Below are 57,671 nucleotides of genomic sequence, written 5' to 3'. Positions count from 1 at the left end.
CGCCCGACCGAGGAAGAACTGGCCAGCTTCACTCCTGATTTTGTGGTGATGAACGCGGCGCAGTGCACCAATCCGGACTGGCAGGCGCAGGGGCTGAACTCAGAAAATTTTGTTGCATTTAACCTGACAGAACGCATGCAGCTGATTGGCGGTACCTGGTACGGCGGCGAAATGAAGAAAGGCCTGTTCGCCATCATGAACTATCTGCTGCCGCTGAAAGGCATCGCCTCAATGCACTGCTCCGCGAACGTGGGTAAAGCGGGCGACGTGGCCGTGTTCTTTGGCCTCTCCGGCACCGGCAAGACCACGCTCTCCACCGATCCTGAGCGGCAGCTGATTGGCGATGATGAGCACGGCTGGGATGACGACGGCGTCTTCAATTTCGAAGGCGGCTGCTATGCAAAAACCATCAACCTGTCTGAACAGGCAGAGCCGGAAATCTATCGCGCCATTCGTCGCGATGCGCTGCTGGAAAACGTGGTGGTGCGTGCCGACGGCAGCGTGGATTACGCCGATGGCAGCAAAACAGAAAACACCCGCGTCTCCTATCCGATCAATCACATTGAAAACATTGTGCAGCCGGTTTCCAAAGCGGGTCACGCGAAAAAGGTCATTTTCCTTACGGCGGATGCGTTTGGCGTGCTGCCGCCGGTTTCACGGCTGACGCCAGAGCAGACGCAGTATCATTTCCTTTCCGGCTTTACTGCCAAGCTGGCCGGTACTGAACGCGGCGTCACGCAGCCAACGCCAACCTTCTCTGCCTGCTTTGGCGCCGCATTTCTGACCCTGCATCCAACGCAATATGCTGAAGTGCTGGTTAAGCGCATGGAAGCGGCGGGCGCGCAGGCTTATCTGGTTAACACCGGCTGGAACGGCAGCGGCAAACGCAACTCACTGAAAGATACGCGGGCGATTATCAACGCGATTCTGGCAGGCGAGCTGGATAACGCCGCCACCGAGACACTGCCGGTGTTCAATCTGCAGATTCCGACGCAGCTGGCCGGAGTGGACGCCGCCACGCTGGATCCGCGCCGCAGCTGGCAGAGCGAGGCGGAGTGGCAGCAGGCCGCGCAGGATCTGGCACAGCGTTTTATCACGAACTTTGAGAAGTATACCGACAACGATGCGGGTAAAGCGCTGGTAGAGGCGGGTCCGCAGCTGTAAGCACGGCTGAACAGCTGTAGCGGGCGGCATCACTGCCGCCCTTTTTCCGTCTGCTCAGGAGCTGTGCGCGACGCTGGTCAGCGCGGTGCTGTTTTCCGGCATCGGCAGCCACGCGCGAATACGTAATCCGCCGCGCTCGCTGGCACCAATTTCCAGCGATCCTTCATGCGCATCAATGATGCGCTGCACAATCGCCAGCCCCAGCCCGGTGCCGCTGGTACTGCGTGCGCTGTCGCCGCGCACAAACGGCTGAAACAGATGCTGCAGCTGATCGGGCTTGATACCGGGACCATCATCATCAACCTGGAACCAGGCGCGGTTAAGCTCCTGTCCGCTGCTGACCTTGATCCAGCCGTTACCATATCGCGCAGCGTTGACCACCAGATTTGCCACCGCGCGTTTAATGGAGAGCGGATTGATATTCAGCATCAGCTCATCGGTCATTACCGCATTCTCAATCTCGCGTTCATAGCCGCTCTCAGCCGCAACCACTTCTCCCAGCACGCTGTTGAGATCGGCCCGCTCAGTCTGCATCTCCTGACCCGTACGCAGATAATCGATGAACTGCTCGATGATGGCGTTGCACTCTTCGATATCTTTGTTAATCGACTCCGCCAGGTAGCCATCCTGCTCACCCATCATCTCAGTCGCCAGACGGATGCGCGTCAGCGGCGTGCGCAGATCGTGACTGACGCCCGCCATCAGCAGGGTGCGATCGTCAGCCAGCTGCTTGACGCCGGCTGCCATCTGATTAAAGGCGCGCGTCACTGAACGCACTTCAGAGGCCCCATACTCACGCAGCGGCGGCGGAATAATGCCTTTGCCCACCTGCAGTGCCGCGTGCTCCAGATCCACCAGCGGCCGGTTTTGCATCCGGATAAACAGCCAGGCTCCGCCAATCGCCAGCAGCATAATCGCCAGCGTATAGCGGAACAGCGGCGAGAAGTCACCCTGATGAATTTCCGTCAGCGGTACCCGCACCCAGATATCGGGCGAAAGCCAGGTTTTCAGCCAGACAACCGGCGAGTTTTTGTTGACCTCGACGCGCACATCGGTCGGGCCGCCCAGCTGCTGCGCCATCTGCTCACTCAGAAACTCATAGTGCTGCGCCCAGCGCAGCCCGCTCTCTTCTGCCGCCGCGTTGGTATAAAGCGAAATCCCCAGTTCGCGGTAAATTTCGCGCCGGAAAGCGGGTGGCACTTCCAGCTGCGTCCCATCTTCCAGCTGCAGCCGATCGGTCATCAGCATACGCACTTCGTAGGCCAGCACCTTATTAAACTGCTGCAGGCTGGGAAGAATAGCGAAGTTCAGCACCACCAGATACGTCGTTACCAGGCTGACGAACAGCAGGGTAACGATCAGCAGCAGGGTGCGGGCAAAGGAGCTGCGGGGCGAGAAGCGCAGTCGCCTCATGCTTTACTGCCGTCCGGCACAAAGACGTAGCCCAGACCCCAGACGGTCTGGATATAGCGCGGATGCGCGGGATCTTCTTCCACCATGCGGCGCAGGCGTGAAATCTGCACGTCGATTGAGCGTTCCATGGCGCTGTATTCACGCCCGCGCGCCAGGTTCATCAGCTTGTCACGCGAAAGCGGCTCACGCGGATGACTCACCAGCGCTTTCAGCACGGCAAATTCACCGCTGGTGAGCGGCATAGGCTCATCTTCACGGAACATTTCACGCGTGCCGAGGTTCAGTTTGAATTTGCCGAAGGCGATAACCGCCTCTTCCTGTGAAGGCGCACCCGGCAGCTCGTTGGCCTGACGACGCAGCACCGCGCGAATCCGCGCCAGCAGTTCACGCGGGTTAAACGGCTTGGGAATATAGTCATCCGCCCCGATTTCCAGTCCGACAATGCGGTCAACCTCTTCACCCTTAGCCGTTACCATGATAATCGGCATCGGGTTGCTCTGGCTGCGCAGACGGCGACAGATAGAGAGGCCATCTTCGCCCGGCAGCATTAAATCCAGCACCATCAGATGAAACGATTCACGCGTCAGCAGGCGATCCATCTGTTCAGCATTAGCGACACTGCGCACCTGAAAGCCCTGTTCGGTGAGATAGCGTTCCAGCAGCGCGCGCAGACGCATATCGTCATCAACGACCAGAATTTTGTAGTTCTCTTGCATGTTCAACTCCCAAAGGCGCCATTGCCTGAAGCAATATTGTGAGGATAAGGGACCTGTCTGTGACAGATATTTATGGTTTATATTCTAAGCGAAATTGTTACAAAGCATATTAAACAGGAGCTTATATTTAATTTCTTGCCTGGAATGCGGCTCCGCTCCCGCTTTTGCCACCCGATTTTACCCTGATTAGCGCTTGTCTGAAAAAACGGCACTTTTTCTCACTGCGCGTGGCTCGACCGTATTTTTCCCGCTCTGCCAGAGCCTGTCCTGCGCTTTCACATCAATTCAGCGGGATAGCAGACCGCCGGCAGCACAAAACTGCGCAGATTCTGGTTAGCGCCTGATAACGCTCTCGGAAGAGTGCCAGCGGCGGCACAATCCAAGACCATTTATAAATAAAGACAGTTAAATCAGCGAGTAAACACCACTTTCGCCCGGCCCGATGATCTCCGACACTTCTGCTGTATCGACCCGATCGGTGTCATGTGGAGAAGAAAAATGAAAAAAGTTGTTCTGCTGAGCGCGCTGGTTCTCTCCAGCCTTACCCAGGTTCAGGCGGCAACGTCAGTCGGTGAAGCCGCTGGTGCGCAGGCGTCAACGACGGCAAAAGGCAACTCGGATGCAATTGGCGTGGGCGCAGTAGCAGCACTGCTGGGCGTGGCGCTGGCTACCATGGGCGGTGGCGATGGTAATGGCAGCAGCACCTCAACCACTACCGCAACGGTGCCGGGCAAGTAAGCGCTATACCGGGACTGCGCTGCCTGTGGCTCACCACGCGCAGTGCAGTTCACTTACGCCTTGTCGTGATAGGTAATCTGATTCACAAACCAGATCTTTTGCCCTTCAGGCGTGTTAACGGTGACCTCATCATCAACCTCTTTTTTGATCAGCGCCCGCGCCATAGGTGAATCGATCGAGATGTACTCTTTCACATTATCGCCATAAATTTCGTCCGGTCCGACGATGCGAAAACGCTTTTGTTCCCCCTGCTCATTCTCCACCTCTACCCACGCGCCAAAAAAGACTTTGCCCTCCTGCTGCGGGGCGTAATCAACAATTTTCAGCTCAGCGAGACATTTGCGCAGGTAGCGTACCCGCCGGTCAATCTGCCGCAGCAGCCGTTTGTTGTAGGTATAGTCCGCGTTTTCTGACCGATCGCCGAGGCTGGCGGCCCAGGAAACGATACGGGTGATCTCCGGACGCTTCTCATTCCACAGATGATCGTGCTCGGCGCGCAGCTTGTTGTAGCCTTCGCGGGTAATCAGTTGAGTTTTCATTACATCGGCTCATTTATGTCAGTTTTGCAGGTCGCCAGCTGCGTACAATAAGCGACGCTGCCGCAGGCAGCAAGATGCGGGCGCGATTCAGAAAAAGATGGATTGCCGCCCGGCTGGCTGGCAATTTACGCCCTCAGTCCGTATAACTGTCCCCTGTTTTTAACCCCGGATAAGCAAGATCGTTACTGATGATGAAAGATTCGCTGAGCCAGATTATCGCAGGTGAGCTGCAGGCACGCGCCGAACAGGTTGATGCCGCCGTACGCCTGCTGGATGAAGGGAATACCGTCCCCTTTATTGCACGTTACCGTAAGGAAGTCACCGGCGGGCTGGATGATACCCAGCTGCGCGCGCTGGAGAGCCGCCTGAGCTATCTGCGCGAGCTGGACGATCGCCGCCAGTCGATTCTGAAATCGATTGACGATCAGGGCAAACTCTCGCCGGAACTGGCGCAGGCTATCAACAGCACGCTGAGTAAAACCGAGCTGGAAGATCTCTATCTGCCTTACAAGCAGAAGCGCCGTACGCGTGGCCAGATCGCCATTGAAGCGGGTCTCGAACCGCTGGCTGACACATTGTGGAACGATCCCTCGCAGCAGCCGGAAGCGGTAGCCGCAGGCTTTGTGGATGCGGATAAAGGCGTGGCGGATACGCGCGCCGCGCTCGATGGCGCACGCTATATCCTGATGGAGCGGTTTGCCGAAGACGCCGCGCTGCTGGCAAAAGTGCGCGACTATCTGTGGAAAAACGCCCATCTGGTAGCACGTGTCGTTGAGGGCAAAGAAGAGGCGGGCGCTAAATTCCGCGACTATTTTGATCATCACGAAGCGCTGAGCAGCGTGCCTTCGCACCGCGCCCTGGCGATGTTTCGCGGCCGCAACGAAGGCGTACTGCAGCTGTCGCTGAACGCCGATCCGCAGTCTGAAGAGGCGCCGCGTGAAAGCTATGGCGAAACGCTGATTGCCGATCACCTGGGTCTGCGTCTGAATAATGCGCCGGCTGACAGCTGGCGCAAAGCAGTGGTGAGCTGGACATGGCGCATCAAGGTGCTGCTGCATCTCGAAACCGAACTGATGGGCACTATCCGTGAACGGGCTGAAGATGAAGCGATCAACGTCTTTGCCCGCAATCTGCACGATCTGCTGATGGCCGCTCCGGCCGGTATGCGCGCCACAATGGGGCTTGACCCCGGCCTGCGCACCGGTGTGAAGGTTGCCGTAGTCGATGCGACCGGTAAACTGGTGGCCACCGATACGGTCTACCCGCACACCGGTCAGGCGGCGAAAGCGGCGGCGGCCGTCGCGGCACTCTGCATAAAGCATCAGGTTGAGCTGGTGGCGATTGGTAACGGCACCGCCTCGCGCGAAACCGAGCGCTTTTTCCTCGATGTGCAGAAACAGTTTCCGCAGGTCAGCGCGCAAAAAGTGATCGTCAGTGAAGCGGGTGCCTCTGTCTACTCCGCCTCGGAACTGGCGGCTCTGGAGTTTCCTGACCTCGACGTATCGCTGCGCGGTGCGGTCTCTATTGCCCGTCGCCTGCAGGATCCGCTGGCCGAGCTGGTCAAAATTGACCCTAAATCGATTGGAGTGGGTCAGTATCAGCATGATGTCAGTCAGAGCCAGCTGGCGAAAAAGCTGGATGCCGTGGTTGAAGATTGCGTTAACGCCGTTGGCGTCGATCTCAACACCGCCTCGGTCGCCCTGCTTACGCGTGTAGCGGGTCTGACGCGCATGATGGCGCAGAATATTGTGGGCTGGCGTGATGAAAACGGGCGTTTTCAGAACCGTCAGCAGCTGCTGAAAGTGAGCCGCCTCGGACCAAAAGCATTTGAACAGTGCGCCGGCTTTCTGCGCATCAATCACGGCGACAATCCGCTGGATGCCTCTACGGTGCATCCGGAAGCGTATCCGCTGGTGGAGCGTATTCTCTCTGCCACTGAGCAGGCGCTGGATGCGCTGATGGGCAATCCCGGCAGCCTGCGCAATCTGAACGCGCGCGACTTTACCGATGAACGCTTTGGTCTGCCTACCGTGACCGATATCATCAAAGAGCTGGAAAAGCCGGGCCGCGATCCGCGTCCTGAGTTCAAAACCGCGCAGTTTGCCGAAGGCGTGGAAACCATGAACGATCTGCTGCCCGGCATGATTCTGGAAGGCGCCGTAACCAACGTGACGAACTTTGGTGCCTTTGTGGATATCGGCGTGCATCAGGATGGACTGGTGCATATCTCCTCTCTCTCCGATCGGTTTGTGGAAGATCCGCATCAGGTGGTGAAAGCAGGCGATATCGTGAAGGTCAAAGTCATGGAAGTGGATCTGCAGCGTAAACGTATTGCGCTCACTATGCGTCTGGATGAACAGCCGGGTGAGAGCAATGCGCGCAGCGGTAGCCGGCCTGCTGCCAGAGAACCGGCGCGCGCGGCAAATCCGGCCAAAGGGCGCGGCAAGCCTGCGCCTGCAGGCAACAGCGCCATGGGCGATGCGCTGGCTGCGGCTTTTGGTAAAAAGCGCTGATTTCAGCCTGCTAATCTGCCTGCAGCCGGCAAATGGCTGCAGGTAACAGGTTGCGAAATTGTCCCGTCAGGCTACGCTGAAAAAATCTGTGTGATCCACTGACCTTCCGCGTGGCCTGACAATCTGATGGATAAAATCAACGCCCTGCTCGATGAGATCTATGAAGGAGACCTGCCCGCCATCGCGCGCGAGCGTCTGCTGTCACATATCCGCGCCGCGCGCGACAGCGTCAAGCTGCCACGTAAAGCGCACTGGGATGAGAAAGATGTGGTGCTCATCACCTACGCCGATCAGTTTCGTGAGCCGGAGCAGCCCACCCTCGCCAGCTTTACGCGCTTTTATCAGCAGCACCTGCAGTCTGCCTTTAACCTGGTACACCTGCTGCCATTCTTTCCCTACTCGTCCGATGATGGCTTTTCGGTTATCGACTACCACAAAGTCAATCCGATCTGCGGTGACTGGCAGCAGATTGCGGCACTGCACAGTCAGACGCGACTGATGTTCGACTTTGTCTGCAACCATATTTCGGCACACAGCGCCTGGTTTCGTCACTATCTGGCGCAGGACCCGGGCTGGGATGATTTTTTTATCAGTATGCCACCGGCCACCGATCTCAGCGCCGTAACCCGCCCGCGCACTTCGCCGCTGCTCACGCCTTTTACCCTGGCCGACGGCAGCACGCGCTATATCTGGACCACCTTCAGCGCCGATCAGATCGATCTTAACTTCGCCAGCCCGGAAGTGCTGATCCGTATGATCGGCGTGCTGCTCGACTACCTGAAAAAAGGTGCGGATTATGTGCGGCTGGATGCGGTGGGCTATATGTGGAAAACGCCGGGCACGCGCTGCATTCACCTGCATAAAACCCATTTGCTGGTGAAGCTGTTCCGCGCCGTCGCCGATGTTGTTGCGCCGGGCACGGTGATCATCACGGAAACCAACGTGCCGCACCAGGATAACATCAGCTACTTTGGCCGCGGGGATGATGAAGCGCAGATGGTGTATCAGTTTTCTCTGCCGCCGCTGGTGCTGCAGGCGATCCACGCCGGTTCAGCGCGCGCGCTGCGTCAGTGGGCCGCCTCGCTGACGCCTGGCAGCGGCAGCACCACCTTTTTTAACTTTCTCGCCTCGCACGACGGTATCGGCCTGAATCCGGCGCGTGGCATTCTGTCAGAGCCTGAAATTGTTGCCCTGGTGCGTGAGCTGGCGCTGGAAGGCGCGCTGGTGTCATATAAAAATAACCCCGACGGCACCACCAGCCCCTATGAAATCAACGTGACCTATCTCGATGCGCTCAACCATCAGACCGATGATGATGAGACGCGCCTGCGCCGTTTCCTGCTGGCGCACGCCATTCTGCTGGCATTTCCGGGCGTGCCCGCGATTTATATTCAGAGCATCCTCGGCTCGCGTAACGATAACGAAGGGGTGCGCGCTGCCGGCCACAACCGCGCCATCAATCGCGAAAAATATAGCCTGCGCGAAATGGAGCAGTGGATCAGCGGCGGCGACTGGCTGCGTCAGCAGGTGTTTGAACGGCTGAGTGCGCTGATCCAGCTGCGCACCCGTCAGCCCGCTTTTCATCCCGATAACGCCATGACTCTGCTGGAGAGCGACAATGCCATCCTGCTGTTTCGCCGCCACGCGCCAGATGAAGAGGGGCTGCTGTGCCTGTTTAACCTGAGCAGCCGTGAAATTACCGTCACGCTGCCGCAGGCGCGCCATTATCAGGATATCGTCAGCGGGCAAAAGGTGGAGGGCAGCGTGCCGGTGACGCTCGCTGCCTGGCAGTTTATGTGGCTGCGTGGATAAACTGCGTCACGTGCCCGCAGAACGCCTCAGGGTGTGAGATAAACGGCGCATGCGCTGCCTTTTCCATGATCACTGACGGGGAGCCGGGCCAGCGCGCATCCAGCTCGCCGGCAATACGTCGCGGTACCAGCCCATCCAGCGCCCCATAGAGGCGCAGAAACGGCACGCTGAGAGCGTCCAGCGCCGGGCGCAAATCGCTCTGCCGCAGGATCTCCAGCCCGCTCTGCAGCGCCGCTACTGACGGCATCGGCTGCGACAGCACCACCTCTTTCAGCTGACGCGCATCCTGACGCGCATTTTCTGTCCCCATGGTCTGTAGTGCCAGAAAGCGCTCAACGGTGCGCCGGAAATCGTCACTGAGCTGCTGCTGAAAACCGGTCAGGGTGTCGGGCTTAATCCCCGGCCACTCCGCCTGCGCGGTAAAACAGGGCGAGGAGGCTACGCTGATCAATGCAGAAACGCGCGCCGGCCGCAGCAGCGCCAGCTGGCTGGCAACCAGCCCGCCCAGTGACCAGCCCAGCAGCGTGGCGCGCTCAGGCAGCTGCGGCAGCAGCTGTTGCGCCATCTCCATCAGCGTCAGCGGACCGGCCGCTGCGCTGCGGCCAAACCCGGGCAGATCCACCAGATGCAGGCGAAAATGGGGGCTGAGTCGCGGAACTATGTGTTGCCACACTTCGGCATTCAGCCCCCAGCCGTGCAGCAGCACAAGATCGCGATCGCCCGCGCCCGTGGTGTGCCAGTAAAGCGAACTCATCGGTTACACTCCCGAAAAGTGAAAAAGAGGTCGCTATGCTATCAACCCCGGCCCGCTGCTGGCTATGCCATCTTCCGCTGCAGATTGCACACCACGGGCTGTGCAGCCTCTGCCTGCATCAGCTGCCGCTCCTGCCGGCACTCTGCCCCTGCTGCGGCCTGCCAGCTACTACAGCGCAGCGCTGCGGCCGCTGCCTGAAAAAGCCGCCGCCGTGGCACCGCTTAACCTGCGTCAGCGATTACACCCCGCCGCTGAGTGACTGGGTACAGCAGCTGAAATTTTCCGGCGCGATCGCACTCAGGGTGATGCTGGCGCGGCTGCTTTTGTTAAAATTGTTAACAACGCGCCGGAATGAACCCGCTACGGCGTTCGATCTGGTGCTGAGCGTGCCGCTGCATCATCAGCGCGCCTGGCAGCGCGGCTTTAATCAGTCAGCGCTGCTTGCGCAGCCGCTGGCACGCTGGCTGCGGTGTGAGTATCGTGAAGGTGTCAGCCGGATACGTCGCGGCAGCACCCAGCATCAGCTTAACGCCCGCGCGCGTCGTCATAATCTGCGCAGCGCGTTCCGCCTTGAAATGCCGGTGCAGGATCGCCATATCCTGCTGATTGATGATGTGGTCACCACCGGCAGCACCGTAGCGGAAATCAGCCGCCTGCTGCAGGCGGAGGGCGCCGCCAGCATCCATATTGGCTGCCTGTGCCGTACCTTGTAGAGCGTCGGTGTTGGGCGTATTATAACCAGGTAATTTAGTCAACTATTGAGCAATCGCCATGATCCGTATTACTGATACTGCGCAAGAGCATTTCGCAAAACTGCTGTCAAAACAGGAAGATGGCACCCAGATCCGCGTATTCGTTATTAACCCGGGTACGCCAACCGCCGAGTGCGGCGTCTCCTACTGCCCGCCTGATGCGGTAGAAGCAACGGATACCGAACTGAAGTTCGATAAACTCTCTGCCTATGTGGATGAGCTGAGCGCACCCTATCTTGAAGATGCAGAGATTGACTTCGTTACGGATAATCTCGGCTCTCAGCTGACCCTGAAAGCGCCAAACGCGAAAATGCGTAAAGTTTCTGACGATGCGCCGATGGCAGAGCGGGTTGAATATCTGCTGCAGGCGCAGATCAATCCGCAGCTGGCCAGCCACGGCGGCCGCGTGTCGCTGATGGAGATCACCGATGATGGCATCGCCGTGCTGCAGTTTGGCGGCGGCTGTAACGGCTGCTCGATGATTGATGTCACGCTGAAAGATGGCATTGAGAAAGAGCTGCTGGCTGCTTTCCCGGAGCTGAAAGGGGTTCGCGATCTCACTGAACACCAGCGCGGCGAACACTCCTACTACTGATAGTTTATGCGGCAGCGCCCTGCGCTGCCGCGCTTTAACTACGCTTTACGCGCCTCGCTTACCGTTTTCAGAAGTTTCTTCACGCTCTTATCCGCAAACGCCTCTTCCAGCGTAAAGCTCCACTTACGTCGCCAGTTAGGATACTCGTCTGTTGTGCCCGGCACATTAACCGGCGTTGTCATGCCCATCCAGTCCTCCGGCTGCAGGCCGAGCAGCGCGCTGCGGGTAAGCGCCAGAAAGCGATGGATGGCCTGATTAAACGCCGGCGTCAGCGCCTGTTTTTCCGCCTGCTTTGCACTGCGCGCCGGCATGGCCCCGGCCTGATGCAGCGCATCCAGCAGCGCCTGTTTCTGTTCCACGCGCTGCGCCTGCAGCGACTGCAGCGTCCTGCCTTTATACATACCCAGCTTCTCGCCCAGCGCCAGATCGTCCGCCTGCCAGAAACCGCTCAGCGTCGGCAGATCGTGCGTGCTGGCACTGGCGATGGACTGCGGCGGATAGCTGTCGGGCAGGCGATAGCGCCCCCCTTTTTCCTGCTCGAAGAACAGCACCTTCCAGGAGAAAACCCCGCTGTCGCGCAGCAGTTTGACAATTTCCTGCGGCACGGTGCCGAGATCTTCGCCAATCACCATGCAGCGCATCCGCTGGCTCTCCAGCGCCAGCACCGCCAGCAGATCCTCTACCGGATAGGAGACGTAGGCGCCTTTATCCGCGCCTTCCCCGTGCGGGATCCACCACAGTCGCAGCAGCGACATCACATGGTCGATGCGCAGCGCGCCGCAGTCGCGCATATTCGCGCGCAGCAGGTCGATAAACGGCTGATAGCCACGCGCGCGCAGCACGTGCGGATCGAGCGGCGGCAGCCCCCAGTTTTGTCCCAGCGGTCCCAGCGGATCGGGCGGCGCGCCGACCGAGGCGCCAAGTTTATACAGCTGCGGATCCTGCCAGGTTTCGGCACTATGTTCAGCCACACCCACCGCCAGGTCGCGGTAAAGCCCCACCGCCATACCCAGCTCCTGACTGCGCTGCCAGCAGTCACTGAACTGCTGATGCGCCAGCCACTGCAGCCAGCTCCAGAAGCCAATCTCCTCTTCATGCTGCGTACACCAGGCCTGGACTTCCGGCTGCGCGGCACTGCGCAAGCCCTCCGGCCAGGTTTCCCAGCCCCACCCCTGCTCATCCTGCCCGCTGCGCTCAGTCAGGATGCCATCAAACGCAGCCTGGTAACGCAGCGCGTCACCGCCCGCCGTCAGAAACGCCTGGTAATCCGCTTCCTCTGCCGCCTGCGGCTGATACTGCTGCCAGGCCAGACGCAGCGCCTCCAGCTTGAGTGCCGCCACCGCCGCATAGTCAACCGCCTCCACCGCGCGCGCCTTCTCCAGCGCCTTGCGGGTTTTCGCACTCTTCCACCAGCGCTGTGCCGCGGCGCTCTGCTGAAACGCTGCCACCTGGCTGACATCAATATAGAGAATATTCAGCCAGCGGCGCGACGCCGGGCTATAGGGGCTGGCGAGGTCGGGCTGAGCCGGATAGAGCGCATGCAGCGGGTTAAGACCAATAAAGTCGCCGCCGTGCGCCGCCACCTGCTCCAGCATCCGTTTTAAATCGCCAAAGTCACCGATACCCCAGTTCTGCTCTGAGCGCAGCGTATAGAGCTGCACCAGCGCACCCCAGCGTTTTTCTCCCTGTGCCAGCGGTTCAGGCAGGTAGCAGCGACGCGGCGCAATAATCAGGCGCGACTGCCACTCCTGACGCCCTTTACGCAGGCTGAGCTGATGATAGCCCTGCGTCAGACGCGGCGGCAGCGTCAGCACCTCACCGCCCTGTACCGTACCGCTGTGGCTTTTACCCTGCTCAGTGGTCAGCTGCCAGGCAAATTCACCTTTGCCACCCACCGCAAGCTCGCGCCGGGCGCGTGCCACAAAGACCTGCACCGGCGGCACCGGCGGCGCTTTACCTGCCGGCGCCTCCATCACCGCCAGCAGCGCCTCTTTGGTCTCATCGCTGATGGTTTCCTTTTCCCCTCTGGCATTCACAAAACGCAAGGCAATTCCCGCCGCTTCTGCGGCCTGATCCAGTTTATTGAGAGACATCAACGCTCCTTTCGCGTCCGGGCTGGCGGATAGAGATCAAAAGGATAAGTAAAGTCGCGCCTGGTGAAAAAAGCGACCGAATCGGAAGGGAGAGGCAAAAAATAGCTGCCGGGCGCGTGGCCCGGCGCAGGATCAGCAGAGTTCGAGATGGACCTCATGCTGCTCAATCACTTTAAGCACGCTGGCGGGAGGCTTCTGATCGGTAAATATGTAATCAATCAGTCCCATATTGCCCAGATTGACCATAGCGTTACGCCCAAACTTTGAGTGATCCACGACCAGCATTACGCAGCGCGAATTGTCGATGATGGCCCGTTTGGTCCGGACTTCATGGTAGTCAAACTCCAGCAGCGAGCCATCCATATCGATGCCGCTGATACCGAGAATGCCGTAGTCGAGGCGGAACTGCGAGATAAAGTCGAGCGTGGCTTCGCCCATGATCCCGCCGTCACGCGTGCGCACTTCTCCGCCAGCGATGATCACCCGGAAATCGGGCTTGCCCATCAGCAGAATGGCAACGTTCAGGTTGTTCGTGACAATCCGCAGATCGTTATGGTTCAGCAGCGCATGGGCAACCGCTTCGGGTGTAGTACCGATATCAATAAACAGCGTTGCGCCATCCGGGATCTGACTGGCCACGCGCGCGGCGATGCGTGCCTTTTCTGCCGACCACATCATTTTACGATCCTGCCAGGCGGTATTTTCCGAACTGGAGGGGAGCGCCGCGCCGCCATGATGGCGCTGAATTTTATTCTGATCGGCCAGATCGTTTAAATCCCGGCGGATGGTCTGCGGACTGACCGCAAAATGCTCAACCAGCTCTTCCGTACTGACATACCCCTGACGCCGGACCAGATCGATAATGGCGTCATGACGTTGCGTCTGCTTCACATCTCTCTCCTCGGCTTGCAGCCGTGTTCTTTTTATCTCTGATGACGGGCAGCGTGGCGCGTATCCACAAACGCCATAGCCAGCCCGACCAGCAGGCCGGTCACGTGCGCGGCATTAGCAATTGCCAGACCAAATGCGCCGTACCAGCCAATCACCAGCCATACAATAGCGAAACCAATCAGTCCGCGCTCCAGATAAATACCGCTTTCGGGATCGCGCTCGCCGCGCAGCCAGCAATAACCCATCAGCGCATAGACCACACCCGAGAGACCGCCAAACAGCACGCCGCTGAATTTGGCCTGCATCCAGCCGCTGAGCAGCGCAGAGATCAGCATAATCACAAACAGCTTGCCGCTGCCGAGTCGCTTCTCGACCGCTCCGCCGAGATACCACCACCACATCAGGTTGAACAGGATATGCAGCAGCGAAAAGTGCAGCAGCGCATGGCTGAACCAGCGCCAGACCTGAAAATATTGTGAGGCGTCAGCCGGCCAGCCCAGCCAGGCCAGCGCGACATCATCACCCGCAATCTGCATCAGAATAAACACCGCGACGCAGAGCGCCATCACCGAAAGCGTCAGCGGTCCGGCGCGTTCGCGAATCGTGGCCCAGACGTTGCTGCGCTCATAGTGCAGCCCGCTGCGGGTACTGCCGCTGCGCCAGCTGGCCGCCTGATAGCGCGGGTGATTAGGGTCGCGAACGAATTGCGCAAGTTCGTTTTCGACCATCTGCAGCTGGCTCTCATCATCCAGCACGATCACGAAGTGACTTTCCTGCTCTATGCGCAGCGTCACACCGCATGTCGCCATATAATCTACAAACGCCTGCGCGGTGCGGGCGTGGCTGAACCGGGTAATACGCATCATGCTGCGCTCTCCTTAAGATAGCGGGTCAGAGGCTACCGCGGTCTGCGCAGGAAACGCTGCACGCCAGGCGTCAAACCCGCCATCAATGCTGTACACCTCACTGAAACCCTGCCCCAGCAGAAACTGTGCGGCGCCTTTGCTGCTGTTGCCGTGATAACACATCACCAGCACCGGCAGATCGCGGCGCGCCTGCGCGATAAAGTCCGCCAGGTTGTCACTGGAGAGATGCTGCGCGCCAGCGGCATGCCCCAGGGCGAAGCTCTGTGGATCGCGAATATCGACTAACTGCGCGCCCTGCGCCAGCTGCGCGTTTGCCTGCTGAACGTTAATACACTCGAAGGTTTCCATCGTTATCTCTCATTTCGCTGTTCTGTTTGCGCCTAGTTTACCCTGAGAAACAGGTGCCATAACCTGATAAAGAAAAGGGTTATCTGTTTTTTTTCCTGCCGGAATGTTAGCTGCATCACGCAGGAATGTTTTTATTGCGTTAAAGACTGGCGAAAATGTTGGTTTCCGATTATTATTACGCTCGAAAACGAACATTTTAGAACTATTCCGAACATCGGAGGAGATGACGTGGAAACCAAAGACCTGATCGTGATCGGCGGCGGCATCAACGGAGCCGGCATTGCAGTGGACGCTGCAGGACGCGGACTGTCTGTGCTGATGCTGGAGGCGCGGGATCTGGCGTGTGCCACCTCCTCCGCCAGTTCCAAACTGATTCACGGCGGCCTGCGCTACCTTGAGCACTACGAGTTTCGTCTGGTTGGCGAAGCGCTGGCCGAGCGTGAAGTGCTGTTAAAAATGGCGCCGCATATCGCTTTCCCGATGCGCTTCCGCCTGCCGCACCGCCCGCACCTGCGTCCGGCGTGGATGATCCGTATGGGCCTGTTTATGTATGACCGCCTCGGCAAACGCACTACGCTGCCGGGCAGTAAAGGTCTCCGCTTTGGCGCGGAGTCGGCGCTGAAGCCGGAAATTACGCGCGGTTTTGAATATTCCGACTGCTGGGTAGATGATGCCCGCATGGTGGTGCTGAACGCGCAGGAAGTTGAGCGTAAAGGTGGCGAAGTGCGCACCCGCACCCGCGTTAACCGCGCATGGCGTGAAGGCGGCATGTGGATGGTTGAGGCAGAAGAGGTCGATACCGGCAAAATTCTGACCTGGCGCGCTAAAGGCCTGGTTAATGCAGCCGGTCCGTGGGTTAAACAGCTGTTTGACGACGGTCTGAAGCTGAAATCTCCGTATGGCATTCGCCTTATTAAAGGCAGCCATATCGTGGTGCCGCGCGTGCACACTGAAAAGCAGGCTTATATTCTGCAGAACGAAGATAACCGTATCGTGTTTGTTATTCCGTGGATGGATGAGTTCTCTATCATCGGTACCACCGACGTTGAGTACAAAGGCGATCCGAAAAACGTCAAGATTGATGAGGAAGAGACGCGCTATCTGCTGAAAGTGTTTAACGCGCACTTCAAAAAGCAGCTGACCTCAGATGATATCGTCTGGAGCTACTCCGGCGTGCGTCCGCTGTGTGATGATGAGTCAGATTCACCGCAGGCGATCACCCGTGACTATACGCTGGACGTGCGTGATGATAACGGCGAGGCGCCGCTGCTGTCGGTGTTTGGCGGCAAGCTGACTACCTATCGCAAGCTGGCAGAGCATGCGATGGAGAAACTGGCGAAATACTATCCGAACGCCGGCCCGGCCTGGACAAAAAACGCCGTGCTGCCGGGTGGTGATTTCTCCGGTACGCGTGAGGACTACGCTGCCGGCCTGCGTCGCCGCTATCCGTTTATCAGCGAAAACATGGCGCGGCACTATGCCCGCACCTACGGCAGCCGTACCGAAATGCTGCTTGAGGGTGCCACCAGCCTGACCGATCTGGGCGAGAATTTTGGCCATGAGTTCTATGAAGCTGAACTGCGTTATCTGGTCAAAAACGAGTGGGTACGTGAACTGGATGATGCTATCTGGCGCCGTACCAAGCAGGGTATGTGGCTGAATACGGCCCAGCAGGCGCGCATCAGCGAGTGGCTGGCGCGCAACAGCCAGAAGCCGGCGCTTTCGCTCGCATCGTAAGGTCTGTATCCCGCTTTACCGGCCCCGCACTTGCTGCGGGGTTTTTTATGTCGCCGGATAACAGAATCAGGAAGAGAGTACGGGAATAACAGGACAGCGCCGCTGCCCTACAGAAGCGGCAGCGGCGCTGGCACAGAGCAGCGGTCAGAGTCCGGCGTGTTCGCGGATATATTTGCGCGCTTTTACCGCATATTCAAACGGGTTGGCGATAGCCGGATCCTGCTCCGCCTCTACCACCATCCAGCCTTTATAGCCCGCCTCGTCGAGAATTTTAAACACCGGCGCGAAATCGATCGCACCATCTCCCGGCACGGTGAAGGTGCCTTTCTTCACGCCATCAAGAAACGACAGGGATTTCCCGCGCACTTCAGCCACCACTTCGTCGCGGACATCTTTCAGATGCACGTGGAAAATACGCGGCAGATGCGTGGTCAGTACGTCCAGCATCGCCTGCTGCGATCCTTCAGAGTAGTAAATATGGCCGGTATCATAGAGCAGGCCTACGCTGTCATGAGTCAGCGCCATAAAACGGTCAATCTCTTCCGGCGTCTGGATCCCGGTTCCCATATGGTGGTGCAGCGTCACGCGCATGCCCTTTTCTGCGGCAAGCTGCGCCAGTTCGTTATAGCCTTCCGCCGTCAGACGCCACTCTTCATCGCTGAACACCGGTTTCTGCTCAAACACGGCCAGGGTGGTGCCCTGAATACTTTTGCTCTGCTCTGAACAGCCGATAACGCGCGCGCCCATCGCATGCAGGAAGTTCATATGGTTGATGAACTCATCGATGGTCTTCGCCTTATCGCCGTTAGCAAAAAAGGTGCTGAACCAGGCGTTGCAGATCTCAATACCGCGGATATCGAGCATCGGCTTCAGAATCGCCGGATCGCGCGGGTATTTACTGCCGACTTCGCTGCCGGTAAAACCGGCCAGCGCCATTTCACTCACCGTCTGCTGGAACGTATTCTCTTTGCCCAGATCGGGCATGTCGTCATTGGTCCAGCCGATCGGCGCTATCGCCAGCTTTACATTCTCTTTGTTCATCTTCAGATCCCGGAATCAGGGCAGCGGAGCAGTCGCGCCGCCGCAAAAAAGTAGCAGGTTATTTGCTGTAAAATGCCGGACGCGGTGGCATTTCAACCGGCTCAATCGCACCGCTGTTCTGCGCTTTCAGGCAGGCGTCAGCTGCTACGGAAGCGGCAAAGCCATCCCATGCGGAAGGTCCGGTAAGCTCACCGGCTTTAACATCGTTGATAAACGCCTGCAGCTCGACGTCATAGGCGTCGATAAAGCGATCTTTCCAGTCGGTCAGCAGCGGCGTACCGAGGCGTGCGTTCTTACGCGTCTGGATCGCCGACGGCTCCGGCAGACGGGCTATGCCCTCTTCTCCCACCACTTCACACTGGATATCGTAGCCATAGGCGCAGTTCACGAAGATCTCCACATCGATGCGGATCCCTTTCTGCGTTTCAAACAGCACAATCTGCGGATCCTTCAGTTGCGCATGCGATTTTGACGTGACGCGCGGAAAGACCACCTGCACCGATTTATAGTCATCTTCCGTCAGCCAGCGCAGCACATCCAGCTCGTGGATCAGCGTGTTGGTAATAGCCATGTCGGTGGTGTAGTTCTCACCCACACTCTGATTACGGTGCGCGCAGTGCAGCATCAGCGGTTCGCCAATCTCACCTTCAGTAATCACTTTTTTCAGGGCGCGGTAGCCCGCGTCATACGGGCGCATAAAGCCCACCTGCACCAGCCTTTTGCCGTGCTGAATTTCCGCATCCACAATACGACGGCAGCCTTCCGCACTCATTGCCAGCGGCTTTTCACAGAATACCGGCTTGCCTGCGGCGATAGCCGCCAGCGTAAACTCTTCATGCGTCGGGTCCCAGGAGGTCACCAGAATGGCGTCAACCTCTGGCGAGGCGATCACCTGATGACCATCCTGATAAACCTCCGCGCTGATATTCAGCCGCTGCAGCGCCGCACGGGCTCCCTCAACGTTGATGTCGGAAACCGCCACCACTTTTGCGCCCTGCAGTACGTTGTTACAGCGACGGATATGCTCCTGACCAATTGCACCGGTCCCGATTACCCCGAGTTTGAGCGTCATGATTACACCTGTAGAGTCAGATAAGAGATAAGACGGCCGATCTGCGCCGGCCAGAAGCGTTAATATTTACGTGCCTGCTGAATGTGCTGATTCAGCTTGTCAGCGACCTGCTGCGTACGCTCAGATTCAGAGGTTTGCGCTACGCCGACGTTCCACCAGCTGAAATATTTGTGCACCATGGTTTTTGGCAGCACTTTGATATCAATCAGGGTGGAGACGCTTTGCTGCTGTGCGTCGGCCAGCGCCGCCTTCAGCTGCTCAAGCGTGGTGACGCGGTAGGTTTTGCAGCCGTATCCGGCAGCAATGGCTGCAAAATCCACCGGCACAAAGCCGCCATCGAGCCGCCCCCCTTCCGGATTACGGAAGCGGAATTCGGTCGTAAAGCTGTCCATACCGTGTTCCATCTGCAGGTTGTTAATGCAGCCGTTGGTCATGTTATCCAGCAGGATGACGTTGATCTTCGCGCCCTCCTGAATCGACGTCACCAGCTCTGAGTGCAGCATCATGAAAGAGCCATCACCCACCATGGCATAGACCTCACGCTGCGGCTGGGCCAGCTTTGCCCCCAGCGCGGCGTTGACTTCATAGCCCATGCAGGAGTAGCCATACTCCACGTGATAGTCGTTGTAACTGCGGGTGCGCCAGACGCGCTGCAGATCGCCCGGCAGGCTGCCCGCTGCGGCCACAATAACCGCGTCGTCCGGCAGCTGCTCGTTCAGCGTACCGAGCACGCTACTCTGCGTCAGCACGGATTGAGTCAGACGCTGAAATTCGGCAAACAGCGCGTCGCGATCGATATGGTCGGCAATTTCCGGAACGAAATCATCGCTGTTCCAGGTGGCAGCATAGACGCGCTGCGTCTCCTGCCGCAGCTGACGCTGCGCCTCTGCTATCTGATCGCCCCAGTGGCTTTCAAAGCCCTGCAGCTGCTGCGTCAGCGCGGTCAGCCCTTCGCGCGCATCGGCGAGCAGCTGCACGCCATCGAGCTTGTAGCTGTCGAAGTTGCTGACGTTAAGATTAAGGAAGCTGACCTCCGGATGCCGGAAAATCCACTTTGACGCGGTGGTGAAGTCGGTGTAGCGGGTGCCGATACCGATAACCAGATCGGCCTCTTTCGCCAGCAGGTTAGCGGCCAGAGAGCCGGTTTCCCCCACGCCTCCCAGGTTCAGCGGATGTTCGGAACTCAGCGTACCCTTGCCCGCCTGCGTTTCCGCAAACGGAATCGAGAAGCGCTCAGCAAACTTCAGCAGCGCCTCACCCGCTCCCGAGTATTTGACGCCACCGCCCACCACAATCAGCGGTTTGCGCTTGCGCGCAATCAGCGCCAGCGCTGCCTCAAGCTGCGCTGGAGAAGGAAGACGGCGATCGAGCCGATGCACGCGCTTCTGAAAGAAGTAGTCCGGGAAATCCCACGCTTCGCCCTGTACATCCTGCGGCAACGCGAGCGTCACTGCACCGGTTTCGGCGGGATCGGTCAGCACGCGCATGGCGTTAATACAGGCGGACATCAGCTGCTCCGGGCGGCTGATGCGGTCCCAGTATTTGCTGACGGCGCGGAAAGCATCATTGGTACTGATACTTAAATCGTGGCTCTGCTCAATCTGCTGCAGCACCGGATCGGGCTGGCGGGTCGCAAACACATCTCCGGGGAGCAGCAGCAGCGGAATACGGTTGGCCGTGGCGGTTGCCGCAGCGGTAATCATGTTGGCCGCGCCCGGGCCTACCGACGAGGTACAGGCGATAATTTGACGGCGCAGCGACTGTTTGGCAAAGCCGGTCGCGGCATGCGCCATACCCTGCTCGTTGCGTCCCTGATACACAATCAGATCGCCGCTATCCTGCTCCAGCGCCTGACCCATGCCGAGTACGTTACCGTGGCCGAAAATGGCGAACACGCCTTTCACAAACTTGCTCTCTGCGCCATCGACATTCAGATACTGATTATCGAGAAACTTCACCAGCGCCTGTGCCGTTGTCAGTCTGATCGTGCCCATATCTTTTTTCCTTTACTTGCCGGCATCCGCAGAGGAGCCTCGCGACCCGGAGCAAACTCTCTGGCTGCCCCGCGCATAAGTGAAACATGCGGCGATTATAAACAAATATTTTTTCCATAAAATACAATTACAGAAGAAACATTTCATTTTGCGATGGAGATCAAATTCAGCAGAGTAAAGTGGCTGAGCAGCCGTTTCTGCGTGGCTAAAGTGGAACGAAGCCAGAAAGCGTGACGCCGATGTGAACTTTTGTTTCACCCGAAAAGCTTCTGCTATTTACCTGATATTTCCTGCGATCGGCTTCACAGCCCGGAGATGCCGCACCTGTTTATGACGTTACCCCTGCTCTGTTGCGTAAAGCGGTAATTTTACCTGGCTCACAAAATAAAGATGTATGTTTCATTTTATGTTGTTTATGAAATATTCATTCCTCATACTGACTTTCCAGCCAGTCAGGCATTCTGAGAACCCGACAGCAGCGCACCCGACACGGGTGATGATGTTCGTGCCTGCTTATCACAGAAGGAAACTATAGGTATGAGTACACAACAGAAGCGGCTTGATGTGATTTGTATCGGACGCATCGCCGTTGATCTCTATGGTCAGCAAATCGGCTCGCGCTTAGAGGATATGACCAGCTTTAATAAATATCTGGGGGGATCCTCAGGCAACGTGGCGTATGGCACAGCCATTCAGGGGCTGAAATCTGCGATGCTGGCGCGCGTCGGCGATGAACATAACGGCCGTTTTTTACGTGAAGAGCTGCAGCGCGTCGGCTGTAATACTGACGGCCTGATCACCGATAAAACGCGTCTGACCGGACTGGTGATCCTCGGCATTAAAGATGAAGAGACCTTTCCGCTGATTTTCTATCGCGACAACTGCGCGGATATGGGGCTGGTGCCGGATGATATTCAGGAGGCGTTCATTACCTCTTCACGCGCGGTCGCGATTACCGGCACGCACCTTTCCCATCCGGATACCCGCGCCGCCGTGCTGAAAGCGCTGGATATTGCCCGCCGCAACGGGCTGCGTACCGCGCTGGATATCGACTATCGGCCGGTATTGTGGGGCCTGACCTCACTGGGCGACGGTGAGACGCGCTTTATTGAGTCGGGCCAGGTAACCCGCCAGCTGCAGGAAGTGCTGCACTATTTTGACCTTATCGTCGGCACTGAAGAGGAGTTTCACATTGCCGGCGGCAGCACCGATACGCTGACGGCGCTGAAAAATGTGCGTCAGGCAAGCCAGGCCACGCTGGTGTGCAAGCGTGGTCCGCTGGGCTGCGTGGTATTTGAGGGCGATATTCCGGACAGCTGGGAACAGACCCGGCTGCAGAGCGGCGTGCAGGTTGAAGTGCTGAACGTGCTGGGTGCGGGCGACGCATTTATGTCTGGTCTGCTGCGCGGCTGGCTGAACGATGAGAGCTGGGAGCAGGCGTGTCGCTACGCGAATGCCTGTGGCGCACTGGTGGTGTCGCGGCACGGCTGCGCGCCGGCAATGCCCACCAAAGCGGAGCTGGATGATTTCCTCAGCCGCGACCGTGAGGTCAAACGACCGGATCGCGATACGCGCCTTACTCACCTGCACCGGGTCACCACGCGTCGGCAGCAGTGGCCGGAGCTGAATGTATTCGCCTTTGACCACCGCAAACAGCTGGCTGATATGGCGCAGGAAGCGGGCGTCAGCGAGGCGCGCATTCCGCAGTTGAAACTGCTGCTGCTGCAGGCGGCGCAGGAGGCGGCGGCAGAAGCGGGCCTGAATGAAAAGAGCGGCATTCTGGCCGATACCACCTACGGGCAGAAGGCGCTGAACGCAATTACCGGCAAAAAGTGGTGGATTGGTCGTCCGATTGAGCAGCCCGGATCGCGACCGCTGCGCCTGGAGCATGGCAATATCGGCTCGCAGCTGATCGACTGGCCAGCGGAGCACGTGGTGAAGTGTCTGGTGTTTTACCATCCGCACGACAGCGCTGAGCTGCGCGATGAGCAGGATGCACTGCTGCTGGATGTCTGGCGCGGCTGTAACAAGAGCGGGCATGAGCTGCTGGTAGAGGTGATCCTGCCGGAGAGCAATCCGGATCATAACGAGTCTTACTATCATGAGATGCTGAGCCACTTCTACAGCCTCGGTATTCAGCCCGACTGGTGGAAACTGCCGCCGCTCTCTGCAGAGAGCTGGCAGGCAATAGGTGCGCTGATTGAACAGCAGGATCCGTACTGTCGCGGCATACTGCTGCTTGGTCTGGACGCGCCGGAAGATAAGCTCAAGGCGGGCTTTGCCGCGGCGGCGCAGGCAGAGTGGGTAAAAGGATTTGCCGTCGGACGCACCATCTTTGGTCAGCCGTCACGTCAGTGGCTGAAAGGCGAGCTGGATGACCAGACGCTGATTGAGACGGTAAAAGGCAACTATCTGCGGCTGATCGGCTACTGGCGCGCGGCGCGCGGGTAGGTCCGGCGGGCGCGGTTTCCGTACACCCTCTCCCCTGGCGGAGAGGGTGCAACCCTCTGCTTCAGCTGTTTCCCCCCTGCATCTCTCTTTCCGGATCCGATAACCTCACCGCAAACCGCACCGCCACCACGCGGTTTTGTGAGGTATTGCATAATCCAATGAAATAGATGCGCTGCTGATGACAATTGAATGAAATTTTCCATCCATCTGGTACTATAGCGCTCATTATCCAGCCATTTTTCTTTTGTAAGCGGGCCGAAGCAATGACCAATAATCCAACCCAGCTCACTCTGCTACAGGACGATATTCGTCGTCGCTACGAGACGCTGAGCAAGCGTCTGAAGCAGGTGGCTCGTTATATTCTCGATAACAGCAATAGCATTGCCTTTGATACCGTCGCCTCTATCGCTCAGCAGGCTGATGTACCGCCCTCCACGCTGATCCGTTTTGCCAACGCTTTTGGCTTCAGCGGCTTTAATGAAATGAAACAGGTATTTCGTCAGCATCTGATGGAAGAGACCGTTAATTATACCGAGCGCGCGCGCCTGTTTCGCCAGACGGCTACCGACGACAGCGCCAGCTCGCCGGAAAGCCCGATGGAGATCCTCAACGTCTTCACCATGGTTAACAGTCAGGCCCTGCAGCAGCTGGCGATGCAGATTAACCCTGAACAGCTCAACAAAGCGGTACAGATGCTGAATGAGGCGGAGAATATCTACATTATTGGCCTGCGCCGCTCCTTCAGCGTGGCTTCCTATCTGGTGTATGCGCTGCGGCACCTTGAGCGCCGCGCGTTCCTGATTGACGGTCTCGGCGGCATGTTTACCGAGCAGCTGAGCATGGTGAATCCTAAAGATGTGGTTATCGCTATCAGCTACTCGCCCTACGCCCGCGAAGCTGTTGAGCTGGTCGAGCTGGGTGCCCGGCGCGGCGCGCATCAGATTGCCATCACCGACAGTCAGGTCAGCCCGCTGGCCGCCTTCAGCGACGTCTGCTTTGTGGTACGTGAAGCGCAGGTTGATGGATTCCGTTCTCAGGTTGCCTCACTCTGCCTGGCGCAGACGCTGGCCGTGTCGCTGGCGCTGACTAACAGCAGCGAGCCGGAATAACTGCACCCGTAAAAAAGGGCAGCGCGCTGGCTGCCCTCTTATCCTCCATACCGCGACTCAGCGGCTGCGTGGATAGCTATCGCTGTTTACCCAGGCGTGATCTTTCTCCCAGGTAAATTTCCACTGCCGTACCGGTCCCGCCATCACGTTGAGATAGTAGTTGTCATAGCCCGCCAGCGTGGCGACCGGGTGGTAACCGCGTGGCACCATGACCACATCGCGGTTGCCGGGTGCCATACAGACATCCAGCGAGCGATCGTCGGTATAGACCCGCTGCATAGCAAAACCGGGCTCCGGATCAAAGCGATGATAGTAGGTCTCCTCCAGATAGGTCTCATCCGGGCTCGCTTTATCATCATGCTTATGGCTTGGCCAGGAGCTGGTCGCCCCTTCACCGGTATAAACCTCCACCACCAGCAGGCTGTCCGCCGCTTTGTTATCCGGCAAAATATTGTGCACCAGGCGCTGATTACGCCCTTTGCCGCGATGCTCTATCCCTACTTCTTCTGGCGGGATAAGCCGGGCCGGCAGATCGCCATGCCCCGGTGCGCTGCATACGGCCAGTTCGAGATCGGTTTCTGCGGTGATCTCCGCCTGATCGTGGTGCGGCACATAGACTGACCAGGGGGGAGTCCGCTCAAACGGCGACATGCGCTTGCCGATACCGGCAAAAGCAGCGTGACGGGTTTTAACCGACGCCCGCCCGGCAACCAGCACCAGGCAGAGCTCTTTTTCATCACTCTGCAGCGTCAGCGTCTCGCCCTGCTTTAACAGGTAAGCCGCAAAGCCAACGTATTCCCAGCCCGCGCTCTGCGGCGTGACGTGCTGAATACGACCGCTGCTGTCAGGCTGCTGTGCTTTTGAAATCAGGGACATGCTTTCCTCCTGTCAACTGCCTTAACCCAGCGTCGGCATACTGAATTCCGATACGGTCTGCTGACCGCTGGGCCAGCGTACGGTGGCGGTTTTCATCCGCGTATAAAAGCGTACGCCATCCGGGCCATGCACATTCAGCGCACCAAACACGGAACGTTTCCAGCCGCCAAAGCTGTGGAAAGCCATAGGAACCGGCACCGGAACGTTTACGCCCACCATGCCTGCCTCAACGTTCTGAATAAACTCGCGCGCGGTGTGGCCGTTGCTGGTAAAGATGGCGCTGCCGTTGCCAAACTCATGGCTGTTAACCAGCTGCAGTGCGCTGCTGTAGTCGCTGGCGCGCATGATGCTCAGCACCGGACCAAAGATCTCCTCGCGCCAGATCACCATATCGGAGGTGACGTTATCGAACAGCGTGCCGCCTACATAGTAGCCCTCTTCATGACCCGCGACCCGGAGAGTCCGGCCATCGACCACCAGCTTCGCCCCCTCCTGCTCACCTTTATCGATGTAGCCGAGCACTTTTTTCTGATGGGCGGCAGAGACCACCGGACCCATCTCATTCTCTTCCGCGCCCTGCTGCATGCCGGGCCCTACGCGCAGCGCTTTGATCAGCGGCGTCAGGCGGGCAATCAGTTTGTCCGCGGTATCATCGCCGACGGCAACCACCACCGGCAGCGCCATGCAGCGCTCGCCCGCTGAGCCAAACGCACCGCCCATAATGGCATTAACGGTGGCATCCAGATCGGCATCCGGCATGACGATAGCGTGGTTTTTGGCTGCGCCAAACGCCTGTACGCGTTTGCCGTGCGCGCTGGCCGTTTTATAGATGTGCTCCGCAACGCCGGACGAGCCGACAAAACTGACGGCCGCGATGCGCGGATCTTTATACAGCTGCTCTGCATCATCATTAGATGAGTGCACAACGTTGAATACGCCATCTGGCAGGCCCGCTTCTTTCAGCAGCTCCGCCATACGCACCGATGCGGACGGATCCAGAGCCGGTGGTTTGAGAATAAAGGTATTTCCGCACGCCAGCGCAATCGGGAACATCCAGAGTGGCACCATCGCCGGGAAGTTAAATGGCGTAATGCCTGCCACCACGCCCACCGGTTGCATCAGTGAATAGCTGTCAACGCCGGTGCCAACGGCCGGTGAGTTTTCGCCTTTCAGCAGGTGCGGAATGCCGCAGGCAAACTCAATCACCTCAATACCGCGCGTCAGCTCACCGAGCGCATCTGACCAGACCTTGCCATGTTCTGAGACAATCAGGGCTGCCAGCTCATCACGGTGCTTTTCCATCAGCGCTTTGAAATTGAACATGACGCGTGCACGACGCAGCGGCGCGGTTTTCGACCATTCCGGAAAGGCAGCGTGCGCTACCGCAATCGCCTGCTCAACTTCTGCAGCGGTGCTTTGCGTCAGCTCACGCACCACTTTGCCGGTTGCCGGATCGTAAACCGGAATGGTTTCATTACTGGCGCTGTGCGTGATGCTGCCACCGATAAAGTTTCCAATAATAGTCATGTCGATGCCTCATTGATGTAAAGGGCCCTGCAGGCAGCAAAGGGTTAGCGCCAGGCTACCCGGGCAGGTGAAATGAAAAGCGTGCTATGAAGCTATTACAATGAAATAAATTTTTCAAATAATCTTTTTTGGAAGATTTCCTTTTAGCGGGCTGGATCGCATTTTTTCTGGCTGGCGGGGCGTTTCTCAGTTATCTCAGGCAAAAGATCTGATACTGCAGATAGCATTGCCGGCGTATTTTTGCGAAGCGGATCTACACTTTTAAATTTCATTATTTACTTATTTTGAAACAAATGTTCTCCTGCTTTTCATCAGTATCTCTGCCTGCACGAGGTGCTCAGCGATCCTTATCTGTGTCCCTTCGGGATACTTTTGCCGTTGCTGGCCCCGGTCGGGGCCTTTTTTTTATGGCGTCTCCGCGCTCTCCGGCTGGCGGGATTTCAGCATATAGAGCGTGTAGCCCAGCGCGACGCAGACCAGCAGCGCCGTCAGCAGATAGACCTGCGACACGCCGGCATAGCTCATGATCAGGCCAGCAAGGGGGCCCGTAATGCCCAGCGCCAGATCCATAAAGGCGGTATAGGTTGCCAGCGCGCTGCCCTGATTCTGCTGCGGCACCGCTTTGACCGCGACGACGCCGATAGCCGGAAATACCAGAGAAAAGCCTGCGCCGGTCAGAAAGGCCCCCAGCTTCGCCATCCACGGATCGACCGCGCCTGCGACCAGAAAGAGGCCCGCCGCTTCGATGGCAAAGCAGACGCTGGCGACGCGCAGTCCACCCCATTTGTTAATCGCATCTGGAAACAGCAGGCGCATGCCCACGAACGCGCTGCTGAACAGCGTCAGGGCAAACGCCGCCCCTTCCCAGCCACGTTCGCGGTAGAACAGGGTAATAAAGGTCGCAATCACGCCAAATCCGGCCGATCCCATCGCCAGCAGCACGCCATAGCCATATATTTTTCCCAGCACCGCACGGAACGGCAGCGGGCGCGCTTTACTGCCTTTAACCGCCGCACGCGGCAGCGCCAGCACCATCGCCAGCAGGCTGATGGCCACAATGACTACCGAGAGCTGCAGCAGCCCGCCGCTGCGAAACAGCGCAACCCCCAGCGGCGCACCCAGCGCCATGGCGCCGTAGGTGACAATGCCGTTCCAGGAGATGACGCGCCCGATATGCAGAGAACCCGCTTTCGCCACGCCCCACAGCGACGTCCCGGTGCCGCAAAAGCTCTGACCGACGCCGAGAATAATGCGCCCCAGGCAGAGCAGCGTCAGGCTGAGCAGCGCCTGCTCCTGTGCCAGGGCGGAGAAGAGCATACAGAGTCCGCTCAGCAGGCTACCTGCCAGACCCAGCACCACCACGCGCTTGGGGCCCCAGCTGTCGGCAAAGCGTCCGGCATACGGCCGGCTGAGCAGCGTAGCGATATACTGCAGGCTGATCACTACCCCGGCCCAGAACGCGCTATATCCCAGATTGTCATGGACGAACCCAGGCAGCACCGCCAGCGGCAGCCCGATAGTCAGATAGGTGGCGAAATTAAATTTCACAATAGAAAGAATCTGCAGATTCAGCCGGAGACGGCTCTGTTCCGCAGCAGCAGGCAGGTCAGGCATAGATAAACGCGCTCACGACAGGCATTTGATAACAGAAAATTAACTATACGCCTTTTCAGAGGGTATGCATCTGCTGAACGCCCTGGATCGTAGCTCTGTTTCTGGCGCTGTGCCCTGGCGTCTTCCCTGCCTGCACGTGTATAAACAATCTCTTACCCGCCTTCAGCTACACTTGGATCAGAAAAATTCCCCGCAGGAGCAGCAATGAACGAAAAGCCGCAGGAGAGAATTGGCCAGAACATTCTGGTCAAGCTGGCGATGTTAGTGATTATTCTGGCAGGCATCCGCGCCGCATCAGACATACTCGTCCCCTTTCTGCTCGCCAGTTTTCTGGCCATCGTGCTCAACCCGCTGGTCAGCTCGCTGATGCGTCGTGGGCTACGCCGCGGCGTCGCTATCTCACTGGTGATTACCGTGATCTTTATTATGATGCTGCTGCTGGTCGCCGTGCTGGCAAGCTCAGTCGGTGAATTCAGCGATACCTATCCGCAGATCCGCACCATGCTGGAGCAGAAGCTGACGGTCATCCAGCATCTGGCGGCAGGTTTTCATATTAATATTTCAACCGAAACGCTGGCGCAGCACTTTGACCCGAATCTGATCATGAACATGGCGACCACGGTACTGGCACAGTTTTCCGGCGCGATGACCAATATTGTGCTGCTGATCCTGACGGTGGTGTTTATGCTATTTGAAGTGCACCACCTGCCTTATAAAATGCGTAATGCCCTCACTAATCCGCAGATCCGTATTGCCGGCCTGCACAAAGCGCTAAAAGGCGTCACCCACTATCTGGCTCTGAAAACGCTGGTAAGCCTGATAACCGGATTTTCGGTATGGCTGGTTCTGCTGCTGCTGGACGTGAAGTTTGCGCTCTTCTGGGGCGTGGTCGCTTTTATACTCAATTTTATTCCCAATATCGGCCCGATTATCGCCGGTATCCCGCCGTTTATTCAGGCGCTGGTGCTGAATGATATTTACGATGCGATGCTGGTCGCATTTTTGTTCAGTGCAATCCATATGGTATTTGGCAACATGCTGGAACCGCGTCTTATGGGGCGCGGGCTGGGCCTCTCTACGCTGGTGGTTTTTCTGTCACTGATTTTCTGGGGCTGGCTGCTGGGGCCGGTCGGCATGCTGCTGTCGGTGCCGCTGACCAGCGTCACAAAAATTCTGATGGAAACCACGCCGGGCGGCAGCCGGCTGGCGATCATGCTTGGCACCGGCAGGCCGCGCCTGAAACGACGCGAGCCGCAGCGACAGATCAAATAGCATCCGGCCCCGCCACCGTTTTGCGTTTAGCGATCAATCCCTCTTTATCGCTGCTTTTAACCGTAAAAACACGATTTATCCGCTGGATAAACGCAAATTGAGCGGAAAAAAGTAGGTGATAAGCGCAACGGGCAGCGATCGTTAGCGCCGGCTGCTGGCATCACGGACGATTCGCAGCCCTGCAGAGCGTAAAGAAGATGCTATGCTGCTGGCGCGGCTGATGAATGCCTAACCCCACGAGGAGAGTCTGGTGCCTCTGCGTAAAAAACGTCGTGATTTTGGCTGGCTCTATATTGTCTGCGCCGGACTGCTGCCGCTGGTGCTGGGCATCGTCTGTACGGCGATTGAAGCGCGCCATATGGTCAGGCAGCAGCAGGTGGCAACAGCCAATATTCTGCTGGCTCAGGCGGAGAAAATGAGCGACAACGCCTGGGGTATGATCGCCGAACTGCAGCGATACCAGCATCAGAGCTGCAGCGATATCGAAAAACACCTGCAGCGTATCGGCACGCTTAACGCCTACTTTCGTTCGGTGGGGATGCTGCAGGGCGATAACATCACCTGCTCCTCCGCTTACGGCGTTAATCACGGCGCGCTTGAATCAATGATAATGCGTCCGCTGCCGGTAACGGGTAAAGCCGGCTGGAGCCTCTCACTGCCCGGCACCTCAGGCGTACCGCATCGTCCGGCGGTGATTTTCGTGCGTCAGCTACCGGACAGCAGCGGCTTCTGGGCCGTTATTGATGGCCAGTATCTGATGGACTTTATGCATGCCATGGGAGAGTCCCGCGGCTATCAGATGAGCCTGCAGTTCAGCGAAGGCGCGATTATCGCCAGCGGCAACCCTAAAACGCCCGCTGAACACTATATGCAAAGCACCCAGTTTCAGAGTGCCTCGCAGCATTACCCTATTCGCGTCAGCGTAACCGTGCCACCGGCAGAGCTGATCGCCGCCTGGCGGCAGGCGCTGTTTATCTTCCTGCCGATGGCCTCAATCTTCTCAATCATGCTGATAATACTGACGGCAAACTGGCTGCGCCGGCGTATCTCCTGGGCCGATGAAATCCGCCGCGCTATGCGTAACCGTCAGTTTTCGGTTTACTATCAGCCGGTTTACAGCAACACCCTGGCGCGCTGCTCAGGCGCCGAAGCGCTGCTGCGCTGGCAGCTTCCCGATGGGGAGATGGTGCGGCCCGATATTTTCATTACGCATGCGGAGTCGGAGGGGATGATTGTCGATCTCACCCGCCACCTGCTGGAACTGATGAGTGAAGATATCGCCCTCTGGCCGGTGATGCCAGGTTTTCACCTCGGATTTAATCTGGCGGCAGATCATCTGCAGCATGCAGAATTTACTGAGGATATCATGCAATTTGCGCACGCTATCCGCGACAAGCAGATGCTGCTCACGCTTGAACTTACCGAGCGCAGCCTGATTAAGGATGGCGAAGCGGTGGCGCACAAGCTGCGCTTTCTGCAGGCGCAGGGCATGAAAGTTGCTATCGACGATTTTGGCACCGGACACTGCTCCCTCTCCTATCTGATGACCTTCCCGCTCGACTACCTGAAGATCGATCGCGGCTTTATCAATGCCATTGAAGGGCTGGAGATCGAAACGCCGGTGCTGGATGCGATTATCAATCTCTGCCATAAGCTGAAACTGGAGGTGCTGGGCGAAGGAGTGGAAACCGCGCTGCAGCTCGCCTATCTGCAGCAACGTCAGGTCACGTTTATTCAGGGCTATTTTTATGCCCGCCCTGTCGCCAGTCAGACCTTTTTGCGCTGGCTGAAGGAGCATGGCAGTCAGCCGCTGACCGATGTCGTCTCTGCACCGCACTGACCTCGCCACAGCCCGCGTGACATGCGGGTTATGTCAAAAAAAGTAAAATATTTTTTACCCCTCTGACACCGCTTTACGACCATATAATTAGCTAAAAAGTAACCACTTAATGGCTAAAACATGACAAATATCACATAAAAACGGTATACTCTGTCGCGGTTCGCAATAATTACCTGGGTAATAATTGCTATGGCTGGCCAGGGAAAAACCCGTTTTCACGGCTATGCTTTAATTTTCTCAACGCCGCGGACTGAGTTGATAGCAGACAGCCGGCGGCGTTGAGGATTTTTCGAATTCCAATACAGGGTAACATCATGAAATTACGTAGGAAGCGTGTAAAACCTATCGGGCTGGATGACGTCACCATTATTGATGACGCCCGCTTACGCAAGGCTATTACTGCGGCATCGCTGGGTAATGCGATGGAGTGGTTCGATTTTGGTGTCTATGGCTTCGTTGCCTATGCGCTGGGTAAAGTCTTTTTCCCTGATGCATCTCCGGGCGTGCAGATGATCGCAGCGCTGGGTACTTTTTCTGTTCCGTTCCTGATCCGTCCGCTGGGTGGTCTGTTCTTCGGCATGCTGGGCGATAAGTATGGCCGCCAGAAAATTCTCTCTATCACCATTGTTATTATGTCGATCAGTACCTTTTGTATCGGCCTGATCCCCTCCTACGCCTCAATTGGCATCTGGGCACCGATTCTGCTGCTGCTGGCCAAAATGGCCCAGGGCTTTTCAGTCGGTGGTGAGTATACCGGGGCATCGATTTTTGTTGCAGAGTACTCCCCGGACCGTAAACGCGGCTTTATGGGCAGCTGGCTCGACTTCGGCTCTATCGCCGGTTTCGTGCTGGGTGCAGGCGTTGTGGTGCTGCTCTCGACCATCATCGGCGAAGCTAACTTCCTTGAGTGGGGCTGGCGCGTGCCGTTCTTCCTGGCGCTGCCGCTGGGCCTGATTGGCCTCTATCTGCGCCATGCGCTGGAAGAGACCCCGGCTTTCCAGCAGCACGTTGATGGTCTGGAGCAGGGTGACCGTGACGGCCTGCGCGATGGCCCGAAAGTGTCGTTCAAAGAGATCGCCACCAAACACTGGAAAAGCCTGCTGGCCTGTATCGGTCTGGTGCTTGCCACCAACGTGACCTACTACATGCTGCTGACCTACATGCCGAGCTACCTGTCGCACAACCTGCACTACTCGGAAGATCATGGGGTGCTGATTATCATCGCCATTATGATGGGTATGCTGTTTGTACAGCCGATCATGGGCATGCTGAGCGACCGCTTCGGTCGTCGTCCGTTTGTTATCCTCGGCAGTATTGCGCTGTTCTTCTGTGCGATCCCGGCGTTTACGCTGATTAACAGTAACGTGCTGGGCCTGATTTTTGCCGGCCTGCTGCTGCTGGCGGTGATCCTCAACGCCTTTACCGGCGTGATGGCCTCGTCGCTGCCGGCGATGTTCCCGACGCATATTCGCTATAGCGCACTGGCCAGCGCATTCAACATTTCGATTCTGGTTGCTGGTCTGACGCCGACCGTGACTGCCTGGGCAGTAGAAGCCAGCAACAACCTCTATATGCCTGCCTACTATCTGATGGTGGTTGCTGTCGTGGGTCTGATCACTGGTCTCTATATGAAAGAGACGGCGAACAAACCGCTGCGTGGCGCCACGCCTGCGGCATCTGACCTGGATGAAGCCCGTGAGATCCTGCAGGAGCATCACGACAATATTGAACAGAAGATTGAAGATATTGATGCCGAGATCGCACGCCTTGAGGCTAAACGCCGCAACCTGGTCGATCAGCATCCGGTTATTAAAGAGTAATATTCACCCGTCCCGCCGCCCGGCGGGACTTTTTTATCTCCCGTCTCCGCCTCTCAGCAGCACACATTCTTCATTACCCGACGTGAAAAAGAGTAAACTGTAGTCACTATTTTCATCCAAATAAGTTGTGTGAACATGTCTGAATTTAATCTGATCCAGCGCCCGAGAAGGCTGCGTAAAAGCGCCTCTATGCGCGCAATGTTCCAGGAATCTGGCCTTAGCATCAACGATCTGGCGCTGCCGATCTTTGTTGAAGAAGAAGTGGATGACTATGTGCCGATTAACGCTATGCCAGGCGTAATGCGTATTCCGGAAAAACGTCTTGCGTATGAAATTGAGCGTATTGCCAAAGCGGGTATCCGCTCGGTAATGACCTTCGGTATTTCGCACCATACCGACGCCACCGGCAGCGATGCGTGGCAGGAGAATGGTCTGGTCGCGCGTATGGCGCGTATCTGCAAAGATACCGTGCCGGAGATGATCGTGATGTCCGACACCTGCTTCTGTGAATACACCAGCCACGGCCACTGCGGTGTGCTGTGCGATCACGGCGTGGATAATGACCAGACGCTGATCAATCTGGGCAGGCAGGCGGTAGTAGCCGCGCAGGCAGGCGCTGACTTCATCGCCCCTTCAGCGGCAATGGATGGTCAGGTTAAGGCGATTCGTCAGGCGCTGGATGGGGCGGGCTTTACGGATACGGCCATTATGTCCTACTCCACTAAGTTTGCCTCTTCGTTTTACGGTCCGTTCCGTGAGGCCGCTGGCACGGCGCTGAAAGGCGATCGCAAGACCTATCAGATGAACCCGATGAACCGGCGTGAAGCCATCCGCGAATCCCTGCTGGATGAAGCCGAAGGAGCGGATTCACTGATGGTTAAACCTGCCGGCGCCTATCTCGACATTCTGCGCGATATTCGCGAACGCACCACGCTGCCGCTGGCTGCCTATCAGGTGAGCGGTGAATATGCGATGATCAAGTTTGCCGCGCAGGCGGGTGCAATTGACGAGCGTAATGTCGTGCTGGAAAGCCTGGGTGCCATTAAGCGCGCCGGCGCCGACCTGATATTCAGCTACTTTGCGCTGGATCTCGCCGAGCAGAAACTGCTCTGATAAGCACTCTTCAGCCTGGCGGTCGCTATCGCCGGGCTGCTGATTTACACAATAATCGTGAGCACGCGAACCGCCTTTTCTGATCGAAAATTAAATAAATAACGCTGCTTTTATTCGGTTATTTCCAGAAATAACGGTAAAGCATTTATATAAAAACAAGACCATTCTTGATATGGAAACACATCAGTTAAAATAAGAAAAATAATTTAGCACACCGCTCTTTTATGCCGTTTAATTAACCTTCATAGTGACGAGTGAAGGGAAAATATCGGCATGAAGCAGAAATATAATCAGCAGGTTATCGCCATAATAAAAGAGTGGATCACTAATAATCTGGAGCAGCGCCTGAGCATCGACGATATTGCACAGAAATCAGGATATTCGAAATGGTATCTGCAGAAATTATTTGCCCGCTATTATAGTGAAACGCTGGCGCGCTATATTCGCCGGAAAAAACTGACACACTGTATTGCCGATCTTAAATACAGCGACACGCCAATTATTCGCCTGGCGCTAAAATATCATTTTGAAAGCCAGCAGTCGCTGACCCGTTCGTTTAAGCAGACGCTGGGCTGCACGCCGCTGCAGTGCCGCAGGCGCAGGTTGAGTCACGAAGCGGAAGCGCATATCCGCAACAGTGACGACCCCTGTGCAATTTGCCGGCGTATGGAGGGTAAACCGGGCTCTCCGGATGAAGACCCGCTGTGATCGGCCGGCGACACGCTTCGCGCCGGCCGCAGAGAAGCGCAATTGCTGTTATGCCACTGGCTTACCCGGCAGCATCACGGCTGACATGATCTGCCGGCAGCGCAGCGCCTCCTGACGCGCCTGCTGCTGCTGCGGCAAGGCCAGATCCTGCCACACCTGCTGCAGATGTGTTGCCAGGCCGGGCTGGAAGCGGATTTTCTGCAGCGCGTAATCAGAGTTACTACCTTCAATAATCTGCTGCATCGCCTGCGGGCTGTTATCGCGCCCGTCATGGGTCAGCGTACAGAATACGGCAATATAATAAGCTTTATCTTCATCATCATAATGTGGCATCAGCCACCATACGGCTGCGCTCAGCAAAATCAGCACCGGCAGCAGAAATTTCATTTTTAACATAGTGTCACAGGATCGGCGGAGTAAAAAACCTGGCGATAATAGCAGATTAGCGGCCCGGCTACCCGCCCGCGTGACCCATCCGCGCCGGTTTCTGCGGATTCTCTTAAAGTTGTTGTTTTGCGGTTTATTGATTGAGCAACTTCCCGCCCTTTGTTAATTTTAAAACTTCATTTCGCGCCGCTCAGGGTGCATTCAGGACGTTGCCACAGGGCCAGTTTTTTTGCCTGCATTAAAACTGCGATAGCTGACGGCCTGCGACAGGAAAAAGCATGAACAAAAATAACGTTAAAACCCATCTGGTCTCGCTGGGTCTGCGGGCAGAGAAGATGCTGACGCGGCGTAAACAGCTGGCCAGCTATAATCCGCGCGATGAGCAGGATATCGATATGTGCAGCCAGCCCGCCACCGGCACGCCGATCCCGCAGCAGATCTGGATGTACTGGGAGAGCGAAACGCTGCCCGCTGAAGTGCAGATTTTTGTGGATAAAATTGTCCGGGAAAACCCGGGTTACCAGATGACGGTGGTTAACAATCGCAATCTCGCGCACTATCTGCCGGATCTGCAGTTTACGCATCCCGATATGCGTCCGTCGCACAAAAGCGATGTTATCCGCCTGGAGCTGCTTTACCGCTATGGCGGCATCTGGATGGATGCCACCATTATCCTCAACCGTACGCTGGATGCGCTGCTGGCCGTTAACGCCGACCCGCGTTATGACCTGATTGCGTTTTATCGTGCCGGTTCAACGCACGATATGGCTTATCCGGTAATTGAGTCGTGGTTCCTTGCGGCCCCGGCGAACAATGCCTTTATTGGCCGCTGGCTGCACTATTTCCGCCCGATTGTAACGCTGGGAGCGGAAGCTTTCTTCCGGCAGCTGCTGGCGCAGCCTGACTATGACACCCTGGTGCAGGGCATTACGCCCCCCGATTATCTGGTGGTCTATCTGGCGCAGCAGCAGGCGCTGCGCGAAAGCAATCATTACAATCTTTATCTGCGCAAGTGCGAAGCCAGCGCGCTGCTTTATCAAAGCCTGAGCGAGTGGCGTCCGGTGCGGCTGAGCCGCATGCTGATGGTCGATCGTCTGCCGGAGGTGCTGCCGCCGTTAACCAAACTCACCGGCTTTGACCGCAAATATCTCGCCACCAACCTGAAATATGGCGTGGTCAACCGCGACAGCCTGCTGGGACAGCTGCTGCTGAGCCGCCGGTAATGCTCAGAGCGCCTGGGCGCAGGCCCAGGCGGAACTCCACGCCCACTGGAAATTGTAGCCCCCCAGCCAGCCGGTCACGTCCGCAACCTCACCAATGAAATAGAGGCCCGGCACATCGCGCGCTTCCATGGTTTTTGAAGAGAGCTGGGTGGTATCAACGCCCCCCAGCGTGACCTCTGCAGTGCGATAACCTTCGGTGCCGTTTGGCTGTACCCGCCATTGATGCAGCAACTGCGCCAGCTCAGCCTGCTGTTTGCTGTTGAGCTGCTTCAGGGTGACATCCGGGATCTGGTTCATCGCCTGCAGCACTTCCACCAGCCGCTTCGGCAGTATCTTCGCCAGGCTGTTTTTCAGGCTGAGATTAGGATGCGCGCTGCGCTGCTCATCAAGGTAGTCGGTCAGCGCCAGCGCCGGCAGCAGGTTGACGCTGATAAACTCGCCTGGCTGCCAGTAGCTGGAGATCTGCAGCACTGCCGGACCAGAGAGACCGCGATGGGTAAACAGCATCGCTTCCTTAAACAGCGTGCCATCCTGCGCTTCGATGGTAGCCGGCAGCGCAACGCCCGACAGGGTGCTGAGCTGCTCCAGCAGCGGCTTATGCAGCGTAAACGGCACCAGCCCGGCGCGGGTCGGGTAGACGCGCAGACCAAACTGCTCCGCCACTTTGTAACCAAACGGCGACGCGCCCAGTCCCGGCATCGACAGCCCGCCGCTGGCGATCACCAGTTTCTCTGCCCATACCTCTGCGCCATTAAGCTGCAGCCGGTATCCCCCGTTATCACGCTCCGTGCTCAGCACTTCGCTGCGCAGCCGCAGCGTCACCGCACCCGCTTCACACTCTTTCAGCAGCATATCGACAATCTGCTGCGCGGAGTCATCGCAGAACAGCTGACCCAGCGTTTTTTCATGCCATGCGATGCCGTGCCGGCTGACCAGATCGATAAAATCCCACTGGGTGTAACGCGCCAGCGCAGATTTGCAGAAGTGCGGGTTGTGCGACAGGTAGGCCGCCGGCTCGGTATACAGATTGGTAAAGTTGCAGCGGCCGCCGCCTGACATCAGAATCTTACGGCCCGCTTTTTTGCCGTTATCCAGCAGCAGTACGCGGCGCCCGCGCTGTCCCGCCTGCGCTGCACAGAACATCCCGGCAGCACCTGCCCCTATTACGATAACGTCAAACTTTTCCACTGCGATGTCCACCCGATTACGAAAGGCGCTGATTGTAGTGATCTGCGGCTTTTTACGCCACCTTCAAAAAAATGCCGTAAATATGTCATAATGTAACTGTTTCATTTTTCGGCTCTTTTACCTTGTTTTGTCCTCTGAGTTACCAATTTAAGACAAAAAAAGGCTATATTTCTCTTTCCCATACAGTGCGTTGTCGCAGATAATGCGCCGCGTTCATGTCCTCCAAAATGGCGTAACGTTTATGCTACATCTGTTTGCTGGTCTTGACCTGAGTACCGGCCTGTTATTGGTTCTTGCCCTGCTGTTTGTATTGTTTTATGAGGCAATCAACGGCTTCCACGATACCGCCAACGCGGTCGCTACCGTTATCTACACCCGTGCGATGCGGGCGCAGCTGGCAGTGGTGATGGCAGGTGTGTTCAACTTTTTTGGCGTGCTGCTCGGCGGTCTGAGCGTGGCCTACGCCATCGTACATATGCTTCCTACCGACCTGCTCCTGAATGTCGGTTCGGCGCACGGCCTCGCCATGGTCTTTTCCATGCTGCTGGCTGCCATTATCTGGAACCTCGGCACCTGGTATCTGGGCCTGCCGGCCTCCAGCTCCCATACGCTGATTGGCGCCATTATCGGTATTGGTCTCACCAATGCGCTGATGACCGGCACCTCTGTAGTGGATGCGCTCAATCTGCCAAAAGTGATCAATATCTTCCTGTCGCTGATCCTGTCACCGATTATCGGATTGATCATCGCCGGCGGCCTGATTTTCCTGCTGCGCCGCTACTGGAGCAGTACGAAGAAACGCGCGCGTATTCATATGACTCCCGCTGACCGTGAAAAGATCGATGGCAAGAAAAAGCCGCCGTTCTGGACGCGCATCGCGCTGATTGTTTCGGCCATCGGTGTCAGCTATTCACACGGCGCTAACGACGGACAGAAAGGCATTGGTCTGATCATGCTGGTGCTGATTGGCGTGGCTCCGGCGGGTTTTGTCGTGAATATGAACGCTTCCGGTTATGACATCACCCGCACGCGCGATGCCGTTAACCATCTGGAGCAGTATTACCGCCAGCATGGCGATTCGCTGACGCACATTGTGCAGATGGCACCGCCTGCGCTGCCGACGCCGGAAGAAGTGCCGAGCGGCCCGCAGGAGTTTCACTGTGACAGCGCCCGTGCGCTGCAGGCTATCGGCCGGGCTCAGGGCCTGCTGAACAATCTGCAGAGCTACGATCAGCTCTCTGTCGATCAGCGCAGCCAGATGCGTCGTCTGCTGCTGTGCATCTCTGACACTGCGGATAAGGCGGCCAAGCTGCCGGAAACCAGTGCGGACGACAAGCGCTTCCTCAGTAAGCTGAAGGGCGATCTGCTTGGCACCATTGAGTATGCCCCGGTCTGGATTATCGTGGCCGTAGCGCTGGCGCTGGGTATCGGCACCATGATTGGCTGGCGTCGTGTGGCGACCACCATCGGTGAAAAAATCGGTAAGAAAGGCATGACCTATGCGCAGGGTATGTCAGCGCAGGTGACCGCCGCCGTATCGATTGGCGTGGCAAGCTATACCGGTATGCCGGTTTCAACCACGCATATCCTCTCCTCCTCTGTGGCCGGCACCATGCTGGTTGACGGCGGCGGACTGCAGAGTCGCACCATCAAAAATATCGCCATGGCGTGGATCTTCACGCTGCCGGTCTGTATTTTGCTCTCAGGCGGACTCTACTGGATTGCGTTGCATCTGATCTGATACCGCACTATTCCGGCAAAAGGGCGACAGCAGTGTCGCCCTTTTTTATTGCCTGCGCGCGGGATAACGGCGTGCTTTACTGCCAGATTGCCATCGCCACCAGGCTCACCACGACCAGAAAACAGAGCCCGCTGGTCAGTACAAACTGACTGCGCACCCGCTCACAGCGGCGGATAAACTCATCATCATGATGGTCAAGATAGCGCTTTAGCCAGATATAGCGCACCAGCCGCACCTGTTTACCCGGCTGGCCGTGAGAAGTAAAAAAGCCGGCACCGTCAACATACTGGTACAACAGCGGATCGCAGCCGCGCAATACGTAGAGCAGCGCACGCAGGGATGAGAAGTAGCGCGCCATATTCACCAGACAAACCACACAAAGAGCCCAAAAAAGCGCGATAGTGCTGATCATATTTCCCCCTTCTGGCTGGTACCGCAATGACGTGATATGCAGCGGGGAAGTGCTGCAGACGTCCTGTGGAAAATAAGCCAGCCATCGATAAGCAGATTGGCATTGTTGTTTTACAGGTCTGCGCCTCGCCACAAGAGAAAAGTGGCACGCAATTTCAGTGTAGAATATCTGCTCAAATTTTTTCCAGCGGCGCGCTTCGTCAATATATGCATAACCCGCTGCTCTGCGGATCGTCATCACGCTCAGGCGCAGCGGTGCAGCATTTGCCGGTGACACTGGCTATACTCAGCAGATAACAACAGATCCTGCAGTTTCACTGAGTCACCGGCGCTTCATCGCCGCTTCGCGCTAAGGAAAACGCCCGCCGTGGTTTGCGGGAGGGTAGCCCCCCAGAATATTGAGAAAGGAGTTTTATCATGGCCTATAAACATATCCTGATTGCAGTCGATCTCTCTCCGGAAAGCCAGCTGCTGGTGGATAAAGCAGTCTCGCTGGCGCGCCCTTATGATGCCAAAATCTCACTGATCCACGTTGACGTTAACTATTCCGATCTCTATACCGGCCTGATTGACGTAAATCTCGGCGATATGCAGAAACGTATTTCCGAGGAGACGCACAGCGCCCTGAAAGCCCTCTCCGTCAGCGCAGGCTATCCGGTTGGCGAAACGCTGAGCGGCAGCGGCGATCTGGGCCAGGTGCTGGTGGATGCTATCCGGAAATATGATGTGGATCTGGTGGTCTGCGGACATCACCAGGATTTCTGGAGCAAGCTGATGTCATCCGCGCGTCAGCTGATCAACACCGTGCATATCGATATGCTGATTGTGCCGCTGCGCGACGCAGAAGAAGAATAAAAAAAACAGGCCGGGATAACCGGCCTGTTTTGTGTCTGACGCCCAGCTCTGCCGCTTCAGGTTAGCGGCGGATAGATATCAAAGCGGTGACTTTTGGTTACCACGGCAGACTGTGTTACCACGCCTGCCAGCAGCGGTGCGTAATCAGGACGCTTGACCACAATACGCTTCTTCGCCAGACGCCGGGCCGGCTCCAGCAGCGCATCCGCATCCTCATCTGCTCCCACCAGCGACTGAAATACGCGCATCTCTTTTTTGACCATCGCACTTTTCTGCCGGTGCGGATACATGGGGTCGAGATAGACCACATCCGGCGCGGGCGTGATATCGCTCAGCGCCTGCTGACTCGCCACGTGCAGCAGCGTCAGCCGCTCGCGCAGCCAGCCACCGATTTCGCTGTCGGCGTAGCCACGCTGCAGGCCATCCTCAAGCAGCGCGGCGACTACCGGATGACGCTCCAGCATCCGCACCCGGCATCCCAGCGCAGCAAGCACAAACGCATCGCGTCCGAGACCGGCCGTTGCGTCAACCACATCCGGCAGATAGCCGCCTTTGATGCCCACGGCTTTGGCCACCGCTTCGCCGCGTCCGCCGCCAAATTTACGCCGGTGTGCCATGGCACCGGAGACAAAATCGACGAAAATACCGCCCAGCTTAGGCTCATCGCGCTTGCGCAGCTCAAGATGCGCAGACGTGAGCACCAGCGCCAGCGGCGCGGTCTCATCCTGCTCCAGACCCCAGCGCGTTGCCAGCTGTGATAAGGCGCCGTTTCCGGCGCCTGTTTCATCCACTAAACCAATTTTCACAAGCCGGTTTATCCCTGGATCCCGTAGCTCTTCAGCATGGCATCCAGCTGCGGCTCGCGGCCGCGGAAGCGTTTGAACAGCTCCATTGGCTCTTCAGCACCGCCGCGCGTCAGGATATTGTCAAGGAAAGCCTGGCCGGTTTCGCGATTGAAAATGCCCTCATCGCTGAGGCGCGCCCACGCATCTGCTGCCAGCACATCAGCCCATAAATAGCTATAGTAGCCGGCGGCATATCCGCCTGCGAAGATATGGCTGAACGCATGCGGGAAACGTCCCCACTGCGGCGCCTCCACAACGGCAACCTGTTTCTTAACAGCATGCAGGGTGTCCATAACCTTCGGTCCCTGCTCCGGATCAAAACCGGTATGAAGCCGCAGATCGAACAGTCCGAACTCAAGCTGGCGCAGGATAAACATCGCCGCATGGTAATTCTTCGCCTTCAGCATTTTTTCCAGCAGTTCGTCCGGCAGGGATGCACCGGTTTCGTAATGGCCAGAGATGAAATCCAGCGCATCCGGTTCCCAGCACCAGTTTTCCATAAACTGGCTCGGCAGTTCGACCGCATCCCACGGTACGCCGTTGATGCCCGATATTCCCGGAACCTCAACCTGCGTCAGCATATGATGCAGGCCATGGCCAAACTCATGGAACAGCGTGATCACTTCGTCATGCGTAAACAGGGCAGGCTTGCCCGCCAGCGGCTGGCTGAAATTACAGGTCAGATAGGCGATAGGCTTCTGCAGGCTGCCGTCCGATTTGCGCATTTTATCAACGCAATTATCCATCCAGGCCCCACCGCGCTTATGCTCGCGCGCGTAGAGATCCAGATAGAAACTGCCGCGCAGTTCACCGCTTTCATCAAACAGGTCGAAAAAGCGGACATCATGATGGTAGATCTCAACGCCCTTGCGCTCTTTAACGTTGATGCCGTAGATACGTTTTACGACTTCAAACAGGCCTTTTAACACGCGGGCTTCCGGGAAATAGGGACGCAGCTGTTCATCACTGATCGCGAAGAGATGCTGCTTCTGCTTTTCACTAAAATAGGTGATATCCCAGGGCTGCATGTTATCAACCCCGTAGACCTCTTTAGCGAACTCACGCAGCTGCGCCAGCTCCTGCTCAGCCTGCGGACGGGCGCGTTTTGCCAAATCGCCCAGGAAGTCGATGACCTGAGACGGGCTGTCGGCCATTTTGGTTACCAGCGACTTATCCGCGTAGGAGTCGTAGCCAAGCAGCTGAGCCAGCTCGTGGCGCAGCGCCAGCTGCTCTTCCATTATCGGGCCATTGTCCCATTTGCCTGCGTTGGGTCCCTGATCGGAAGCGCGTGTAGCGTACGCGCGGTACATCTCTTCACGCAGGGCGGCGTTGTCGCAATAGGTGATAACCGGCAGATAGCTCGGGATATCCAGCGTCAGCAGCCAGCCTTCCTGCTTGCGCAGCTTAGCCTGCGCCTCGGCGGCGGCAAGCGCATCTTCAGGTATGCCCGCCAGCTCCGCTTTATCGGTGACAAGTTTGGTCCAGCCCATGGTCGCATCCAGCACATTGTTGCTGTAGGCTGAGCCCAGCTCTGACAGGCGCGCCATAATTTTGCCATAGCGCCGCTGTTTGTCTCTTTCCAGCCCGATACCTGACAGCTCGAAATCACGCAGGCTGTTATCAATAGCGCGCTGCTGCTCCGGGCTGAGTGCAGCAAAGCCTTCACTTTGCTTCAGGCTGCGATACGCCTTGTAGAGGCCCTCATGCTGTCCAACCCAGGTAGAATATTCAGAAAGCAGCGGCAGCACTTTGTCGAAGGCGTCGCGCAGATCGGGGTTATTTTTTACTGCATTCAGATGGCTGACAGGTGAAAATACGCGACTCAGACGATCGTCTGCTTCTGCAATAGGCTGAACCAGGCTCTCCCAGGTATAAGGCGCTCCCCGCGTTACCGCACGATCTACCGTATCACGGCACTCTTCAAGAACCTGAGTCACGGCAGGCACCACATGCTCGGGTTTAATGGCAGTAAAAGGGGGCAGGGTAAAAGGGGTAAGTAATGGGTTAGTCATAAGCGCGATCCTTTCATCATGGAATTATGGGCGCGAATACTCGCGCTAAGCAATTTTACTAAAATGCGGGCGCCGGACATTAAAATCAATGCCGTAAAATGGAATAGAAGTAGGAAAAAACGCTCAAAATTGCATTTCCAGGCGCGATCTGGCAGCAAATCAAGCGTGAGTTTGAATCGTCCCATCACTATTTTGCCATGCCCTTCCCGCTTTCCCGCGGCTGGCCCGATGCGTACTGCGCTGACGCCGCGCCGGGGCAGAAGCCGCAAAAGCCCAGCAATTTCTGTACGGTCCGGCTATAATCGCGCCATATCCAATCGTCAACTCCTTTGATCCAACTGCGGACCCCCATCTTTTATGCTGAGTTATCGCCACAGTTTTCACGCCGGCAACCACGCCGACGTGCTGAAACACACCGTTGAAAGCCTGATCCTCACCGCACTCATGGAGAAGGATAAACCCTTTCTCTATCTGGATACGCACGCGGGTGCCGGACGCTACCAGCTGAGCGGCGCGCACGCCGAGCGTACAGGTGAATATCTGGAAGGCATCGCCCGCATCTGGCAGCAGCCTGACGCGCCAGCGCTGCTGAAACCCTATCTGAACGCGGTGCGTAACCTGAATCCCGGTGGCACCCTGCGCTACTATCCAGGTTCACCGCTGATCGCCCGTTACCTGCTGCGCGAAGAGGATAAGCTGCAGCTGACCGAACTGCACCCCAGCGACTATCCGCTGCTACGCACCGAGTTCAGCAAAGATGCGCGCGCGCGCGTGGAACGCGGCGATGGCTATCAGCAGCTGAAGGCAAAACTGCCACCGCCGGCGCGGCGCGGCCTGATCCTGATCGATCCCCCTTATGAGATGAAAAGCGACTACCAGGATGTGGTGAAAGGGATTCAGGAAGGCTATAAGCGCTTTGCTACCGGTATCTATGCGCTCTGGTATCCGGTGGTAATGCGCCAGCAAATCAAACATATGCTCCGCGATCTGGAAGCTACCGGTATCCGCAATATTCTGCAGATTGAGCTGGCGGTGCGCCCGGACAGCGATCAGCGCGGCATGACCGCCTCCGGCATGATCGTCATTAACCCGCCGTGGAAACTCAAAGCGCAGATGGAAGAGCTGCTGCCGTGGCTGCATAAAACGCTGGTGCCCGCCGGCACCGGGCACTATAGCGTGACGCAGGTAGTACCCGAGTAACCGCCCGGCGCGTTAAATCTCCATAACAGCAAAGTCGTGTGCCAGCTCGGTTGCCGCAAACACCGACTGGCACTCCGCCAGCAGCTTTTCCCGATCCGCAGAGAGATAGCGCGAGCTGAAGTGCGTCGCGATCATGCGCTTAACGCCCGCCTGCTGCGCGACGGCCGCCGCCTGCACCGTCGTTGAGTGACCGCGCCCGTTGGCTTTCTCCGCCATTGCTGCCTCAAGCGTGGTTTCATGCACCATGACATCAGCATTGGCCGCCAGCGCCAGCGCGACCTCAGTCGGCGCAGTATCGCCAAATATTGCCAGCACCTTACCTGGCGTCGCGGGCCCCAGATAGTCTGCGCCGTTGATTTCGCGCCCATCCTCCAGCCGGATAACTTTTCCCTGCTTTAGATCCTGATACCAGGGGCCGCGCGGCACGCCCTCTGCTTTCAGCCGCGCGGCATCCAGAAATCCGGGCTTATCATGCTGCTCAATGCGGTAGCCGTAGCACTCTACCACGTGATTCATCGGATAGGCGGTCACCCGGAACTCACCGTTATCCAGCACCAGACCCGCCTCAATCTCCACGATTTCCAGCGGATAAGTGGTCCATGAGCTGCTCAGGCTCAGCGCGTTTTCCACAAACGCCTTCAACCCCTTCGGTCCGTAGAGCGTCAGCGGATCGAGCATGCCCGCCATCGAGCGGCTGGTAAGCAGGCCCGGCAGACCAAAGATGTGATCGCCATGCAGGTGCGTAATGAAGATCTTCTCCAGTTTGCCGGGGCGAAGCGCCGAGCGCATAAACTGATGCTGCGTCGCCTCTCCGCAGTCAAACAGCCAGGTGTCGCCACGCTTCGAGAGCGTCAGGGCGATCGCGCTGACATTGCGCTGTAAACTGGGCGCGCCCGCGCCGGTGCCTAAAAAAGTCAGATGCATAATAGCCTTACCTGTAAGCGAAACCTGGATTTCACTCTATCATAATCATAGGCGGAACCTTTGCGCCGCTCCGCCAGGTAGCGGTAAACTTTACGCCATATTTTCTCAACAGACGGAAACAACGGATGACCAGACATTTTGACTACCTCGCTATCGGCGGCGGCAGCGGCGGCATCGCCTCCATTAATCGTGCAGCCATGCACGGCCAGACGTGTGCGCTGATCGAAGCGAAAGAGCTGGGTGGCACCTGCGTTAACGTCGGTTGCGTGCCCAAAAAAGTGATGTGGCATGCGGCACAGATCGCCGAAGCCATTCATCTGTATGGACCCGATTACGGCTTTGATACTACGGTGAACCGCTTTGACTGGGCTACGCTGGCCAGGAACCGCAGCGCCTATATCGATCGTATTCACGCCTCCTATGACAATGTGTTGGGCAAAAACAAGGTCGAAGTCATCAAAGGCTTTGCCCGCTTTGTAGATGCGCACACGGTAGAAGTAAATGGTGAAACGATCACCGCCGATCATATTCTGATCGCCACCGGCGGACGCCCGGTTCGCCCTGCTGTGCCGGGAGCAGAATATGGTATCGATTCTGACGGTTTCTTTGAGCTGGAATCTCTGCCGCAGCGCGTGGCCGTAGTGGGTGCAGGCTATATCGCCGTTGAGCTGGCAGGCGTGGTCAACGCGCTGGGCGCGGAAACGCATCTGTTCGTACGTAAACACGCTCCGCTGCGCAGTTTCGATCCGCTCCTGAGCGAAACGCTGGTAGAGGTGATGCAGGCGGAAGGCCCACAGCTGCATACTGAAGCGACGCCTAAAGCCGTAGTTAAAAATGCTGACGGCAGCCTGACGCTGCAGCTGGAAAATGGCAGCGAACAGACGGTGGATTGCCTGGTCTGGGCAGTGGGTCGCGAACCGGAGACCGATAATCTCAATCTTGACGTCACCGGCGTTAAGCTCGATGAGAAAGGTTATATCCGCGTCGATAAATTTCAGAATACCAGCGTCGCAGGCATTTATGCGGTAGGGGATAACACCGGTGCCGTTGAGCTGACGCCGGTGGCGGTAGCGGCAGGCCGTCGTCTCTCTGAGCGTCTGTTTAACAACAAACCGGATGAGCATCTCGACTACAGCAATATTCCGACAGTGGTGTTCAGCCATCCGCCGATTGGCACGGTGGGCCTGACCGAACCGCAGGCGCGCGAGCAGTATGGTGATGACCAGGTGAAAGTCTATAAATCCTCTTTTACCGCCATGTATACCGCGGTCACGCAGCATCGCCAGCCGTGTCGTATGAAGCTGGTCTGCGTTGGCCCGGAAGAGAAGATTGTCGGTATTCACGGCATCGGCAGCGGCATGGATGAGATGCTGCAGGGCTTTGCCGTGGCGCTGAAGATGGGTGCCACGAAAAAAGATTTCGACAATACCGTGGCGATTCACCCCACCGCAGCGGAAGAGTTTGTGACGATGCGTTAACAAAAAGGCGCCCGGACGGGCGCCTTTTTTGATCGCCGTAGCGGGTTACCAGGAGAGGGTAATTTTGCCAAAGTGGCTGGCGCCCTGCTGATGGCGGAACGCCGCCGGCAGATCGCCAAGCGCCGTAAAATGCTCACCAATTACCGGCCGCACCGCAATCTGCTCCAGCGCACGCACAAACTCCTGCTGCTGCCGGCGGTGGCCTACAATCAGCCCCTGGATCCGCGCCTGCTTCGCCATTAACAGCGAAGTCGGGATCACACCTTCATGGCCGGTCAGCACGCCAATCAGCGCGATATGTCCGCCGATGCGCACCGCTTTGATCGACTCTGCCATAGTGCCCGGCCCGCCCAGCTCAATCACCACGTCCGCACCGATTCCCTCCGTCAGCTGCTGTACTTCGCTGCCCCATCCGGGCGTGGTGCGGTAGTTAATACCGGCATCGGCGCCCAGCTCGCGCGCGCGCGCCAGCTTCTCATCAGAGGAGGAGGTGACAATCACCCGCGCGCCCATCGCTTTAGCGATCTGCAGTGCGGTAATGGAGACACCGCCGGTGCCGAGCGTAACGATGGTATCGCCCGCCTTGATCTGCGCATCGCCCACCAGCGCCCGCCACGCCGTCAGCCCGGAGGTGGTGATAGTGGCCGCTTCAGCATGGCTCCAGCCGCGCGGTGCCAGGGTAAAGTGATGCGCCGGGCGCACCACGGTTTCCGCGGCAAAGCCCTGCGCGCCATCCCCCGGCGTGCGGGTAAAGTCGCCCACGCGGGCGTAAGGCAGGCCATCCTGCCACTGCGGAAAAAAGCAGGACACCACGTGGTCGCCGGGGCGGAATTCGCTGACGCGGCTGCCCACCTCTTCCACGACGCCGGCGCCGTCCGCCATCATAATGCGCCCCGCTTCGGTCGGGATCGATCCGTCGGCGACCAGCAGATCGTGATAATTAAGTGAGGTGGCGTGGATACGGACGCGGATCTCGTCAGCGGCGGGCTTGCCGGGGTCGGGCAGATCCACCAGCTGCAGATTATCCAGGCCGCCGGGCTGGTTAAGAATCATCGCTTTCATTCGCTTTTCTCCTGTCAGAACACAATAACGCGTTATCGGTTACTGAGTGTGGCAGTGCAGCAGCATTCCCGCCTGGTAGGGTGTGCGGCAGGGGCGCCGCAGCGATCAGCTCAGTTTGTCGAGCCAGCGCACATACGCCTGGTCCCAGAGCGCAGCAGGCGTGCCCGCTTTACCCAGGCCAAATCCGTGCCCGCCGCTGCTGAGCTCAATCAGCTCAACCGGTACGCGCATGCGCCGGCAGACGTCGCGCATCAGTTCCGTGTTGTAAGGATTAGAGGTGCGATCGTCCTCTGCCTGGGCGAGAAACGTCGGCGGATAGGCGCGGGTCACATAGTTTTGCACGGACCAGTTCGCCGCCTGGGTCGCGGTGGCGTGCGCGCCCACCATCATCAGGCGGGTCTGCGTATGCTGAAACGGCGCTTCCAGCGTAATCACCGGATAGATAAGCCCCACACTGCTGGCCGAAGGCACGATCTCATCCAGCGCGTCCTGCTGCGGATAAGTGCGAAAGTCAGGTCGTGCGGCGGCCATGCCCAGCAGATGGCCGCCGGCCGAAAAGCCGAGCAGGTGCACTTTCGACTCCATCGCGCGCACCATGCGAATGGCGCGCTGTGCATCCTGCAGCGGTGCCAGGTTACCCGCCTGCCACTTTTCACCGGGCAGGCGATAGCTCAGCACATAGGCGGTATAGCCATTGGCATTCAGCCAGCGCGCCACCGGCCACGCCTCCCGGCCCATGCCGATAAAGCGATAGCCACCGCCCGCGGCAATCAGTACCGCCTCGCCGTTGGGGTTTTCCGGACGAAAGCGCTGGATAGCGGGTGAAACGATATTGGTCCATGAGCCTTTGGTATTGACCCTTAACAGGCCCGACGGACCACCCCCACCCGGCGGCTCATCCGGCCAGAGCGGAATGATGTCGTCACGGGCAAACAGCTTGCCGGTGGTCATCGCGAGAACGGTTGCCCCGCTCGCCTGTAAAAAACGACGACGTGTCATCATGTTGCGTGCCAGCCACTCTCAGAAAACACCCGGCCACGGGTCAGATTATTGGTGTGACGAAAGTCTGATTTCTATCCGGCGATAATGTACGCATTCCGCACCAAAAAGCCATAAAAAAACGCGCCATAAAAGGCGCGTAAAACGTGATGGCTGCCGCTGCGGCACATACCGCAAAGCGGCGGCTTAATCCTGCTGCTGAAACTGCGTCATGACGGTCTGCTCGCACTGCTGCTGATCGTGACGCAGCTTACCGCGCTCCTCTTCACCGAGTTCCAGCCAGCCATTAATCACTTCCTGCGCGATCTCTTCATCAAATTCAGTCTTGTTCATCGCAGAAGGTGACTGACTGGCGGCCATTTGCGCTTTCAGCTTCGCGGTATAGCTCTCCATGTCACCGGTTTTCTGTTCACTGCTGACCAGATGGCAGAGCTGGCCGGCGTAAATATTTTCCTGCGCATCCGCATCTGCCGCCAGCGCGCTGGCGGAAAGGGTTAAGCCCGTCAGGGCAATCAATAAGCGTTTCATAAAGGCTCCTGTTGTTTCCGGAAACTCAGGTTTCATCCTGTTGCGTGCGTGCCGCCTGGCGGGCAGCACGCCAGTTTAAAAGCGGTGTCACCGTGATACCGTGCAGCACCACGCTGCATACTACAATGGTCAGGGCCATATCCACCATCTGCTGCGCTTCTGCGCCCTGCAGGCCGTGCACCCAGGCAAAAGCGATATAGTTGATACTGCCAATTCCGCGAATGCCGAGCCAGCCAATCAGCAGCCGGCGCGCGCGCGGCATTTCACAGCGCCAGGTGGTGAGCCAGACCGCCAGCGGCCGCACCACGACAAACAGCAGCAGCGCCAGACCAATGCCCATCGGATTCCAGTGGTGCGCCAGCGTAATGCCCAGCACAACCATCAGCGCGGCGGCCAGCAGGCGCTCTACCGTATCGCCAAATGAGAGCGCATCGCCAATAACCAGACCCACGGACTTAACCATACCGCCGCCGCTCTGCCGCACGCGCTGGTTAGGATTCACCATGACTTCGGCCGGCAGATGTCGTTTCTCCTCCGGCAGATCTTCCAGCGGAAAGCAGCGCGTGACGCGCAGTTCAGCGCGCCGCAGGCCGACGCCTGCGGCAAAGGTTGCCAGAAAGCCGGAGGCATCCAGCGCCTGCGAGGCAGCATAGCTGAACGCAATAAGCGCCAGCGCAAGAAAATCGTTTGGCGCCACATCGTCGTGCGCGCTGCGCAGTCGCGCTGCGAGCTGGCCGATAACGCGCCCCAGCAGATAGCCAATTGCAATACCCCCGCCAATAGACCAGAGCACATCCAGCGTTGCCCACTCCCCCAGACTGGCGAGATCAAAGCCTTCCGGGCGCATCAGCAGCAGCGCCAGGATCAGCAGCGGCAGCGCCGAGCCATCGTTCATCCCCGCCTCGCTGGAGAGCGCAACGCGCAGCGCATCATCATCGCGCGCATCGTTGACTGAAATCAGGCTGGCCAGCACCGGATCGGTTGGCGCAACGATGGCACCAAACGCCAGTGATAGCGGCCAGTTAAAGCCAGTGATCCAGTGCACCAGGCACGCCATGCCGCCTACCGTCAGCAGCATTGCCGGAAACGCCAGCCGCAGTCCGACCCGCCATGCGTGCGCTTTCAGCGGCAGGCGCAGCTTAAGACCGGTGATAAACAGCGACGCGGCCATAGTGATTTCAGTGATATGCGCCACCAGCTCAGAGTGGCCAACAATATCGATACGCAGCAGATCCAGCACCCAGGGACCGCAGATAATCCCGGCGATAAGATAGAGGCCAAATGAGGTCACTGGTCCGCGATGGATCCAGCCGGAGGCCAGTGACATGATCAGTAACAGACCGCCGACAACGGCGGTCCAGGCAAGAAAATTCATAACGCTTCGCTTTTCAAAAACATAACTCCCTTAAGCCTGGCACAGGATTGAAGATTAGTGTCTGAGATGCGCACTGCTCAGACGCACCAGCAGCGCCAGCAGCGCCGCCGCCGTTGCCAGCGTGACCACGCCGTTCCAGCCAAAATGCGCCAGCGCCAGGCTGCCGAGGGCCGCGCCGGCGGCCATGCCGACAAATATCACGGTAAACATCAGGGCATTCAGGCGGCTGCGCGCCTCAGGTGCCAGGCTGTAGACCAGCGTCTGATGCGCCACCAGCGTCGCCTGCACCCCCAGATCAAACCCCACCGTACTCAGGATAATCACGCCCGGCTGCGCCGGCAGCGGCAGCAGCGGCAGCAGAAACATCAGCGCGAACGACACCATCACCAGCGCAGAGCCATACTGTGTCACCCGCGCCGGACCGATGCGATCGGCTACGCCGCCGGCCAGAGGGGCAGCCAGCGCCCCTGCCGCGCCCGCCAGGCCAAACGCACCCGCAATGGCACTGTCGAAATGAAAGCGCTCGCTCAGCATCAGCGCCAGCGTTGACCAGAAGGCGCTGAATCCCACGGATAGCAGTCCCTGTGCCAGCGCGGCGCGGCGCAGCGTCTGATGCTGACGCCACAGCTGCGCCAGCGACAGCAGCAGGCGCGGATAGCTGACGGTGGTACCGGGAGTGAAGCGCGGCAGCACGCGCCAGAGCGCCAGCGTCATCAGCAGCATGGCACCCGCAGCGATAAAATAGAGCGTACGCCAGCCGGCATACTCCGCCACCAGGCCGCTTATCACGCGCGACAGCAGAATGCCCGCCAGCAGCCCGGTCATTACCACGCCAACCGTCTTGCCCCGGCGATGCTCCGGGGCCAGCACGGCAGAGGCGGGCACAATATCCTGCGCCACGGTAGCGGTCAGCCCGGTGACAAAGCTGGCGATCAGCAGCGCGCCCATCCCGCCGGCAAAGCCACACAGCAGCAGCGAGGCCACCAGCAGTAGCCCCTTAATCAGAATAATGGTCCGCCGGTCGTGGCGATCGCCCAGCGGGGCCAGCAGCAGGATCCCCAGCGCATAGCCCGCCTGCGTCAGCATCGGCACCATACCGGTGCTGCTGATGCCGGTATTAAACGTTTTACTGATGATATCCAGCATGGGCTGACTGTAGTAGATAGAGGCGACGCTCAGGCCGGCACCGGCGGCAAGCGTAAACAGCAGCGGAGCGGGAAGCGTTTCTGCGCGGCGGGCAGATGACGATAAAACAGACATAGGCGGCTCTCCTGAAAAGTTACGCCTATTAAAGCGCGCGGCAGCCATACGCGGTAGAGTGTGACAAGACACAACCGTTATGCGTGGTACGTATGAACAACCTGACCAGCACCGATCGTATTGCCCTGATGCAGACCTTTATCCGTATCGTTGAGAGTGGATCCCTCTCCGCCGCCGCGCGGCAGCTTAATACCACTCAGCCTACCGTCAGTCGCCGGCTGCAGGCGCTGGAGCACTATCTCGGCCTGAAGCTGATACTGCGCACCACCCATGCGCTCAAGCTGACCGATGACGGGGAGCGCTGCTATACGCAGGCGCGCCAGCTGCTGGCAACGTGGTATGCGCTGGAGGATGAGCTGACCGGCTCGCATGACGAACCGGCGGGCACGCTGCGGGTGCGCGCACCGCACGCTTTCGGGCAGGATCAGCTGATTACGCCGCTGGTGGCCTGGCTGGAGCGCTATCCGCGTCTGAATGTAGAGTGGATGCTTAACGATCGCACGCCGGACTTTATCAGTGAAAACGTGGACTGTGCGATTCAGGTTGGTGCACCGGACGATCCGGGCATTGTCGCCGTGCTGCTGGCGGAAGTGCCGCGTATTGTGGTGGCGGCGCCGGCGCTGCTGGCCGCCCATCCGCCCGTGACGCAGGCAGAAGAACTGACACAGCTGCCGTGGCTGGCGCTGACCAGCTTTTATCGCAACGAGATTGCGCTGCAGCGCGTCAGCGATAGCGCAATGCTGAACCTGGCGATCGCGCCGCGGCTCGCCAGCGACAGCCTCTATGCGGTACGTAAGGCCGCGCTGGCCGGAATGGGCGCGGCGCTGGTTTCATCGTGGGTGGTACAGGACGATCTGGAGAGCGGCGCGCTGGTGCAGCTGCTGCCGGCGTGGCAGGCGCCGCCGCTGCCGGTCTGGCTGACCTATCCGTGGGCCAGCTACTATCCGGCAAGGCTGCGCCATTTTTTTACGCTGATTAAAATGGTCATGCCGCAGCTGCTGGGCACCCGCCCCCCGGCACGCTGAGCAGATCAGCCAGCGTGCTTTTTCTCCATTTTTGACATGTTATCCAGCCAGCCCATAACAAACGCGGAGAGCACAAAGGTCAGATGGATGATCACGTACCACATCAGCTTGTCATTGGCGACGTTGCGCGCATCCATAAAGATGCGCAGCAGATGGATAGAGGAGATCGCCACAATGGAGGCGGCGACTTTATTCTTAAGCGAGCCGGAGTCCATTTTTCCCAGCCAGCTCAGCTTCTCTTTGTGTTCGGCGATATCGAGTTTCGAGACAAAGTTTTCATAGCCGGAGAGCATCACCATCACCAGCAGCCCTCCGACCAGCGTCATGTCAACCAGCGACAGCAGCAGCAGGATCAGATCGTTTTCCGCAATGCTGAGAATGTTCGGCAGCAGATGGAAAATTTCCTGAAAAAATTTAACGGTCAGCGCCAGCAGGCCCAGCGAAAGTCCAATGTAAACCGGTGCCAGCAGCCAGCGGGATGAATACATCAGGTTTTCGGTAAAACGTTCCATAAGTTTCCATAAGTTAGCAGTGAAGCTGCCGAGTATACCCGAACTTGTGTGAAGTTATTTAAGTGCGGCCTCGGAAATTTCCGGCAGTGCCGGGAGAGGGAGCGACAGGCGAAACTCAGCGCCGCCGCTGGCACGGTTTTCCGCCCAGATGCGTCCGCGATGCGCTTCAGTGATGGTCTTGCTGATCGCCAGCCCCAGCCCGACCCCCGGTACGGCAGACTCTTTATCACCCCGGGCAAACTTTTCAAAAATCTGCGTCAGGCTGTCGCCCGCGATGCCCGGCCCGCTGTCCCAGACGCCAATCTCCAGCCTGCTGCCGTCGCGCCAGGCGCGAATACCGTGCTGCGCCGCGTTACCGGCATACTTCAGGCTGTTCTCAATCAGATTGGAAAATACCCGCTCCAGCATCGCGCTGTCGCCTTTAATCAATACCAGCTCGGACGGCAGCGCCAGCTCAAACGCGTGACCTTTAAGCATCGGCCCCATGCTACGCAGCGCGCCATCGATCACCTCATCCAGCGCCACCCACTCTTCGCGCAGCTGCAGGCCGCCGGACTGAATGCGCGCCATATCCAGCATATTGCTGACCAGACGAATCGTGCTCAGCGTCTGTTCACGGATCTGGCCGGCCTGCGCGACAAACGGCGACTGCGCATGCGCCAGATCGAGCATCAGCATCTCCGCCTGCCCAAACAGCACCGTCAGCGGCGTGCGTAAATCGTGTGACAGTGCCGATAGCAGCGCATTGCGCAGCTGCTCCCGCTCTGCTGCCAGGCGCGAGGCTGCCTCGCTCTGCGTCAGCGCCATGCGCTCCAGCGCGTTGGCGATCAGCACGGTAAACGTCTCCACCAGCCGCTGCTGCTCCGGGATCATTAGCTGGCGCAGATTCTCCGGCTCCACCACCAGCAGACCCCGGCACTGCTGGCCGCTCTTCAGCGGAACAATCTGGTAGGGCACGGCCGGCAGCGTATCGGTGCCGGCGCCGGCAGGCTGACCTTTGCTGTAGCTCCATTTTGCGATCCCGGCATCGGGCGGCGTGCCGCGTAAGTCCGGCCCGGTTGCCTGCAGCTCCCCCTGCTCATCGGGCAGCAGCAGCTGACTGCGCGCCTGTAGCGTCACCTCAATCACCCGCTGTGCGGTAGCGGCAATATCCTGCGGCGTCAGCGCACTGCCGAGCGATTTCGCCATTTCATAGAGGTAGCGGGCGCGCTGCTCGCGATAGCGCGCCACCCTGGCCTGGTAGCGCACCCCGGCGGTGAGATTCCCCACAATCACGCCGACCGCCAGCATCACGCCAAAGGTGACCAGATACTGCAGGTCAGAGACGGCGACGGTGCCGGTGGGCGCGACAAACATTAGATCAAACGCGACGATATTGATCACGGTGGCAAACACCGAGGGCCAGCGCCCGTAGCGCAGCGCCACCAGCACCACCGACAGCAGATAGATCATGACGGCGTTGGCGCTGTCAAATTCCGCAAGCAGGCCGCGTCCGATAAACGTCACCGCGAGACAGAGCAGCAGCGCCATGATGCAGCCGCGCAGCCGCAGCCGCCATTTATCGCTGCTGACCGGTTTGCTGCTGGCCGCATGCAGCACCGGACGCAGCGGCTCATCCAGCGCCACGACCAGCAGATCGAGATCCGGCCCCAGCTCGCCGAGACGCTGGGCGAAGCTGTCGCGGCGGAAGCGCCGGTGCGGCTGGCGTCCGGCGACAATTTTGCCCAGATTATGCTCACGTGCGTAGCGCAGCACCGCGCGTACTTCATCAGGATCGGCGAGCGTGGCCGTTTCCGCGCCCAGCTCCTGCGCCAGCTGCAGCGTCCGTAAGATCGCCCGTCGCTGCGCCTCCGGCAGACGATGCAGGCGCGGGGTTTCCACATAAACAGCGTGCCAGACGCTGCCGAGCCGCGCGGCCAGACGTGCGGCAGTTCGCACCAGCTTTTCACTGCCGGTATCATCACCAATACAGAGCAGAATCGCATCCCGCGTATGCCAGACGCGATCGCGTCCCTGCTGGTCACGCCAGGCGCGCATCTGATCGTCCACGCGATCGGCGGTGCGGCGCAGCGCCAGTTCACGCAGCGCAAACAGATTGCCTTTGCGGAAAAAGTTTTCAATCGCGCGCTCGGCCCGGTCGCCGACGTAGACTTTGCCCTCTTTCAGCCGCTGACGCAGATCGTCCGGCGGCAGGTCCACCAGCACCACCTCATCCGCGCTGTCAAAAAAGGGGTCGGGCACGGTTTCGCGCACCTGAATTCCGGTGATACCGGCCACTACGTCATTCAGGCTTTCGAGGTGCTGCACGTTAACCGTAGTGATGACATCAATGCCGGCATCAAGCAGCTCGTCAATATCCTGCCAGCGTTTGGGATGGCGCGCGCCCTGAACGTTGGTATGCGCCAGCTCATCCATCAGGATCACCGCCGGATGACGCGCCAGCGCCGCATCCAGATCGAACTCCGTATGGTGCGAGCGACCGGTGGCACGACGCGGCAGCAGCGTCAGGCCATGCAGCAGCGCGGCGGTTTCTGCGCGATTGTGGGTTTCCACGATACCGGCCAGCACATCCAGCCCCTGCGCGCGCAGCCGCTGCGCCTCCTGCAGCATCGCAAAGGTTTTACCCACGCCGGCACAGGCACCAAAATAGATTTTCAGCTTGCCGCGGTGGCTGTCGCTGTGGCTGAGCAGCAGCGCATCAGGGTCCGGACGGGGCTGTTCGTCATTCATGTCGTTCAAATAGTGAGTTCCGTACGATCGGTGAAACGGTCGCCATAAATGGCGTTACGCGGTGGTCCGCACATTGAAACGGTCGCCATAAATGGCGTTACGCCGTGTTCCGCGCATCGAAACGGTCGCCATAAATGGCGACCCTACAACGTAGGGGGCGCATTTATGCGCACCGGATGCACCTCATCCCTGCAAATCATCCAGCGCCATATTGAGCCGCAGCACGTGCATCAAAACGGTCGCCATACGTGGCGTTACGCTGTGATCCGCACATCAAAACGGCCGCCATACGTGGCGTTACGCGGTGATCCGCACATCCAAACGGTCGCCATAAATGGCGACCCTACGTTGTAGGGGGCGCATTTATGCGCACCAGATGCACCTCATCCCTGCAAATCATCCAGCGCTATATTGAGCCGCAGCACGCGCATCAAAACGGTCGCCATAAATGGCGACCCTACGTTGTAGGGGGCGCATTTATGCGCACCAGATGTGCCTCAGCCCTGCAAATTATCCAGCGCCATATTGAGCCGCAGCACGCGCATCAA

The 57,671-nt window shown here is 58.1% G+C and carries 48 protein-coding genes (1 of these 48 running past the window's edge); 21 read left to right on the top strand and 27 right to left on the bottom strand.

All coding sequences use genetic code 11. The features are described 5' to 3' along the window. Positions 1 to 1,164, top strand: partial view of a phosphoenolpyruvate carboxykinase (ATP) gene (gene pckA, locus F3I15_RS15040; RefSeq protein WP_150018466.1) — the 3' portion only. It extends 456 nt beyond the left edge of the window; only the last 1,164 of its 1,620 coding nucleotides appear in the window; its start codon lies beyond the left edge, outside the window; the stop codon is at positions 1,162 to 1,164. Between the two features lie 54 nt (positions 1,165 to 1,218). Here the strand turns inward: pckA and envZ are convergent, their stop codons facing one another. Together envZ and ompR are read right to left on the bottom strand one after the other, a co-directional pair. Then, positions 1,219 to 2,577, bottom strand: coding sequence for a two-component system sensor histidine kinase EnvZ (gene envZ / locus F3I15_RS15035; RefSeq protein WP_150018465.1), 1,359 nt, complete (start codon positions 2,575 to 2,577; stop codon positions 1,219 to 1,221). Beyond that, entirely contained in the window at positions 2,574 to 3,293 is a 720-nt protein-coding gene (gene ompR, locus F3I15_RS15030; protein WP_001157751.1) for a two-component system response regulator OmpR, read from the bottom strand. The genes envZ and ompR overlap by 4 nt, the downstream gene beginning before the upstream one ends. Positions 3,294 to 3,791: 498 nt before the next feature. On the opposite strand from ompR, the gene yjbE reads away from it, so the two are divergent. After that, the gene (gene yjbE, locus F3I15_RS15025; RefSeq protein WP_094111190.1) at positions 3,792 to 4,031 is read left to right on the top strand and encodes an exopolysaccharide production protein YjbE; all 240 of its coding nucleotides are present in this window, start codon (positions 3,792 to 3,794) and stop codon (positions 4,029 to 4,031) included. A 53-nt stretch (positions 4,032 to 4,084) separates the two neighbouring features. Here yjbE and greB read toward each other — a convergent pair whose 3' ends face one another. Next, positions 4,085 to 4,570: a transcription elongation factor GreB gene (gene greB, locus F3I15_RS15020; protein ID WP_039380962.1), complete on the bottom strand. Its 486-nt coding sequence runs from the start codon at positions 4,568 to 4,570 to the stop codon at positions 4,085 to 4,087. Between the two features lie 191 nt (positions 4,571 to 4,761). Between greB and F3I15_RS15015 the strand changes: the two genes are divergently transcribed. After that, complete coding sequence (locus tag F3I15_RS15015) at positions 4,762 to 7,083, top strand: Tex family protein (RefSeq protein ID WP_039385659.1); 2,322 nt, start codon at positions 4,762 to 4,764, stop codon at positions 7,081 to 7,083. Positions 7,084 to 7,209: 126 nt separating this feature from the next. After that, entirely contained in the window at positions 7,210 to 8,895 is a 1,686-nt protein-coding gene (locus tag F3I15_RS15010) for an alpha-amylase family glycosyl hydrolase (protein WP_150018464.1), read from the top strand. On the opposite strand, the gene bioH is transcribed toward F3I15_RS15010, so the two are convergent. Beyond that, a complete protein-coding gene (gene bioH, locus F3I15_RS15005) occupies positions 8,876 to 9,649 on the bottom strand; it encodes a pimeloyl-ACP methyl ester esterase BioH (RefSeq protein ID WP_150018463.1) in 774 nt (257 codons plus the stop codon). The two genes, F3I15_RS15010 and bioH, sit on opposite strands and share 20 nt — an antisense overlap. Before the next feature lie 35 nt (positions 9,650 to 9,684). On the opposite strand from bioH, the gene gntX reads away from it, so the two are divergent. Together gntX and nfuA are read left to right on the top strand one after the other, a co-directional pair. Continuing rightward, positions 9,685 to 10,362: a DNA utilization protein GntX gene (gene gntX, locus F3I15_RS15000; RefSeq protein WP_150018462.1), complete on the top strand. Its 678-nt coding sequence runs from the start codon at positions 9,685 to 9,687 to the stop codon at positions 10,360 to 10,362. A gap of 58 nt (positions 10,363 to 10,420) precedes the next feature. After that, a complete protein-coding gene (nfuA, locus tag F3I15_RS14995; RefSeq protein WP_039380973.1) occupies positions 10,421 to 10,996 on the top strand; it encodes a Fe-S biogenesis protein NfuA in 576 nt (191 codons plus the stop codon). Between the two features lie 38 nt (positions 10,997 to 11,034). Here nfuA and malQ read toward each other — a convergent pair whose 3' ends face one another. From malQ to glpE, 4 genes are all read right to left on the bottom strand, one after another. Continuing rightward, a complete protein-coding gene (gene malQ, locus F3I15_RS14990; protein ID WP_150018461.1) occupies positions 11,035 to 13,089 on the bottom strand; it encodes a 4-alpha-glucanotransferase in 2,055 nt (684 codons plus the stop codon). A 132-nt stretch (positions 13,090 to 13,221) separates the two neighbouring features. After that, positions 13,222 to 13,980, bottom strand: a complete 759-nt coding sequence (locus F3I15_RS14985; protein WP_150018460.1) for a DeoR/GlpR family transcriptional regulator — start codon at positions 13,978 to 13,980, stop codon at positions 13,222 to 13,224. Positions 13,981 to 14,012: 32 nt separating this feature from the next. Further along, positions 14,013 to 14,843 carry a rhomboid family intramembrane serine protease GlpG gene (gene glpG, locus F3I15_RS14980; RefSeq protein ID WP_150018497.1) on the bottom strand — a complete coding sequence of 277 codons (831 nt, stop codon included), beginning with the start codon at positions 14,841 to 14,843 and terminating at the stop codon, positions 14,013 to 14,015. Between the two features lie 15 nt (positions 14,844 to 14,858). Next, on the bottom strand, positions 14,859 to 15,194 hold the full coding sequence (gene glpE / locus F3I15_RS14975; RefSeq protein WP_150018459.1) for a thiosulfate sulfurtransferase GlpE: 336 nt from the start codon (positions 15,192 to 15,194) through the stop codon (positions 14,859 to 14,861). Between the two features lie 228 nt (positions 15,195 to 15,422). On the opposite strand from glpE, the gene glpD reads away from it, so the two are divergent. Beyond that, positions 15,423 to 16,931: a glycerol-3-phosphate dehydrogenase gene (gene glpD, locus F3I15_RS14965; RefSeq protein ID WP_150018458.1), complete on the top strand. Its 1,509-nt coding sequence runs from the start codon at positions 15,423 to 15,425 to the stop codon at positions 16,929 to 16,931. Positions 16,932 to 17,075: 144 nt separating this feature from the next. Here glpD and iolE read toward each other — a convergent pair whose 3' ends face one another. The 3 genes from iolE to iolD are packed head-to-tail and all read right to left on the bottom strand — an operon-like array spanning position 17,076 to position 21,038. Then, the gene (gene iolE, locus F3I15_RS14960) at positions 17,076 to 17,972 is read right to left on the bottom strand and encodes a myo-inosose-2 dehydratase (protein ID WP_094111187.1); all 897 of its coding nucleotides are present in this window, start codon (positions 17,970 to 17,972) and stop codon (positions 17,076 to 17,078) included. Between the two features lie 58 nt (positions 17,973 to 18,030). Next, positions 18,031 to 19,044 (bottom strand): Gfo/Idh/MocA family protein, encoded by a 1,014-nt coding sequence (locus F3I15_RS14955; RefSeq protein WP_039380988.1) that lies wholly within the window; start codon positions 19,042 to 19,044, stop codon positions 18,031 to 18,033. 59 nt (positions 19,045 to 19,103) lie between these two features. After that, a complete protein-coding gene (iolD, locus tag F3I15_RS14950) occupies positions 19,104 to 21,038 on the bottom strand; it encodes a 3D-(3,5/4)-trihydroxycyclohexane-1,2-dione acylhydrolase (decyclizing) (RefSeq protein WP_150018457.1) in 1,935 nt (644 codons plus the stop codon). Between the two features lie 537 nt (positions 21,039 to 21,575). Between iolD and iolC the strand changes: the two genes are divergently transcribed. Next, complete coding sequence (iolC, locus tag F3I15_RS14945) at positions 21,576 to 23,489, top strand: 5-dehydro-2-deoxygluconokinase (protein WP_150018456.1); 1,914 nt, start codon at positions 21,576 to 21,578, stop codon at positions 23,487 to 23,489. Positions 23,490 to 23,752: 263 nt separating this feature from the next. Next, entirely contained in the window at positions 23,753 to 24,598 is an 846-nt protein-coding gene (locus tag F3I15_RS14940) for a MurR/RpiR family transcriptional regulator (protein WP_150018455.1), read from the top strand. Positions 24,599 to 24,655: 57 nt separating this feature from the next. Here F3I15_RS14940 and iolB read toward each other — a convergent pair whose 3' ends face one another. The 3 genes from iolB to F3I15_RS14925 form a co-directional block, all read right to left on the bottom strand. Beyond that, positions 24,656 to 25,474 carry a 5-deoxy-glucuronate isomerase gene (gene iolB / locus F3I15_RS14935; protein WP_150018454.1) on the bottom strand — a complete coding sequence of 273 codons (819 nt, stop codon included), beginning with the start codon at positions 25,472 to 25,474 and terminating at the stop codon, positions 24,656 to 24,658. Between the two features lie 21 nt (positions 25,475 to 25,495). After that, positions 25,496 to 27,001 (bottom strand): CoA-acylating methylmalonate-semialdehyde dehydrogenase, encoded by a 1,506-nt coding sequence (locus F3I15_RS14930; RefSeq protein WP_150018453.1) that lies wholly within the window; start codon positions 26,999 to 27,001, stop codon positions 25,496 to 25,498. 405 nt (positions 27,002 to 27,406) lie between these two features. Continuing rightward, complete coding sequence (locus tag F3I15_RS14925) at positions 27,407 to 28,615, bottom strand: MFS transporter (RefSeq protein WP_150018452.1); 1,209 nt, start codon at positions 28,613 to 28,615, stop codon at positions 27,407 to 27,409. 204 nt (positions 28,616 to 28,819) lie between these two features. On the opposite strand from F3I15_RS14925, the gene F3I15_RS14920 reads away from it, so the two are divergent. The 5 genes from F3I15_RS14920 (at position 28,820) to F3I15_RS14900 (ending at position 35,368) form a co-directional block, all read left to right on the top strand. Continuing rightward, complete coding sequence (locus tag F3I15_RS14920; protein WP_039381005.1) at positions 28,820 to 29,887, top strand: AI-2E family transporter; 1,068 nt, start codon at positions 28,820 to 28,822, stop codon at positions 29,885 to 29,887. Between the two features lie 250 nt (positions 29,888 to 30,137). Next, positions 30,138 to 31,727 (top strand): EAL domain-containing protein, encoded by a 1,590-nt coding sequence (locus F3I15_RS14915; RefSeq protein ID WP_150018451.1) that lies wholly within the window; start codon positions 30,138 to 30,140, stop codon positions 31,725 to 31,727. Between the two features lie 314 nt (positions 31,728 to 32,041). Continuing rightward, the gene (gene proP, locus F3I15_RS14910) at positions 32,042 to 33,547 is read left to right on the top strand and encodes a glycine betaine/L-proline transporter ProP (RefSeq protein ID WP_150018450.1); all 1,506 of its coding nucleotides are present in this window, start codon (positions 32,042 to 32,044) and stop codon (positions 33,545 to 33,547) included. A gap of 135 nt (positions 33,548 to 33,682) precedes the next feature. Then, the gene (gene hemB, locus F3I15_RS14905) at positions 33,683 to 34,660 is read left to right on the top strand and encodes a porphobilinogen synthase (RefSeq protein WP_150018449.1); all 978 of its coding nucleotides are present in this window, start codon (positions 33,683 to 33,685) and stop codon (positions 34,658 to 34,660) included. A gap of 273 nt (positions 34,661 to 34,933) precedes the next feature. Beyond that, a complete protein-coding gene (locus tag F3I15_RS14900) occupies positions 34,934 to 35,368 on the top strand; it encodes a helix-turn-helix domain-containing protein (protein WP_150018448.1) in 435 nt (144 codons plus the stop codon). Positions 35,369 to 35,416: 48 nt separating this feature from the next. Here the strand turns inward: F3I15_RS14900 and F3I15_RS14895 are convergent, their stop codons facing one another. After that, complete coding sequence (locus tag F3I15_RS14895) at positions 35,417 to 35,764, bottom strand: hypothetical protein (RefSeq protein ID WP_150018447.1); 348 nt, start codon at positions 35,762 to 35,764, stop codon at positions 35,417 to 35,419. A 269-nt stretch (positions 35,765 to 36,033) separates the two neighbouring features. Here F3I15_RS14895 and F3I15_RS14890 point away from each other — a divergent pair, with 269 nt between their 5' ends. Continuing rightward, the gene (locus tag F3I15_RS14890) at positions 36,034 to 36,978 is read left to right on the top strand and encodes a glycosyltransferase family 32 protein (protein ID WP_150018446.1); all 945 of its coding nucleotides are present in this window, start codon (positions 36,034 to 36,036) and stop codon (positions 36,976 to 36,978) included. A 3-nt stretch (positions 36,979 to 36,981) separates the two neighbouring features. On the opposite strand, the gene F3I15_RS14885 is transcribed toward F3I15_RS14890, so the two are convergent. Further along, a complete protein-coding gene (locus F3I15_RS14885) occupies positions 36,982 to 38,166 on the bottom strand; it encodes an NAD(P)/FAD-dependent oxidoreductase (RefSeq protein ID WP_150018445.1) in 1,185 nt (394 codons plus the stop codon). Positions 38,167 to 38,407: 241 nt separating this feature from the next. Here F3I15_RS14885 and pitA point away from each other — a divergent pair, with 241 nt between their 5' ends. Beyond that, positions 38,408 to 39,907 (top strand): inorganic phosphate transporter PitA, encoded by a 1,500-nt coding sequence (gene pitA, locus F3I15_RS14880; RefSeq protein WP_150018444.1) that lies wholly within the window; start codon positions 38,408 to 38,410, stop codon positions 39,905 to 39,907. 76 nt (positions 39,908 to 39,983) lie between these two features. Here pitA and uspB read toward each other — a convergent pair whose 3' ends face one another. Beyond that, on the bottom strand, positions 39,984 to 40,319 hold the full coding sequence (gene uspB / locus F3I15_RS14875; protein ID WP_039381017.1) for a universal stress protein UspB: 336 nt from the start codon (positions 40,317 to 40,319) through the stop codon (positions 39,984 to 39,986). 416 nt (positions 40,320 to 40,735) lie between these two features. Between uspB and uspA the strand changes: the two genes are divergently transcribed. Continuing rightward, positions 40,736 to 41,173, top strand: coding sequence for a universal stress protein UspA (gene uspA, locus F3I15_RS14870; RefSeq protein ID WP_039381019.1), 438 nt, complete (start codon positions 40,736 to 40,738; stop codon positions 41,171 to 41,173). A 56-nt stretch (positions 41,174 to 41,229) separates the two neighbouring features. Here the strand turns inward: uspA and rsmJ are convergent, their stop codons facing one another. Both rsmJ and prlC read right to left on the bottom strand, forming a co-directional pair. Beyond that, on the bottom strand, positions 41,230 to 41,979 hold the full coding sequence (gene rsmJ, locus F3I15_RS14865) for a 16S rRNA (guanine(1516)-N(2))-methyltransferase RsmJ (protein WP_150018443.1): 750 nt from the start codon (positions 41,977 to 41,979) through the stop codon (positions 41,230 to 41,232). A gap of 8 nt (positions 41,980 to 41,987) precedes the next feature. After that, positions 41,988 to 44,030 carry an oligopeptidase A gene (gene prlC / locus F3I15_RS14860; protein ID WP_150018442.1) on the bottom strand — a complete coding sequence of 681 codons (2,043 nt, stop codon included), beginning with the start codon at positions 44,028 to 44,030 and terminating at the stop codon, positions 41,988 to 41,990. A gap of 357 nt (positions 44,031 to 44,387) precedes the next feature. Here prlC and F3I15_RS14855 point away from each other — a divergent pair, with 357 nt between their 5' ends. Further along, the gene (locus tag F3I15_RS14855) at positions 44,388 to 45,230 is read left to right on the top strand and encodes a 23S rRNA (adenine(2030)-N(6))-methyltransferase RlmJ (RefSeq protein ID WP_150018441.1); all 843 of its coding nucleotides are present in this window, start codon (positions 44,388 to 44,390) and stop codon (positions 45,228 to 45,230) included. A gap of 12 nt (positions 45,231 to 45,242) precedes the next feature. Here the strand turns inward: F3I15_RS14855 and rnz are convergent, their stop codons facing one another. Continuing rightward, a complete protein-coding gene (rnz, locus tag F3I15_RS14850) occupies positions 45,243 to 46,154 on the bottom strand; it encodes a ribonuclease Z (RefSeq protein WP_150018440.1) in 912 nt (303 codons plus the stop codon). A 125-nt stretch (positions 46,155 to 46,279) separates the two neighbouring features. On the opposite strand from rnz, the gene gorA reads away from it, so the two are divergent. Continuing rightward, positions 46,280 to 47,632, top strand: coding sequence for a glutathione-disulfide reductase (gorA, locus tag F3I15_RS14845; RefSeq protein ID WP_150018439.1), 1,353 nt, complete (start codon positions 46,280 to 46,282; stop codon positions 47,630 to 47,632). Between the two features lie 45 nt (positions 47,633 to 47,677). Here gorA and F3I15_RS14840 read toward each other — a convergent pair whose 3' ends face one another. The 5 genes from F3I15_RS14840 to F3I15_RS14820 form a co-directional block, all read right to left on the bottom strand. Beyond that, positions 47,678 to 48,694 carry an NAD(P)-dependent alcohol dehydrogenase gene (locus F3I15_RS14840; protein WP_150018438.1) on the bottom strand — a complete coding sequence of 339 codons (1,017 nt, stop codon included), beginning with the start codon at positions 48,692 to 48,694 and terminating at the stop codon, positions 47,678 to 47,680. A gap of 105 nt (positions 48,695 to 48,799) precedes the next feature. After that, entirely contained in the window at positions 48,800 to 49,696 is an 897-nt protein-coding gene (locus tag F3I15_RS14835; RefSeq protein ID WP_039381033.1) for an alpha/beta hydrolase, read from the bottom strand. 183 nt (positions 49,697 to 49,879) lie between these two features. Continuing rightward, complete coding sequence (locus F3I15_RS14830) at positions 49,880 to 50,221, bottom strand: hypothetical protein (RefSeq protein WP_108570170.1); 342 nt, start codon at positions 50,219 to 50,221, stop codon at positions 49,880 to 49,882. Between the two features lie 25 nt (positions 50,222 to 50,246). After that, entirely contained in the window at positions 50,247 to 51,596 is a 1,350-nt protein-coding gene (locus F3I15_RS14825) for a sodium:proton antiporter (RefSeq protein ID WP_150018437.1), read from the bottom strand. Positions 51,597 to 51,650: 54 nt separating this feature from the next. Then, entirely contained in the window at positions 51,651 to 52,856 is a 1,206-nt protein-coding gene (locus F3I15_RS14820; protein ID WP_150018436.1) for an MFS transporter, read from the bottom strand. A gap of 92 nt (positions 52,857 to 52,948) precedes the next feature. Between F3I15_RS14820 and F3I15_RS14815 the strand changes: the two genes are divergently transcribed. Next, complete coding sequence (locus F3I15_RS14815) at positions 52,949 to 53,881, top strand: LysR family transcriptional regulator (RefSeq protein WP_150018435.1); 933 nt, start codon at positions 52,949 to 52,951, stop codon at positions 53,879 to 53,881. Between the two features lie 5 nt (positions 53,882 to 53,886). Here the strand turns inward: F3I15_RS14815 and F3I15_RS14810 are convergent, their stop codons facing one another. Next, positions 53,887 to 54,393: a TIGR00645 family protein gene (locus tag F3I15_RS14810; protein WP_039381043.1), complete on the bottom strand. Its 507-nt coding sequence runs from the start codon at positions 54,391 to 54,393 to the stop codon at positions 53,887 to 53,889. A 54-nt stretch (positions 54,394 to 54,447) separates the two neighbouring features. Then, positions 54,448 to 57,123, bottom strand: a complete 2,676-nt coding sequence (gene kdpD / locus F3I15_RS14805; RefSeq protein WP_150018496.1) for a two-component system sensor histidine kinase KdpD — start codon at positions 57,121 to 57,123, stop codon at positions 54,448 to 54,450. 365 nt (positions 57,124 to 57,488) lie between these two features. Between kdpD and F3I15_RS18365 the strand changes: the two genes are divergently transcribed. Beyond that, on the top strand, positions 57,489 to 57,671 hold a 183-nt coding region (locus tag F3I15_RS18365), incomplete at its 3' end, for a hypothetical protein (protein WP_223810720.1).

Source organism: Pantoea sp. M_9, from assembly GCF_008631385.1.
Lineage (GTDB): Bacteria > Pseudomonadota > Gammaproteobacteria > Enterobacterales > Enterobacteriaceae > Pantoea > Pantoea eucrina.
This window is presented reverse-complemented; position numbering and strand designations above follow the sequence as displayed.

Excerpts from the sequence above, each read along its gene's own strand:
- envZ (WP_150018465.1), bottom strand. The coding sequence starts at position 2,577 with ATGAGGCGACTGCGCTTCTCGCCCCGCAGCTCCTTTGCCCGCACCCTG.
- ompR (WP_001157751.1), bottom strand. The coding sequence starts at position 3,293 with ATGCAAGAGAACTACAAAATTCTGGTCGTTGATGACGATATGCGTCTG.
- yjbE (WP_094111190.1), top strand. The coding sequence starts at position 3,792 with ATGAAAAAAGTTGTTCTGCTGAGCGCGCTGGTTCTCTCCAGCCTTACC.
- greB (WP_039380962.1), bottom strand. The coding sequence starts at position 4,570 with ATGAAAACTCAACTGATTACCCGCGAAGGCTACAACAAGCTGCGCGCC.
- F3I15_RS15015 (WP_039385659.1), top strand. The coding sequence starts at position 4,762 with ATGAAAGATTCGCTGAGCCAGATTATCGCAGGTGAGCTGCAGGCACGC.
- F3I15_RS15010 (WP_150018464.1), top strand. The coding sequence starts at position 7,210 with ATGGATAAAATCAACGCCCTGCTCGATGAGATCTATGAAGGAGACCTG.
- bioH (WP_150018463.1), bottom strand. The coding sequence starts at position 9,649 with ATGAGTTCGCTTTACTGGCACACCACGGGCGCGGGCGATCGCGATCTT.
- gntX (WP_150018462.1), top strand. The coding sequence starts at position 9,685 with ATGCTATCAACCCCGGCCCGCTGCTGGCTATGCCATCTTCCGCTGCAG.
- nfuA (WP_039380973.1), top strand. The coding sequence starts at position 10,421 with ATGATCCGTATTACTGATACTGCGCAAGAGCATTTCGCAAAACTGCTG.
- malQ (WP_150018461.1), bottom strand. The coding sequence starts at position 13,089 with ATGTCTCTCAATAAACTGGATCAGGCCGCAGAAGCGGCGGGAATTGCC.
- glpG (WP_150018497.1), bottom strand. The coding sequence starts at position 14,843 with ATGCGTATTACCCGGTTCAGCCACGCCCGCACCGCGCAGGCGTTTGTA.
- glpE (WP_150018459.1), bottom strand. The coding sequence starts at position 15,194 with ATGGAAACCTTCGAGTGTATTAACGTTCAGCAGGCAAACGCGCAGCTG.
- iolE (WP_094111187.1), bottom strand. The coding sequence starts at position 17,972 with ATGAACAAAGAGAATGTAAAGCTGGCGATAGCGCCGATCGGCTGGACC.
- F3I15_RS14955 (WP_039380988.1), bottom strand. The coding sequence starts at position 19,044 with ATGACGCTCAAACTCGGGGTAATCGGGACCGGTGCAATTGGTCAGGAG.
- iolD (WP_150018457.1), bottom strand. The coding sequence starts at position 21,038 with ATGGGCACGATCAGACTGACAACGGCACAGGCGCTGGTGAAGTTTCTC.
- iolC (WP_150018456.1), top strand. The coding sequence starts at position 21,576 with ATGAGTACACAACAGAAGCGGCTTGATGTGATTTGTATCGGACGCATC.
- F3I15_RS14940 (WP_150018455.1), top strand. The coding sequence starts at position 23,753 with ATGACCAATAATCCAACCCAGCTCACTCTGCTACAGGACGATATTCGT.
- iolB (WP_150018454.1), bottom strand. The coding sequence starts at position 25,474 with ATGTCCCTGATTTCAAAAGCACAGCAGCCTGACAGCAGCGGTCGTATT.
- F3I15_RS14930 (WP_150018453.1), bottom strand. The coding sequence starts at position 27,001 with ATGACTATTATTGGAAACTTTATCGGTGGCAGCATCACGCACAGCGCC.
- F3I15_RS14925 (WP_150018452.1), bottom strand. The coding sequence starts at position 28,615 with ATGCCTGACCTGCCTGCTGCTGCGGAACAGAGCCGTCTCCGGCTGAAT.
- F3I15_RS14920 (WP_039381005.1), top strand. The coding sequence starts at position 28,820 with ATGAACGAAAAGCCGCAGGAGAGAATTGGCCAGAACATTCTGGTCAAG.
- proP (WP_150018450.1), top strand. The coding sequence starts at position 32,042 with ATGAAATTACGTAGGAAGCGTGTAAAACCTATCGGGCTGGATGACGTC.
- hemB (WP_150018449.1), top strand. The coding sequence starts at position 33,683 with ATGTCTGAATTTAATCTGATCCAGCGCCCGAGAAGGCTGCGTAAAAGC.
- F3I15_RS14900 (WP_150018448.1), top strand. The coding sequence starts at position 34,934 with ATGAAGCAGAAATATAATCAGCAGGTTATCGCCATAATAAAAGAGTGG.
- F3I15_RS14895 (WP_150018447.1), bottom strand. The coding sequence starts at position 35,764 with ATGTTAAAAATGAAATTTCTGCTGCCGGTGCTGATTTTGCTGAGCGCA.
- F3I15_RS14890 (WP_150018446.1), top strand. The coding sequence starts at position 36,034 with ATGAACAAAAATAACGTTAAAACCCATCTGGTCTCGCTGGGTCTGCGG.
- pitA (WP_150018444.1), top strand. The coding sequence starts at position 38,408 with ATGCTACATCTGTTTGCTGGTCTTGACCTGAGTACCGGCCTGTTATTG.
- uspB (WP_039381017.1), bottom strand. The coding sequence starts at position 40,319 with ATGATCAGCACTATCGCGCTTTTTTGGGCTCTTTGTGTGGTTTGTCTG.
- uspA (WP_039381019.1), top strand. The coding sequence starts at position 40,736 with ATGGCCTATAAACATATCCTGATTGCAGTCGATCTCTCTCCGGAAAGC.
- prlC (WP_150018442.1), bottom strand. The coding sequence starts at position 44,030 with ATGACTAACCCATTACTTACCCCTTTTACCCTGCCCCCTTTTACTGCC.
- F3I15_RS14855 (WP_150018441.1), top strand. The coding sequence starts at position 44,388 with ATGCTGAGTTATCGCCACAGTTTTCACGCCGGCAACCACGCCGACGTG.
- rnz (WP_150018440.1), bottom strand. The coding sequence starts at position 46,154 with ATGCATCTGACTTTTTTAGGCACCGGCGCGGGCGCGCCCAGTTTACAG.
- gorA (WP_150018439.1), top strand. The coding sequence starts at position 46,280 with ATGACCAGACATTTTGACTACCTCGCTATCGGCGGCGGCAGCGGCGGC.
- F3I15_RS14840 (WP_150018438.1), bottom strand. The coding sequence starts at position 48,694 with ATGAAAGCGATGATTCTTAACCAGCCCGGCGGCCTGGATAATCTGCAG.
- F3I15_RS14835 (WP_039381033.1), bottom strand. The coding sequence starts at position 49,696 with ATGATGACACGTCGTCGTTTTTTACAGGCGAGCGGGGCAACCGTTCTC.
- F3I15_RS14830 (WP_108570170.1), bottom strand. The coding sequence starts at position 50,221 with ATGAAACGCTTATTGATTGCCCTGACGGGCTTAACCCTTTCCGCCAGC.
- F3I15_RS14825 (WP_150018437.1), bottom strand. The coding sequence starts at position 51,596 with ATGAATTTTCTTGCCTGGACCGCCGTTGTCGGCGGTCTGTTACTGATC.
- F3I15_RS14820 (WP_150018436.1), bottom strand. The coding sequence starts at position 52,856 with ATGTCTGTTTTATCGTCATCTGCCCGCCGCGCAGAAACGCTTCCCGCT.
- F3I15_RS14815 (WP_150018435.1), top strand. The coding sequence starts at position 52,949 with ATGAACAACCTGACCAGCACCGATCGTATTGCCCTGATGCAGACCTTT.
- F3I15_RS14810 (WP_039381043.1), bottom strand. The coding sequence starts at position 54,393 with ATGGAACGTTTTACCGAAAACCTGATGTATTCATCCCGCTGGCTGCTG.
- kdpD (WP_150018496.1), bottom strand. The coding sequence starts at position 57,123 with ATGAATGACGAACAGCCCCGTCCGGACCCTGATGCGCTGCTGCTCAGC.